The sequence below is a fragment of the Acidovorax sp. GW821-FHT10A04 genome (assembly GCF_059415825.1).
This window is the reverse complement of the sequence record NZ_JBWKNZ010000007.1, coordinates 55914-111758: the sequence shown is the minus strand read 5'-3', so window position 1 is coordinate 111758 and position 55845 is coordinate 55914. Positions and strand designations below refer to the sequence as shown.

Below are 55845 nucleotides of genomic sequence, written 5' to 3'. Positions count from 1 at the left end.
CAACCCCGCCACCTGGCAGCATGTGGTGCAGTATACGATTGGCTATGGTCAGGATGCATACTCCTGGCCCAGCGCGCCCAAGTGGTCGTCGGTTGATGACAACAACTATGGGGGTGATTTTTCGAAGTTGGTCCAAGGCACCGTGGCGTGGTCGCCGACGACATTCGGCGATTTGAATTCGAACAACCCCGCAGACCTGTGGCACATGGCCATCAACAGCCGGGGCAAGTTCTATCCGACAGGTCCGGGCCGCAAATACGACTTGAAAGAAGCATTCCGCAACATCCTGGAAACCATCAATCAAGAAAATTCATCGGACGTGGCCACCATGGGTGCCAGCGCGAGCACGAACACCCGCACCGACATCAGTCGATTTGTAGCGGGGTACGATCCCAAAAGATGGTCCGGCTACGTGTATGCAGACAAGATCAGCGCCAAGGGCGAGTTCAGCCCGGAACCTGGATGGGGTACCAACACAGGCCAGCCCGTCCCCAAGGACCGCCAAACCACGGCCCAGAAGCTGGACGCCCTGGCATCCATTGACAACCGCGTGATCCTTACCACCAATGACCTGACCAACGCGGGTGTGTCTTTTGAATGGGAGACCGGGGTCACCAAACTGAGCGCCACCCAAAAGGCCACACTGAATACCGATGGCAAAGGCCAAGACCGTGTGGCGTTCCTGCGAGGCGACCGGACCAAGGAGGGTGCCACCACGACCTCGCCCTTCCGCGTGCGCGAATCGCGGCAAGGCGACATCGTCAACTCCAGTGTCTGGTATGTAGCCACGCCAACCAGCAACTATCCGCACAAGGGCTACAAGGCCTTTGCCGCCTCGCTGAGAAATCGCGAAGCCATGATCTATGTGGGCGGCAATGATGGCATGCTGCACGGCTTTTCCGCCGCCAACGGCGAGGAAAGGGTTGCCTACATCCCCAAGGCCGTGATCCCCGAGCTGTACAAGCTCAGCGACCCCAGCTACTCCCACCGCTCCTATGTGGACGGCTCGCCTTTTTCCGGGGATGTGGATATCGCAGACAAGACCGTCCCAGGCTATACGCCGGATTGGCGAACTATGTTGGTGGGTACGCTGGGCGCTGGGGGCAAAGGCTATTTCGTTCTGAATGTGACGCAAACCGGGAGCCCAACCGTTCCGTCCGATTTCACCAAGGCCAAAGCGGCCAGCGTGGTGGTCATGGACAAGACCTTGCACCCAAGCGCAACGCTGACAGCGGGCAGCGACGATGAGGACATTGGCCATATTTTCGCCCCGCCGGTCATGGATGACGCCAATCCGTTCCGGACCACGCAGATTGCACTGATGAACAATAACCGCTGGGCCTTGGTCATGGGCAATGGCTACAACAGCAAGAACGAGCGCCCGGTGCTGCTTATCCAGTACCTGGATGGCGCCAAGGAGCTCAAGAAGATTGTTGCCACGGGCTCCCAGGTCGTCAGCACCCCCGCCAACCCCACGGCAGATACCAATGTGGTGGCCAACGGGTTGTCAGCCCCCAAGCTGATGGACTTCAACAGCGATGGCAAGGTGGATGTGGCCTATGCAGGCGATCTGAAAGGCAACCTCTGGAAATTCGACCTGACCAGCCAGACGGCAGCCAGCTGGAAAGTCGCTGAATTTGGCGGATCGTCCAAGCCGCTGTACGTGGCGACCTATATCGATGGCAAGCGCCAACCCATATCGGCCCCCCCCATCATCAAGGCCAATGACCGTGGCGTGGGCGGGGTGATGGTCTCCTTTGGCACGGGGGTCAATGTCACGGACGCCCATCGCATCAGCACGGATGTGCAAAGCGTGTATTCCATCCATGACAACACCAAATACAAGCAAACGACCAGTGGCAACCTGGTAGTGAATACCGTAACCAGCGACAACGGCGTAACGCCTGTTGCCGTGACTGGGCGCAGCACCCTCGTCAAGCAGGAAATGGTTACATCAACAAGTGCCCCCATTGATGGACAACTGGTCAATAAGGATTGGGATTTCTTTGAAATGAGTGACAACGCCGTCAATTACGACAAGACGAAGGGCACTGTCAACCAAGGCTGGTACTTCGACTTCCAGGTCAGCAGCGAACGCGTGCTCAGACCCATGACCTTCTTTGACGGCAGCAATAATCTGATGGTGTGGTCCACCACGCCCGCCTATGGAGGCAATTCCACTGGAGCAGAATCCTGTGAGCCCGAGGGTACACCCGAGAAGGCCTACCTTACCTTGCTCAACATCATGGATGGCAGACGTCCCAGCGTGCAGGTGATGGACCAGAATGGGGATGGCATCTACAACAAGGTGGCCGATAAAAACGTATCCAGAATGACCATTGCCCCAGGTGCATCGAGCGCAACCACAGGAAAGAAGACCATCTCGATCAAGGGCGAAACCAAGATCAACCCTGTGACCAAGAAGGAAGAACCCTCCGGCACGGATCTGGCCCGCATGCCCGAGCAACCGATGCGTCCCAGCTGGCGCCAACTGCAATAATGGAATCCGATACCAAGGAGAACGCACCCATGCGCCACAAGAGCAACCGGGGTTTCACATTGATCGAGCTGCTGGCTGTGGTAGCCACCGTAGGCATCCTCACAGCCGTCGCCGTGCCCAGCTACAACGAATACATCAGGCGTGGGCACCGAGCCGATGCACGCGCCGGCCTGCTGCAAGCAGCACAGTGGATGGAGCGTGCGGCCACTGCAAATGGGGTGTATCCCACCACGATCACCGCTCCTGCGGTATCGCCGCTGCCCGACAGCATGAGTTGGAGAGTCAGGGCCGACAAGCGCTACACCATCACCACGTCCAATTTGACGGGCACTACCTTCACGCTGACGGCTACCCGCAAGCCAGGAACACGCCAGGCAGACGACAGATGTGGCGAGCTGACGTTGACACAGGCAGGGGTGCGCGGAGCCTCGCCCCTCTCTCACGGGGCCACCATACCTGACTGCTGGGATAAATAAGGTGACCCAGCGGCTGGGGGCCCGCATGCGCTAGCATGCACGCCACCATGGCGAGCTCTTCGGAACAGCAACACACCACCAAAGCGCTTGAGCTAGCCACTCAGGCGCTTTGTCTTTCCAACCCCAATCCGCGCGTGGGCTGCGTGATCACCACGCCCGACGGCCAGGTCCTCGGCCAGGGGTTCACCCAGCAGGCCGGCGGCCCGCATGCCGAGGTCATGGCGCTGCGCGATGCGGCCGCACGGGGCAACGGCGTGCAGGGAGCTACCGCCTACGTCACGCTGGAGCCCTGCTCGCACCAGGGCCGCACAGGGCCCTGCTGCGATGCACTGATCGGTGCCGGCATCGGCAAGGTGGTGGCCTCCCTGGCCGACCCCAACCCCCTGGTCTCGGGCCAGGGTTTTGCGCGCCTGCGCGCTGCCGGCGTGGAGGTGGTCGCAGGCCCTGGCGCGACGGAATCGCGCGACCTGAACATCGGCTTCTTCAGCCGCATGGTGCGCGGCACGCCCTGGGTGCGCCTGAAGACCGCCGCCTCCCTGGACGGCACCACCGCGCTGGCCAACGGGCAGAGCCAGTGGATCACCTCACCCGCAGCCCGGGCCGATGGCCATGCCTGGCGCGCCCGCGCCTGCGCCGTGCTCACGGGCATCGGCACCGTGCTCGATGACGACCCGCGCCTCGATGTGCGCGATGTCGCCACGCCGCGCCAGCCGCACCTGGTGATCGTGGACAGCCAGTTGCAGACCCCGCTGCAGGCGCGCCTGTTCTCCATCCCGGGCCGCACTTGCCTCATCTACACCGCAAGCGACGATACGGCGAAAAAAGCGGCCCTGGAGGGCCAAGGTGCTACGGTGATCTGCCTTCCCAACCCCCAGGGCAAGGTGGATCTGGGCGCCATGCTCAAGGACCTGGGCCAGCGCAGCGTCAATGAACTGCATGTGGAGGCCGGCCACAAGCTGAACGGCTCCTTCTTGCGCGAGGGGCTGGTGGACGAGTTGCTGCTCTACCTAGCGCCCCGGCTGCTCGGTCCGGGCCTGGGCATCGCCCAGGCGGCGCCTTTGCAAGCGCTGGCGGATGGCACCGCGCTCGAGTACGTCTCCGTGGACCGGCTCGGACCCGATCTGCGCATTGTGGCCCGGGTACAGGGGCGCGACCGCTTCTGACCCTCCCTCACCCGCACCAAAACAGCACAGCACCACCGCGGTGAAACATGCCACATGCTGGCGCATTTTTTGCTTGAAATTGGTGCATTCATTGCAAGACGCAGTGAAATGCACCAAAACAGATCAAACAATCGCGTGGAGATGGTATGGAAGCACTCAAACAGGGCACGGACGCCTTGTTCATTCTGCTCGGGGCAATCATGGTGCTGGCCATGCATGCCGGGTTCGCCTTTCTGGAGCTGGGCACGGTCCGCAAGAAGAACCAGGTGAATGCCCTGGTCAAGATCCTCGTGGACTTCTCCGTGTCCACCGTGGTGTACTTTGCGGTGGGTTACAGCGTGGCCTATGGCACCCATTTCTTCGTGGGGGCCGAGACCCTGGTCCAGCAAAGCGGCTACTCGCTGGTCAAGTTCTTCTTCCTCCTGACCTTCGCGGCGGCCATTCCGGCCATCGTCTCGGGCGGGATTGCCGAACGCGCCAAGTTCTGGCCCCAGCTCATGGCCACGGCCATCATCGTGGGCTTCGTGTACCCGTTCTTCGAGGGCATCGCCTGGAACCAGCACTTCGGCGTGCAGGCCTGGATCAAGTCGCTCACGGGCGAAGAGTTCCATGACTTCGCCGGCTCGGTCGTGGTGCATGCCGTGGGCGGATGGATCGCCCTGCCTGCCGTGGTGCTGCTCGGCTCGCGCGCCAACCGCTACCGCAAGGATGGCGCCATCTCTGCCCACCCGCCATCGAACATCCCCTTCCTGGCCCTCGGTGCCTGGATCCTGGTGGTGGGCTGGTTCGGCTTCAACGTGATGAGCGCGCAGACCGTGGACAAGCTCTCTGGGCTGGTCGCGGTCAACTCGCTGATGGCCATGGTGGGCGGCACGCTCGCCGCCCTGGTGCTGGGCAAGAACGACCCGGGCTTCGTGCACAACGGCCCGCTGGCGGGCCTGGTGGCCGTGTGCGCGGGCTCCGACCTCATGCACCCGCTGGGCGCGCTGGTCACAGGGGCCATCGCCGGCACCATCTTCGTGCTGCTATTCACCCTGACGCAGAACAAGTGGAAGATCGACGACGTGCTCGGCGTCTGGCCCCTGCACGGCCTGTGCGGCACCTGGGGCGGTCTGGCGGCCGGCATCTTCGGCAGCAAGGCCCTGGGCGGCCTCGGCGGGGTGGCCTTCGGCGCGCAGCTGATCGGCACCACCCTGGGCGTGGTCTGGGCCCTTCTGGGTGGACTGGTGGTGTACGGTGCCCTCAAGGCCACTGTGGGCCTCAGGCTCTCGCAGGAAGAGGAATTCGACGGCGCCGACCTCTCCATCCACAAGATCAGCGCCACGCCCGACCGCGAAGTCAGCTGGTAAGCGGTGGCCAAGCGTGGCGCCGTTCACACGGCGTTACGTTTCGGCGCGCCGTCCGACAACGGGGGCGCGGGGTGCGGGCTATACCTTCGGTAGTATCCAGAAGGCCTCCTCCCCATGCCCGCCCCCATCGCCACGTTCAAAGACCTTGCCACCGCCGCCCGCTGCGGCTGGATGGCCCTGGTCGCCACGCTCGCCGTGGCGGTGGTCACCGGTTGTGCGGGCTTGCCCCAGGACGTGGTCCGCCCCGAATCCACCGCCCTCGCCGCCCCCGCCGGCACGCCCCTGGGGCAATTGGTGGAGACCCGCCGGCAGGCCGCAGGGGGGCGCCACCTTTCGGGGTTCCTGCTGCTGGGCGGGCCCCAGGCGGCTTACAGCAGCCGCCTGGCGCTGGTGGACGCGGCAACCAAGACACTGGACCTGCAGTACTACGCCATCCATGCCGATGCCAGCACCGAACGCCTGCTCAAGAGCGTGGTCTCTGCAGCCGGGCGCGGGGTGAGGGTGCGGGTGCTGCTCGATGACTTCCACAGCGCCGGGCGCGATGCGCAGGTGATGCGCCTGGCCTTCGTGCCCAACATCGAGATGCGCATGTTCAACCCGCTCACCGGCGCCCGCGGCTCCACCCTGGGCCGCATGCTCGGCGCGGCCACGGATTTCTCCCGGGCCCAGCAGCGCATGCACAACAAGCTGTTCATTGCCGACAATGCCATGGGCGTCACCGGCGGGCGCAACCTGGGCGACGCTTACTTCGGCACCGCCGATTCGGGCAACTTCGTCGACCTCGACGTGCTGGCCGCCGGCCCCATCGTGCAGGACCTCTCGCGCAGCTTCGACCACTACTGGAACAACCAGCGCGCCTACCCCGTGCAGTCCCTGGTCACGCGCGAGGAACTGGACACCATGCGCAGCCAGTACGAAGCCGCCGATGCCGCCGAACGGGAGCGCCAGGTGGCCCTGCCCACCTCGCAGCCAGCCGCCAGTGCGCCCGCCCTGGTCCAGGACGACCCCTCCGGCGCGGGAGCCCCACGCAACCGCATCTGGGACTACCAGCCCATGGACCTGGGCAGCACCGCCTTTGTCTGGGCGCCGGCCGTGGTGCTGGTCGACCAGCCCGCCAAGATCCCTGCAGAAGGCCTGGCCAGCACCTCGCCGCCCGCCACGGCACCGGCCACCGCATCGAATGCCCGGCAGGCTGCGCGCATCGCCCCTCCCGCAGGGAGCAATGCCCCCGTGGCTGGCGGCAGCGCTGCGGCACTCCCGTCCACGGACCTGGAGGATGCCGGCGAGGGCGATACCGTGGTCGATGGCCTGTTGCACCTGATGGGCCAGGCCCGGCGCGAATTGCTCATCGTTTCGCCCTATTTCGTGCCCGGACCGGACATGAAGCAGGCCTTTGCCCAGGCCCGCGCACGGGGCGTGCGTGTGCGGGTGCTCACCAACTCGCTGGCCTCCAACGACGCCCCGATTGCCCATGCCGGCTATGCCCGGCACCGGCCCGAGTTGCTGGCCATGGGCGTGGAGCTGTACGAGATGCGCAGCGAGCTCTCCGGCCTGGGCAGCGCATTCGGCAGCCCGGGGGGCTCCTCGGGCGGCAGCGCCTCCTCGCCCACCGGTTCGGTGGGCAGCTCGCGCGCCATGCTGCATTCCAAGGTGCTGGTGATGGACGGCCGCCTGGTCGCCATCGGCTCCATGAACCTCGACATGCGCTCGCAAAGGCAGAACACCGAGATCGCGCTGCTGATCAGCAGCACCGAGTTGTCCCGGCGCATCACCACGCGGCTGGAGCCGGCCCTGGGCGAGCTGGCCTGGCGCGTGGAGCTGCAGCAGCCCGGCAACGAGCTGCTGTGGCATGCGCCGCAGGGCAGCGGCCTGCAGGACAGCCGTACCGAACCCGATGCCAGCGGGCCGCTGCGCCTGCTGCTGCGCTTGCTCGGCCCGCTCGCCCCGGACCACCTGCTGTAGGCGCCGGGCAAGCAAGGACACGCGCCGTCAGGCGGCCACACGCTCCTGCAAGGCGGCCACCCAGGCCGTGATGGCACGCTGGTCCGTCATCGTGCGCACATGCTGGTACGCTGCCTCGCCCTCAGGGAAGCGCCGGCGCATCAGGTTCAGCCACTGCTTGAGCCGGCCCGCACGCTGGCGCGGCTCCAGGTCGTCGCAGACCAGTTGCCAGAACGCGGCGATGTGCGGCAGCAGATCGTCCCATTGCACGGTGTCCACGCCTGGCAGCCCTCTGTCCGCGGCACGGATGGCGCGCGCCAGCCCCGGGTCGGCCACCATGCCCCGCCCGAGCATCAAGGCGTCGCAGCCCGACACCTCGCGGCAGCGCAATGCGTCGGCCACGGTCCAGATCTCGCCATTGGCCACCACGGGCAGGGCCACCGCAGCACGGATCGCCGGTATCTGCTCCCAGTAGGCCGGGGGGCGGTAGCCATCGGCCTTGGTGCGGGCATGCACCACCAGCTCACAGGCGCCACCCGCCTCCATGGCCTGCGCGCACTCGCGCATCAGGCCTGCATCGTTGAAGCCCAGGCGCATCTTGGCCGATACGGGCAGGTGCGCTGGCACCGCGCGCCGCACCGCGGCCACCACCGTGGCGATGCGCTCGGGCTCCTGCAGCAGGGCCGCCCCGCCGCCGTGGCGGTTCACCACCTTGGCCGGGCAGCCGAAGTTCAGGTCGATCCCCTCCGGCCCCAGCGCTGCCAGGCGGGCTGCATTCTCGGCCATGCTCACCGGGTCGGAGCCCAGCAACTGGGCCCGCACCGGCACACCGGCCAGCGTGCGGCTGCCATTGCGCAGCTCGGGCAGGTAGCGCAGGAACACCTTGTCCGGCAGCAGCGTGCCCGTGATGCGGATGAATTCGGACACACAGCGGTCCACGCCGCCCACGCGGGTGAGCACGTCACGCAGCACAAAATCGAGAAGCCCCTCCATCGGGGCCAGCAGCAGGGTCATCGCAGAAGCAAAGTCACAAGAAAAACCACCCGCAGGGCGGCAGGCAACCCGCCATTGTGCGGCAGGCGGGTCATCACAGCGTCATGCCAGGGTGCTGCAATCGCAGGCACCCCGTTCCGTACCCGCCCGCGCCCCCATCATGCTGCTCCAAAAAACCGACAAAGCCCGCCTGGAACTCTCGCCCGGCGTCCGCACGCTGAGCCTGCGGGAGCGGTCCTTGCTGCTGCTGGCCGACGGCAAATCCCTGTCGGACCTGCAGGCCATGTACAACGGTATCGGCGCGCAGATCGTGGACAACCTCATGCGCCAGGGCTACCTCACCGGCCCAGCCACCCTGCCGGACGCGCCCACTGCCGCGCTCGCTCCGGCCGCCATTCCCAGCGCCGCCAAGGCAGCGCCCCAGGAGCCAGTGGCCGCAGCCAAGCCCCAGGACCGCAGCGATGCCCTGCGTTCGCTCGCCGGCACGCGCATGTACCTGTTCGACATCTGCGAGCGCATGTTCGCGCGCCGGGATCCGGCCCTGGCCAAGCAATTCCACGAGGCATTGCGCGGTGCGCGCGACCGCGCCAGCATGCTCGACGTGGGCGAGGCCCTGCTGGAGGAAGTGGCACAGATGGCCGGGGCCGAGCGCGCGCAGACCATCCGCGACCGCATGGACCAGCTGCTGCCCCGGGAGCCCGAAGGCAGCACCTCCGAGGCGTGACATGTTCTTGGGCCCCGCCACGCAGGGCCAGGGTTCAGCCGATGGCCGCCAGCCGCCAGAGCGAGGTCACTTCGGCGGAACGGGCGGCGTGCAAGGCGTCACCCGCATCGACCGCCTTGGCGTGCCGGGGTTGCACGTCATGGCGGCCCAGGATGCGCAGGCCACCCTCGGCGATCCAGGCCAGCAATTGCTCGCGCGGTCGCAGCTCCAGGTGCTCGGCCAGGTCCGACAGGATCAGCCAGCCTTCGCCGCCCGGCTCCAGGTGGGCCGCCAGGCCCGCCAGAAAACCGCGCAGCATGCGGCTGCCCTCGTCGTACACGGCATGCTCGATGGGCGAGCTCGGGCGTGCCGGCACCCAGGGCGGGTTGCACACGACCAAGGGCGCCCTGCCCGGCGGGAACAGGTCCGCCTGCAGCAACTCCACCCGATCGAGCACGCCCAGGCGCTTGAGGTTGTCGCGCGCACAGGCCATGGCACGCGGATCCTGGTCGGTGGCCACCACGCGCTGCACGCCGCGGCGCACCAGCACGGCCGACAGAACGCCCGTGCCCACGCCGATGTCGAAAGCCAGCGCAGAGGAAGGCAGCGAGGTATTGGCCACCAGGTCCACATACTCGCCCCGCACGGGCGAGAACACGCCGTAGTGGGGGTGGATGCGGTTGTGCGCGCCTTCGCCCAGCGCGGGCACTTCCACGCCCTTCTTGCGCCATTCGAAGGCGCCCACCAGGCCCAGCAGCTCGCGCAGCGTGGCCACCGAGCTTTCGCCACTGGCCGGGCCCCAGGCCTCGGTGCAGGCCTGGCGCCAGTCCGGTGCCCGGCGCAGGTCGATGCCGTAGTCGGGCGAGAGAGGGATCAGCAGCGACGACAGCACCCGCGCGCGCTGGGCCTGTGCCTGGCGGTGCAGGTGAAAGGCCTGCGCCGGGGTGGCGGTCGCCGCTTTCTCGGCGGCCTTGGCGGCTGCCTTGCGCGGCTTGCGGTCCACCCGGCGCATCAGCGCCTGCAGCAGCATGCGCGCGTTCTGGAAGTCACCCTGCCAGAGCAGGCCCGTGCCCTCGCAGGCGAGGCGGTAGGCCGTATCGGCAGACAGGGTGTCGTCGGCGGTCACCACCCGGCGGGGGGCCGGGGCGCTGCTCTCGGAGCGCCACTGGGCACTGTGGGCCTGGCCCAGGTGGTTCCACTCGATCATCGACGCCTTAGTTGATGGGGCGCTTCAGGCGCACTTCTTCGATCTTGACGCCACCGATCACATTGGTCTTGGCGGTGGAGAGCTCTTGCTTGAAGCCGGCCATTTCGTGGAAACGGATGGCACGCTCATTGCGCAGCGGCACCCAGGCCGTCACGTTGGTGCAACCTTCTTCCTGGAGGCCATCGCGCGCGGCATCCCACAGGGCCAGGCCGACGCCCTGGTTCCAGTGGGTGGGGGCGGCGTAGATGGCCCAGATTTCGCCTGTGGTGGGGCGGGACTTCTCATCGCGCGAGCGGTCGTAGCCGACAAAGCCGACGATCTTTTCGCCATCGATGGCCACCTGCACCTGGGGCTCGCAATACTCGATGGCTTCGCGCCAGTAGGCCTGGCGCTTGTCGACGGAGGACATGGACTTCAATTGCTCGTCTGGCACCAGCCCTTTGTAGGCCTCTTGGGCAGAGACGGTGTGGATCTGGGCGATGGCTTTGGCATCGCGAAGCGTAGCGGGACGAACCTGGATACTGGACATGAAAAAACCGAACGAAAACTGGGTGTGAAAAAACGAAAGGACCGGCATTGTCGCCGCAAACGGTTTTTCACCCCTCGCCGGTAGGGTACCCGGGCCTGCACGCCCCTGGCAGGCCAACCCCCGAAGCGGCCGGAAAGCCTTGTCAGGCCAGGGCCAGCGAGCCTCCAAGGCCGTCGCCTGCGCGCTCGCGGGCCGACTGGGCCAGTGCGCGCTTGTTGCGTGGGCGGGGCACCTTCACCTCGGGTGGCATGCCGTTGACCGCATTCAGCCCCACCACCAGGGTCACGCTGCGCGAGCCCCCGTCGCGCTCATCGGGGGCATAGGCGCGGTAGCTGCCGCTGCCCTGGCCATGGCTGCGTTGTACGGTGTGGAACACGATGCGCACGCCACTCACCCGGTGGCCACTGAAAGGCAGCACGCGCAGACGGGCATCGCGGTCCAGCGCCAGGCCCATGCAGCCCGGGCGGTTGATGAGGTCTGTGCGGGCGCTGCGCCAGGTCAGGCCGTTGTCGATGGAAAACTGCCAGTTGCCCGCCTGTGCATCCAGGTGCTCGATGATCACGCCCGCCGATGCCAGCAGGTCCGGGCAGTTGTCGTGCACGATCTGGGCGATGCAATTGCCGCCCACCCCCACACCCGCAGAGGGCTTGTGCTCGGGCGATGAAGGCATTGGGTTCGAAAGAGCGCTGGCAGCCATGTTGTATTCCCCTGGTGGTTGGAAAAAGGTTGGTCTTTGCCAACCGCCACAGTACGCCGGTCCCGTACGGTACCAGGGTCACTGCATGGAGGAAAGTCTAAAAACCGCTGGCCCTTGCGTCCATCGCACAAATGGACTAGTTCGCACCGGTTCCCTCGTGCGGTGTTGTGCGCAATACTCACGGCATGCCTGCCAGCCTGTTGCTCATTGACGACCACACCTTGTTCCGTACCGGGCTGCGCCTGATCGTGCAAGACCATCCCTCCGTCGGCTCCATCGCCGAAGCCGGCTCCATCGCCGAAGCCTGCGCCCTGCCCCCGGCCCAGGTGGACCTGGTGCTGCTGGACATCCAGCTGCCGGGCATGAGTGGGCTCGACGGCCTGCGCCTTTTGCGCCAATCGCACCCAACCGCACGCATCGTGCTCGTATCTGCCAGCATTGCCCCCGATGCGGTCTACGAAGCGCGCTCACGCGGGGCCGACGGCTTCCTGCCCAAATCGGCCAGCGGCGAGGACATTCTGGAGGCGATAAGCCTCTCCCTCTCCGGCGAGCCCTGCTTTCCTGCGAACAGCGGCAATGCCGCCACCCTGCGCGCGCCCGCCGCGCCTAGCCTCACCGCGCGCCAGCTTGAAGTGCTGTCGCTGCTGTGCACCGGCAAGCCCAACAAGGTCATCGCGCGCAACCTGGGCCTGAGCGAGAACACCGTGCGCGTGCATGTGGCTGCCATCTTTGCGCAACTGGGCGTCAACAGCCGCAGCGCGGCACTGCTGGCAGCGCAGCGCCTGGGCCTGTCCATGCCGCCGCTCCATGACGTTGTCTGAAGCCCTGCCACTGATTCCCCGCTGGCCCTGGGCACGCCGACGCTGGGAGCGCGACGAGGTGCTGCGCGAGCAGGTCACGCTGCTGCGCCAGAACTTTCCCATGACCTTGCTGGCGTCCCTGGCCACGGCGCTGGGCACCCTGTGGGTGATGGCGCGCGTGGCCGACACCCAGGTGGTCAGCATCTGGCTGGTCTCGCATGCACTCGTGGTCATCGGGGTGTATGCCACGCTGCGCGGCATGGCGCCGCAGCGCGACCCGGTACTGCACTCGGCACGCAAACTCATGGCCTGCATGGCCGCCATGGGCCTGAGCTGGGGCAGCCTGGGTTTCGTGGTGCTCTACTGGGGCTCTTCCGAGAGCGTGATCTACGCCATCGGCATCGTCAGCACCGTCTCCTCGGGCGCGCTGGGCCTGGGGGCTCCGTTGTACCGCGCCTACATCACCTACCTCAGTTGCGCCGTCGGAGGCATCTTCGCCGCCGTGGCCATGAGTGGCGGCCCGGCCATGTGGCCCGCCCTGTTCCTGGTGCTGGTGTACTACGCACTCACCGGCCTGCAGGCCAGCACCGGCGATACCGCCACCCGCCGCAGCATCGCCCTCAAGCTCGAAAACGAGCGGCTGGTGGCCGAGCTGCGCGCCGAATCGCAGCGCGCTCTGGCCGCGCAGGAGGAAGCCGAGCGCGCCGACCGGGACAAATCACGCTTTCTCGCGGCCGCCAGCCACGACCTGCGCCAGCCGCTGCATGCCATGGGCCTGTTCCTGGAAACCCTGCAGCGCAGCCCCATGAGCCCGCACCAGCTGACCGTGCTGGGCCATGCGCAGGCGGCTTCCAGTGCAGCCGTGGAAATGCTCACCACCCTGCTCGACTACTCGCGGCTGGAAGCCGGCGTCGTCAAGATGCGGCCCACCGCCTTTGCCGTACAGCCCCTGCTGACCGCGCTGGAGCAGGAATTCGGCGTGCAGGCCGACAACGCGGGGCTGGTGTACCGCACGCACGAGACCTCCACCGCCGCCTATGCCGATCGCTCGCTGGTGATGCTGGTCATGCACAACTTCATCTCCAACGCGCTGCGCTACACCGCACGCGGCGGCGTGCTCATCGCCTGCCGCCGCCGGGGGCGGCGCATTGCGCTGGAGGTGTGGGACACCGGGGCCGGCATACCGCAAAGCCAGTGGGACAACATCTTCCAGGAATTCCACCAGCTGGGTAACCCCGAGCGCGACCGCCGCAAGGGCCTGGGCCTGGGCCTGGCCATCGTCAAACGCCTGGCGCGCGAAATGCGCACCTCGGTGGAGCTGAGCTCGCGCCCCGGGCGGGGCTCGGTGTTCCGGCTCTGGCTCGATGCCTGGCAGGGCGCCCTGGAGGACGAGGCCCCGCCCTCCTTCAACCACTTCGATCTCACGGGCCTGCATGTGCTGGCCATCGACGACGACGAATCGGTGCGCCTGGGCATGCAGGCCCTGCTGCAAAGCTGGGGCTGCCACTGCACCACGGCCGAATCCAGCGCCGATGCCCTCGACCACATCGAGGACAGCACGCCCGACCTGATCATCACCGACTTCCGCCTGCGCCATGAAGAAACCGGCAAGCAGGTGCTGCAGGCCCTGCGCGCCTACCTGGGTGTAGCGGTGCCGGCCATCATCATGACCGGCGACACCTCGCCGCAGCGCCTGCGCGATGCGCAGACCACTTCGGCCCTGCTGCTGCACAAGCCGGTGTCCACGGGGCAACTGCGCGATGCCATCGTGCAATTGATCAGCGGCGCCGTGCCCGCGTCCCCGCCGCCCGATGCCCTGGCTACAGCCAGCGGCGAAGAAGCCCCATGACCTGGTCGAAGCGCGCGCCGTAGGGCGGGTAGAACAGCGAGCCCATCGCCCAGCGCGACTGCACCAGCACCGACTTCTGGTGGCAAAAGCGCAGGAAGCCCGGCTCCCCGTGGTAGGCCCCCCAGCCACTGTCCCCCACGCCGCCAAAAGGCAGGTTGTCGTGCGCGATGTGCATCAGCGTGTCGTTCACGGTCACGCCACCGCTTACGGTGCGGCGCAGCACATCGTCGCGCACCGCCTCGCTCTGGCCGAACCAGTACAGCGCCAGCGGCCGCGGGCCCGCATTGATGTGCGCCACGGCATCGTCCAGGCGCTCGTAGGAGATGACCGGCAGGACGGGCCCGAAGATCTCCTCCTGCATGATCTGCATGTCCGAGGTGACGCCGAACACCAGCGTGGGCAGCATCTGGCGGCTCACACCATCGCCCAGCGTGCCGACCGTATTCACCACGGGCTTGCCCGCCGCGGGGTCGATGGGCTGCACCTCGGCCCCCTGCGTCTGGGCCTGCTGCAGCATGGTGCGCAAGCGCGCGTGGTGGCGCGGCGTGATGATCGAAGCGTAGTCGGGGTTGCCCTCGATGGTGGGGAACAGGCGCGCCACGGCAGCCCGGTAGGCATTGGCAAACTCGGTCTCGCGTCCGCGCGGCACCAGCACATAGTCGGGTGCGATGCAGGTCTGCCCGGCATTGAGCAACTTGCCATGGGCGATCTTGAGCGCCGCATCCTGCATGTCGCAGTGGCCGTCGATGATGCACGGCGACTTGCCACCGAGCTCCAGCGTGGTGGGCGTGAGGTTCTGCGCGGCCGCCAGCGCCACCTTGCGGCCCACGGGCGTCGAGCCGGTGAACACCAGGTGGTCGAACGGCAGCGAGGCAAACAGCGCCGCCAGGTTGGCATCGCCCTGCACCACACAGAACTCCTCGGGCGCAAAGAACTGCGCCACCAGCAGCGCCAGCTGGGCCGACGTGTGGGGTGTGAGCTCGCTGGGCTTGAGCATCACGCGGTTGCCCGCAGCCAGCGCCGTGATGGCCGGCGCAAGCGCCAATTGCACGGGGTAGTTCCACGGAGCGATCACCCCCACCACCCCGAGCGGCTGGCGCTGTATGTGCGCGGAGGCAGGCTGAAGGTAGATGGGCGTGCGCACCTTCCGCGGCTTCATCCAGCGCGCCAGGTGCTTCAAGGTGTGCGACAGCAGAGTGCGCAGCACGAAGAAATCCGCCACCTCGGTGAGGCGGGGCGAGCGCATGCCGAAATCGGCCTGCACGGCCGCCGCCAGCACGGCACCGTTTTCGTCGAGCAGCTTGCGCATGCGCAGCAGGCGCTCGCGGCGCACGAGCAGAGGCACCTCGACCTGGATGCGGCTGGCCTGCCGCTGGGTTTCAAAAAGGGCGTGGATGTCGGCTGGTGTCATGGAGCGCATGATAGAGGCCCCTGCGCCTGCCTCCAGGCCATGCCGGCGTGTCCAGAGGGGCATGCCGAGCGCTGCCGACCAACGCTTGCGGGCGCCCCGGGACCCGCCCTCAACGCAGCTCGCGCGGCTCCACGTCGGTCACCTCCACGGCGCTGGGCAGCACCCCGCCACGGCGCGACGGCGCTGCCGGTTCTGCGGCGGCATCGGGCTGGCGCGCAGCCCCCCATTGCGCCCGGGAGCGCATGGCAGCGCTGAATCCCGTGCGCGGATCGACCCGCATCACCCAGGGGGTCATGGGCCGGCCCGTGAGCCGTGCCCAGGTCGCGCGCGCGGCCCACACCAGGCCCAGTACCAACGCAGCGGCCAGCAGGCTCAGGAACACCACCAGCCCCATGGCCAGCACCAGGGCACGCACGGCCAAGCGCAGCAAACCCGAAACAAGATTGTTCAAACGACACCTTTCCTTTCAACGGGTGGCCGCCAAACGGCCACCCTTTTCCCCTCAAGCGGGCTCGGAAGCCCCGCCGAACTGGAAAACACCGGGATCGAGCACCGGATCCACCGTCACCGGGATCACGCTCTTGGGCGGGAACCGGCCCTCCAGCAGCAGCTTGGACAGCGGATTTTCTATCCGCTGCTGGATGGCCCTCTTGAGTGGACGGGCACCGAACACCGGATCGAAACCCACTTTGGCCAGCTCTTCGAGCGCCGGGCCCGAGATCTGCAGCTGCAGGTCCATCTTGGCCAGGCGCGCTTCGAGCAGTTGCAGCTGGATGCGTGCAATCGCCTCGATGTTCTTCGCATCCAGCGCGTGGAACACCACCGTCTCGTCGATCCGGTTGAGGAATTCGGGTCGGAAATGGTTCTTGAGTTCCCCCCAGACCGCTTCCTTGATGTCATCCGCGTCCTGCCCGACCATGGCCTGGATCAGGTGCGAGCCGATGTTGCTGGTCATCACGATCACCGTGTTCTTGAAGTCCACGGTACGGCCCTGGCCATCGGTCAGGCGGCCATCGTCGAGCACCTGCAGCAGCACGTTGAACACGTCGGGGTGGGCTTTCTCCACCTCGTCGAGCAGCAGCACGCTGTAGGGCTTGCGGCGCACGGCTTCCGTCAGGTAGCCGCCCTCCTCGTAGCCCACGTAGCCGGGCGGCGCACCGATCAGGCGGGCCACGGAGTGCTTTTCCATGAACTCGCTCATGTCGATGCGGATCATGTGGTCTTCGCTGTCGAACAGGAAGCCCGCCAGCGCCTTGCACAGCTCGGTCTTGCCCACGCCCGTGGGGCCCAGGAACAGGAAGGAGCCCGTGGGGCGATTCGGGTCGGACAGGCCCGAGCGCGAGCGGCGGATGGCATTGGCCACGGCGGTAATGGCCTCCTCCTGGCCGACCACGCGCTCGTGCAACTTGCCTTCCATCTGCAAGAGCTTGTCCTTCTCGCCCTGCATCATCTTGGCCACGGGGATGCCCGTGGCGCGGCTCACCACCTCGGCGATCTCCTCGGCGCCGACCTGCGTGCGCAGCAGGCGCGGCGCACTGGCCACGCCATCCTTGCCATCTTCCTTGGCCTGTGCTTCCTTGAGCTGGCGCTCGAGGTCCGGCAGCTTGCCGTACTGCAGCTCGGCCACCTTGTTGAAGTCGCCCTTGCGGGTGAACTCCTCGATCTGGAACTTGAGCTTGTCGATGGCTTCGCGCACATGCGCGCTGCCCTGGGCCTGGGCCTTCTCGGACTGCCAGATCTCGTCGTAGTCAGCGATCTCCTTCTGCAGGCGCACGATCTCCTCCTCTATCAGGCCGAAGCGCTTGACCGAGGATTCGTCCTTCTCGCGGCGCACGGCCTCGCGCTCGATCTGCAGCTGGATCAGCCGGCGGTCGAGCTTGTCCATCACCTCCGGTTTGGAGTCCATCTCGATCTTGATCTTGGACGCGGCCTCGTCGATCAGGTCGATGGCCTTGTCGGGCAGGAAGCGGTCGGTGATGTAGCGGTGCGAGAGCTCCGCCGCGGCCACGATGGCCGGGTCGGTGATGTCCACGCCGTGGTGCACCTCGTACTTCTCCTGCAGGCCGCGCAGGATGGCGATGGTCGCCTCCACCGTGGGCTCGCCCACGAGGATCTTCTGGAAGCGGCGCTCGAGCGCGGCATCCTTCTCGATGTACTTGCGGTATTCGTCGAGCGTGGTGGCACCCACGCAGTGCAGCTCGCCGCGCGCCAGGGCCGGCTTGAGCATGTTGCCCGCGTCCATGGCGCCCTCGCCCTTGCCGGCACCGACCATGGTGTGCAGCTCGTCGATGAAGACGATGGTCTGGCCCTCGTCCTTGGCCAGCTCGTTGAGCACGGCCTTCAGCCGCTCCTCGAACTCGCCGCGGTACTTGGCACCGGCCAGCAGGGCCGCCATGTCCAGGCTGAGCACGCGCTTGCCCTTGAGCGACTCGGGCACCTCGCCGGCCACGATGCGCTGGGCCAGGCCTTCCACGATGGCGGTCTTGCCCACGCCGGGCTCGCCGATGAGCACGGGGTTGTTCTTGGTGCGGCGCTGCAGCACCTGGATGGCGCGGCGGATCTCGTCGTCGCGGCCGATCACCGGGTCGAGCTTGCCGATGCGCGCACGCTCGGTCAGGTCCAGGCAGTACTTGGCCAGGGCCCCACGCTGGCCTTCGGCCTCTGGGCTGTCCATCTTCTGGCCGCCGCGCACGGCCTCGATGGCGGCCTCCAGGCTCTTGCGCGTGAGGCCGTTGTCCTTGGCCAGGGTGGCGGCCTCGCCCTTGCTGTCGATCAAGGCCAGCAGGAACAGCTCGCTGGCGATGAACTGGTCGCCGCGCTTGATGGCCTCCTTCTCGGTGGCCTGCAGCACGCGGCCGAGCTCGGGCCCGCCCTGCACCTGCTCCTGACCATGAACGGCCGGCAGGCGCTTGACAGCGCTCTCCGCAGCGGCCAGCAGGCCCTGCACATTGACGCCCGCGCGCTGCAGCAGCGCACGCGGCCCGTCCTCCTGGCGCAGCATGGCCACGAGCATGTGCACGGGCTCGATGTAGGCGTTGTCGTTGCCCAGCGCCAGCGTCTGGGCGTCGCTCAGGGCTTCCTGGAACTTGGTGGTGAATTTGTCGAGACGCATGGATGAAATGTCCTCCGAATTGCGTCACACATGGGGACTTTCGGGGGCCATTTCAAGCATCCCGGGGGATGGGCAGGCCGGCGGCGGCACTTTTTCTCCCCTCTAGCGCGCCCGCTTTTGCAGCACAGCGCACGAAATTACCAACATTTACACATCCACGTTGTCCGCAGCAATGCCCCAGCGGGCCAGGGCCGCGTCGTCGCTCACGCGCGCATCGACCCAGCGCGCGCCCGCCGGCGTGACCTCCTTCTTCCAGAACGGCGCCTGGGTCTTGAGGTAGTCCATCAGGAACTCGCAGGCCTCGAAACTCTGGCCCCGGTGGGCGCTGGTGACCGCGACCAGCACGATCTGGTCTAGCGGCTGCAGCAGCCCCACCCGGTGGATCACGCGCACGCCGAAGAGCTCGAAGCGCCCGAAGGCCGCATCGACCATCGCGGCAATGGACTTCTCGGTCATGCCCGGGTAATGTTCCAGTTCCAGGGAGGCCACGTCATCGCCATCGTTGCGGTCGCGCACCGTGCCCACGAAGGCGCACACCGCGCCCACGCGGCGGTCTCCGTGGCGCAGCGCAGCCACCTCGGCGGACAGATCGAAGTCTTCCGTCTGGATGGAGACGCTGCATGCCTGGGGCGACGTCATGGCGAGCGGTGCAGGCGGGGGGCGGCCAGCAGGGCGCGCTCCTCTTCCAGCACTTTTTCCAGTTGTACGAGTGCGGGCGTGCGCGGCAGCTTGGCCACCAGGGCCTGCAAACGCGTGACGTCGGTCACCGTCGGGGCCACTTTCACCTGCGCAATGGCCGCCGGGTGGTTGCCGGACTGGATCAACGCCAGTACCTTCGTGGGCCATTCACTCTTGGGTTTTGCCATGGATCTGTTTTTTCTGAAAAAAGAGGTCGATTGTCTGTAGCATCCGGCAGAACTGTACCCCCCATGGCCACACAAACCATCACCACCGAAAAATACAAGCTCTACCCCTCGCCGCGCAACCGCACGAAGGATATCTTCACGCACGAGGTGTTCGTGCCCTACCCCTATGCCCTGGTGGACCTGGACAGCATGGACCTGTCGGGCAAGACCACGCTGTTCGCTGCCTGCCGGCTGTCGGACATGAAGATGGGCCAGGTGGTGACCTTCGAGCTGGACGCTGACCGGGCGAAGTTCGAGCGCCTGTTCACCCCCGACTGAGCCGCCAGGCCTGTCGCCCACCCTTGATTCCAACGGCGCCCCCCCGGGTCGCCAACCCGTCCCGGGCGGGCGGAACGACCTCCTTTCCATGAAATTTTCAGACATCACGCAGCGCCTGCAATCGGTAGAACACGACAACAACATCGATGTCCTGCGCGCCTGCGCCATCCTCTCGGTGGCGCTGCACCACTTTGCGGCCTACTCCGGCATCCCGGTGCCGCTGTTCGGCCCCGATGGCGGCGGCATCGGCGTGCAGCTGTTCTTCCTGATCTCGGGCTACCTCATCATCCAGAGCGCCGAGCGCAACTCCCTGGGCGACTATGCCAAGGCCCGGTTCTTTCGCATCTTCCCGGTGTACTGGGTGGCCCTGGTGGGCATCGCGCTGGTCGAGATGGCACTGGTCCCCGGCTTTCGGCAGCTGGTGGTCAGCGACTACCCGCATTTCCTGCTCAACCTGCTGAACCTGCAGCAGCTGTCCGTGCGCAGCAGCCTGTACTTCGACCGCGTGCACGTGGGCTGGACGCTCACGGTGGAGCTGTTCTGGTACGCCATCGTGCCGGTGCTGGCCCTGGTGGCGCACCGGCTGCGCTGGCGGCATTTCTGGCTGGGCGTGCTGGCCCTGTCCACCCTGCTGTCCGTCGCCTGGATCAAGACGGCCAACACCGGTGCGCTCGACTTCCTGTACCTGGGCCAGGCACGCCGCCTCGGCCTGGAGTTCTCGCCCGTGCTGCAGCATGCGCTGATCAAGTCCAACATCGTGGGCTACCTGTACTTCTTCGTGATGGGCACGGTGATCTATCGGTACGAGGCGGTGCTCAAGCGCATCCCCAGCAGCATCCTGTGGCCCGTGGCGCTGCTGCTGATCGTGCTGTGGTCGCAGTGGCAGGTGGTCGTGGGCCTCGCGCCGCAGCCGCTGGCGGCCGTGGGCCTGGCCTGCGTGTTCATCCTGCTGCTCAAGCTGCCGCCCATCCAGGACGTGCTGGCGCGCTACATCGGCAAGATTTCGTACTCGCTGTACCTCGTCCATGCCAAGGTGATGCTCGTGGTCTATGTCAACCTGCAATGGTCGGGAGCGGGTGCCCACCTCGCGGTCGTGGTGGCCGCCCTGCTGCTGGCCACAGGGCTGTACTACACCGTGGAGCAGCCCATGATCGAGTACGGCAAGCGCTTTCGCGGCGCGCGGCGTGCCGGCACTGCCGCCGCCACGGCGAACTGACCCTTCTCTCCCGCCTCCCTGCCATGCACGACGACGACAACCAGATCCACGTTCCCCCTTCTTTCATGGCCGTGTACAGCGATGCCCGCCAGCGCCTGCGCGAGCCGGCCAGCGTGGTGCGCACGCGCTACGAGCTGTGCGAAGACCTGGCCGGGCACCTGGTGGAGCATGCGCAGACGCTCTACCACGTGCAGGCACCCTCCGAAACCGAGATCCTGCGGCGCATCCATGCCGGGCTGTGCACGGGCGAATCGGGCGTGTCCGTGCCCGAGGCGACCTGGATCGTGACGCGCCTGGCCGAGTTGCTGGTCTGGCAATGCCCCGAGCTGCTGCCCCCTGCCGAGCCGGCCCCGCAGGCTGGCTGACGCACAGACCCTTGCACGGGCTCCGGTTCTTGCCGCTATACTGCGCGCCATGACCACCCACTGCACCCTGGCCCTGAACACCGCACCTGCGGTGGCCGTGCAGCGCGTGGTCAAAGCCAAAAAACCAGAGCTCATCTGACCGGAGCTGTGGTTCCGTCCGGATGAGCGACGGAACCCCTGGCAGAAAGACAGCTCCCTCTTCCCCTCTCTCCTTTCTCTCCCGGTATTCCGCGCGCGCAGCCTGGCGGTTCTTCCCTTGGTCGAACCTGAAAGGATGTTTTCGCATGTCCCCCCTGACATTTGCCACGGCTGCCGTACCTGCGGCAGCCAACCACCCCGCCCACCCTGTCTTCAGCGGCCTTTGGATCGCCCTGGTCACGCCGTTCAAGGACGGCGCGGTGGACCACCCGGCCCTGGCCACCCTGACAGCCCGGTTGCGCGCCGAAGGCGTCTCAGGGTTCGTCGCCTGCGGCTCCACCGGCGAGGCCGCAGCCCTGGACAAGGCCGAACAGTTGCAGGTGCTGGAAACCGTGCTCGAAGCCGCTCGCGGCCTGCCCGTGGTGATGGGTGTCTCGGGCTACCACCAGGGCCAGGTGCTCGACCGGGTGCAGGCCCTGGCGCGCTACCCGCTGGCGGGTCTGCTGGTGTCCGCACCGCACTACATCCGCCCGTCACAAGACGGCCTTCTGCACTGGTTCCGCGCCATCGCCGACGCCAGCGCGGTGCCTGTGGTCCTCTACGACATTCCCTACCGCACGGGCGCCACGCTCACCACCGAGACGCTGCTGGCACTGGCGGCACACCCCCGCATCCAGGCCATCAAGGACTGCGGTGGCAGCTCTGCCAAGACGCAGGCCCTGATCGCGGATGGCCGCCTCCAGGTGTTGACCGGTGAAGACGCGCAAATCTTCAACACGCTGGCGCTGGGCGGCTCCGGCGCCATCTCTGCCTGCGCGCACTGGCAGACGGCGCAGTTTGTGGAACTGGTGGGCTTGCTGCGCGGGGGCGATCTGCCCCAGGCCCGCCGCGCATGGCAGGCCCTGCAACCATGGATCGAGGCCTGCTTTGCCGAACCCAACCCCGCCCCGCTCAAGGCCATGCTGGCGCACGCCGGAGAGATGCGCAATGAACTGCGCGCACCCATGATGGTGGCCTCGCCAGCCCTGGTGCAGCGCCTGCTGGCGCTGTAGCCAAGGAAGGGATCAACCGCCCGTGACCGGCGGGAAGAACGCCACTTCGGCGCCTTCGTGCAGGGCGGCGGCCTCACCGCTCATCACCTGGCCGAGCGCCATGCGCACGGCCCGCCCGCGGGCCAGGCTGGCGGCATGGGCGCCGCCGCGCGCAATCAATTCGTCGCGCAGCCCGCCCAGGGTGGCAGCAGCGGTGTCCACCGCCTCGCTGCCTTCGCCGATGGCCTCGCGGATGGAGGCGAAATAGCGCACAGTGACTTTCATCCCAGCAGCTCCGCAAAGGCAATGAACTGCACCGTATCGCCCGGTGCGATCGTCTGGCCGGCAGGGTTGTCCACCACGCCGTCGCCCCAGGCAGCAGACGTGAGCACGCCCGAGCTCTGGTTGGAAAACAGGTCCAGCCCGCCCGCTGCGTTGTGCCGCACGCGCAGGAACTCCCGGCGCTTGTCGGCCCGGGGCCAGGCGAAATGCGCCGTGGCGGGCAGCGCGCGCGGGGCGACGGCCGGCACGCCCTGCAGGCGCAACAGAAAGGGCCGCACCAGCAGCGCAAAGGTCAGAAAGCTCGACACCGGGTTGCCGGGCAGTCCCATGAAGTGGGCGTTGCCGACCCGCCCGTAGGCGAAGGGCTTGCCCGGCTTCATGGCGATCTGCCAGAGGTCCAGCGTTCCGAGCGACTCCACGGCGGGTTTGATGTGGTCCTCTTCCCCCACGGACACACCGCCGCTGGTGAGGATCAGGTCATGGGCCTCGCTCGCCTGCTGCAGGGCCTGCACGGTCGCATCGCGCCGGTCGGGCACGATGCCCAGGTCGGTCACCTCGCAGCCCAGGCGCAGCAGCATGGCGCGCAGGAAGAAGCGGTTGCTGTTGTAGATGGCGCCCGGGCGCATCTGCTCGGGCGGCACATCCCCCGGCATGACCAGTTCGTCGCCGGTGGAGAACAGCGCCACGCGCGGGCGGCGCGCCACCTGCAGCTGGTGCAGGCCGATGCTCGCCGCCAGGCCCAGTTCGGCGGGCGCCAGGCGGGTGCCGGCGGACAGCACCACGGCGCCGCGCGTGATGTCTTCACCGGCCCGGCGTATCCACTGGCCGGCGGCTGGCACGGCGTTGATGCGCACGCTGCTGCCATCGTCCAGGGTTTCGCAGTCTTCCTGCATCAGCACCGCATCGGCGCCTTCGGGGATCGGTGCCCCGGTGAAGATGCGCGCGGCCGTGCCCGGCTGCAGGGGGGCGCCCGCGCTGCCGGCGGCAATGCGCTGCGACACGGGCAGCACCGTGCCTGCAGCGGCCACGTCGGCGCGGCGCACGGCGTAGCCGTCCATGGAGCTGTTGTCGTTGGGAGGCACCTGCAGGGACGAGACGGCGTCCTGGGCCAGCACCCGGCCGTCCGCATCGAAGGTGGTGACCGTATCGGTGCCTGCCAGCGGCATTGCGCGTTCCAGCAGCTCGGCCAGTGCGTCGGCCAGGGACTTGAGGGGCTTGAAAGCGGTGAGGGGTCTCATTGGTGCAGGTCCCAGTCGTATTCGAAGCGCTCGGCATAGTGCAGCAGCCAGTCCACGACCTGGGCCGGGTCGTTCAGGTCGAGCAGGGGCAGGCCGGTGGGCACGGGCAGTTGCTCCGGCGCGTCGGTGGCCACTGCGGCCACGAAATCGTCCTCGGCGTAGCGCACCGGCTTGGGTGCCTGGCCGGCCTGGGGCGCACGCCAGACCTCGACCTTGAGCAGGTCGCTGTCCTTGAAACCTTCTACCAGCACCCAGTCCACGCCCTGGTACAGCTCGGCCAGCAGGTGGTGCACGGTGAGCTCGGCCGGGCGCTCGAACTCGCGCACCAGCGCCAGGCGGCGGTCGGAGGCCGCCACCACCTCGAAGGCACCGGCCTCGCGGTGGCGCCAGGTGTCCTTGCCCACGTGGTCGATGTCGAAGCTGTGGTGCGCGTGCTTGACCACCGAGACCCGCAGACCGCGCAACCGCATCTCGGGAATGAGCTGCTCGACCAGCGTGGTCTTGCCGCTGCCGGAAAACCCTGCAAAACCTACCACCTTCATCCCATGCTCCTGCGCAAGGCCATGGCATCCATGGTCCACCAAGCTCCGTCACAGAGCGACAGGGACGCCCCAGGGCGTCCCGAACGACAGGCACCCATTGCCCGGCGCACCCAGGGCACGGCGGGCAGGGGGTGCCTCACTGGCAGTGGCGCTCGATGTAGGCCTGCACCTGGCGCACATCGGCCGGCATGACCTGCACGCGCTTGGGCAGGTCTTCGATGCCGGCGAACTTCGCAGGCCGGTCCGGTGCCTGGCCCAGGGCCTCGACGATGGTTTCGGCGAACTTGATCGGCAGGGCCGTCTCCAGCACGATCATCGGCACCGCCGGGTTGCTGTGGTGCTCCAGCGCCACTTTCACGCCATCGGCGGTGTGGGTATCGATGGTCACGCCATGGCGCTGGAAGTTGTCGCGGATGGTGGCCAGGCGGTCGGCATGGGTGCTCTTGCCGCTCTCGAAGCCGTAGCGGGTGGCGGCCTCGGCAAAGTGCGGGTCAGCGCTCAGGTCGAACTTCCCCTCCTTGTTCAGCGCATCGCCGAACAGGGCCTTGGTGCGCGCGCCATCGCGGCCCAGCAGGTCGAACACGAATCGCTCGAAATTGCTGGCCTTGCTGATGTCCATCGAGGGGCTCGATGTTTCGTGCGTGTCCGCACTGCTGCGCACGCGGTACACGCCCGTGCGGAAGAACTCGTCGAGCACGTCGTTCTCGTTGGTGGCCAGCACCAGTTTCGCGATCGGCAGGCCCATGGAGCGCGCCACATGGCCCGCGCAGATGTTGCCGAAGTTGCCGCTCGGTACCGTGAAGCTGACCTGCTGGTCGTTGGTCTCGGTGGCCTGCACGTAGCCGGCGAAGTAGTAGACCACCTGCGCCAGCAGCCGCGCCCAGTTGATGGAGTTGACGGTGCCGATCTTGTACTTGCGCTTGAAGGGCAGGTCGTTGCTCACGGCCTTGACGATGTCCTGGCAGTCGTCGAACACGCCTTCGATGGCGATGTTGTGGATGTTCTCGTCCTGCAGGCTGAACATCTGCGCCTGCTGGAAGGCGCTCATGCGGCCGTGCGGGCTGGTCATGAAGACGCGCACGCCCTTCTTGCCGCGCATGGCGTATTCGGCCGCGCTGCCGGTGTCGCCACTGGTGGCGCCGAGGATGTTGAGCTCCTCGCCGCGGCGGCCCAGTTCGTACTCGAACAGGTTGCCCAGGAGCTGCATGGCCATGTCCTTGAAGGCCAGCGTGGGGCCGTTGGACAGGCCTTCGAGCCACAGGCTGTTTTCCAGGTGGCGCAGGGGCACGATCTCGCCGGTGCCGAAGACCTCGGCCGTGTACGTCTTCTCGCACAGGGCCTTCAGGTCGGCGGCCGGGATGTCGTCGATGTACAGCGACAGGATCTGGAAGGCCAGCTCGGCGTAGCCCTGCTCGTGGTAGGCCTTGCGCAGGCGCGTGAGCATGGCGTCGTCGACCTGCGGATAGTGCTCGGGCAGGTACAGGCCGCCATCGGGCGCCAGGCCTTCGAGAAGAATGTCGCAGAACTGCTTGCGGTCTGCATGGCCGCGGGTGCTGAGGTATTTCATGGGGGTTCCGTCTGCGTTCAGGGCGCGGGTGCCGGCTGCGTCAGTTGAGCTCTTCCTTGCGGATGCGCGTGATCGGGGCCAGCACGGTGGGCAGGGCCTGCATCTGGGCCAGCACGGCGTCCATGGTGCCTTCGCGCGTCTCGTGCGTGAGGATGATGAGGTCCGTTTGCGTGGAACCTTCTCCGCCGACTTCGTCGGCTTCGCGCTGCAGCATGGCGTCGATGCTGATGCCGGCCTCGGCCAGCAGGCCCGTGACCTTGGCCAGCACGCCGGCCTGGTCGGCCACGCGCAGGCGCAGGTAGTAGCTGGTGACCACTTCGCTCATGGGCAGCAGGGGCAGCGTGCCCATGGCATCGGTCAAGGTGTTGGCCTGGAAGGCCAGATGCGGCACGCGGTGCTCGGGGTCGGCCGTGTGCAAGCGGGCGATGTCCACCAGGTCGGCGATCACGGCGCTGGCGGTGGGCTCGCTGCCCGCACCCTTGCCGTAGTACAGCGTGGTGCCCACGGCGTCGCCCTGCACCACTACGGCGTTCATGGCGCCCTCGACGTTGGCGATCAGGCGCTTGGAAGGCACCAGGCTCGGGTGCACGCGCAGCTCGATGCCCTTGTCCGCACGCTTGGTGATACCCAGGAGCTTGATGCGGTAGCCCAGCTGCTCGGCGTACTTGATGTCGGCCGCGCCGAGCTTGGTGATGCCCTCGACATAGGCCTTGTCGAACTGCACCGGGATGCCGAAGGCAATCGCGCTCATCAGCGTGACCTTGTGGGCGGCGTCCACGCCTTCGATGTCGAAGGTGGGATCGGCCTCGGCATAGCCCAGGCGCTGCGCTTCCTTGAGCACCACGTCGAAATCCAGGCCCTTGCTGCGCATCTCGGACAGGATGAAGTTGGTGGTGCCGTTGATGATGCCGGCGATCCACTGGATGCGGTTGGCCGTGAGGCCTTCGCGCAGGGCCTTGATGATGGGGATGCCACCGGCCACGGCGGCCTCGAAGGCCACCATCACGCCCTTGGCCGATGCGGCCGCGAAGATCTCGGTGCCGTGCACGGCCAGCAGCGCCTTGTTGGCGGTGACCACGTGCTTGCCGGCGGCAATGGCCTCGAGCACCAGCGCACGCGCGATGCCGTAGCCGCCGATGAGCTCAATGACGATGTCGATGTCGGGGTTGGCGATGATGGCGCGCGCGTCGTTGACCACCTGGATGCCTGCACCCACGGCAGCCCGTGCGCGCTCCACGTCCAGGTCGGCCACCATGGTGATCTCGATGCCGCGGCCCGCGCGGCGGCGGATTTCTTCCTGGTTGCGCTGCAGTACGTTGAACACGCCGCTGCCGACGGTGCCGATGCCCAGCAGGCCTACTTGGATGGGTTTCATGGTCATAAAAATCAGGGTTTCTTGGAAACAGGGTTGGTGGGCAGGACCACCTTGGAGATTCGGACAGGCAGTTGCCAGGCGCCGCCGGCGAAGCCGCGGCACATGCTGTCGCCGGATTCGCCGGTCAGCACGAAGCCTTTGCCGTCGAAATGCCATTCCACGAGGGACCAGCAGTCACCGATGCCGCGTCCCTTCATGGAGGAGCGGATCGAGCCATCTGCCGCATCGAATTCGCCTTCGGCGTCGAGTTGCTGCGGCTGGTAGGGCGGGCGGTCGTTGGCCAGCCAGTTCAGTCCACCGAAATTGTAGGCGCCCATGGCACAGGGGATGGACAGCAGGACCTTGCGGTCGGTAAGGCGATGCACCTGCACGTCGGCGGGCTTGGGGGGATCGCCATTGCAGCGCTCGCCCACCTCCTTGGCGTCGATGGCGGCCAGCAGCGGCTTGGCCAGCGCGGCATCGCCCTTGCGTTCGGGCAATGCGCGCACGGCATGGACCACCGGCGCCGGCACGGCGGCCAGCACCGAGGACTCGGCCTGGGTGCCGCGCCTCACCAGGGCGCCCGGCGTGCCGACGCGGCCCTGGGCCTCGTCCATCTTGAGCAGCACGGCGGAGGCACCGGAGAGCGATAGCACCCACCGGTCCTTGCCCGCGGTGACGATGGCCTCCTCGTTCTTCTGCAGCGCCTGCAGCAGTGCCGCCACCTGGCCGGCGGGGATGCGCGGGATGTCGCCCGTGAGGCCGGGCAGCGAAAGCTTGCCCACCTGGAGGTTCAGCGCTGCCGGCGTGGCCTGCTCGGTCGAGACCTGCAGGTCCACCAGCACTGGCGTGCCGGGCCCGGCCTCGCGGGTCAGGCGGATGGAGACGGGTTCGGAATCACCGGCGTCGGCCTGGTAGCCCACGGCCCGGCAGGCTCGGGTGTTATCGCACTGCAGGCCCCAGTCCTTGTGCCTGAAGCCCACGGGATTCCTGTCGGCGGCCTGCAGCGGCACCAGCACCAACGCAGTCAGGCCGGCGAGCAGTGCCAGGGCTCGGGCAGCAAGGCGGTTGCGCATGGGGCAGGTCTCCTGTCGGTCAGCGGGCCGGGCCGCTTCAGGCAGCCGCGGTCTGCTGGCGCTTGCGGTACTGCTCCAGGAACCGGGCCACGCGGCCGATGGCGTCGCGCAGGTCGTCCTCGTGGGGCAGGAACACGATGCGGAAATGGTCGGGCGCCGCCCAGTTGAAGCCGGTGCCCTGCACCAGCATGACCTTGGTCTCCTGCAGCAGCTCCAGGAAGAACTGCTGGTCGTCCTGGATCGGGTAGATGGCCGGGTCCAGACGCGGGAACATGTACAGCGCGGCGCGCGGCCTCACGCAGGTGACGCCCGGGATGGCGGTGATCAATTCGTAGGCCAGATCGCGCTGCTTGCGCAGGCGGCCGCCCTCGCACACCAGTTCGTTGATGCTCTGGTGGCCGCCCAGCGCGGTCTGGATGGCCCACTGCCCCGGCACGTTGGCGCACAGGCGCATGTTGGAGAGCATGTTCAGGCCCTCGATGTAGTCGCGCGCCGGCTTCTTGTCGCCCGAGACCACCAGCCAGCCCGCCCGGTAACCGCAGGAGCGGTAGCTCTTGGACAGCGAGTTGAAGGTCAGGGTGAGCACGTCCTCGCTGAGCGAGCCGATGGCGGTGTGCGTGGCGCCGTCGTACAGCACCTTGTCGTAGACCTCGTCGGCGAAGATCACCAGGCCATGCTCGCGCGCGATGGCGACGATACCCTTGAGCAAATCGTCCGAGTACAGCGCGCCCGTGGGGTTGTTCGGGTTGATGACCACGATGCCCTTGGTGCGCGGCGTGATCTTGGCGCGGATGTCGGCCAGGTCGGGCATCCAGCCGTTGGCCTCTTCACACAGGTAGTGCACGGGCGTGCCGCCCGAGAGGCTGGCCGCCGCCGTCCACAGCGGGTAATCGGGCGAGGGCAGCAGCAGTTCGTCACCGTCGTCCAGCAGGGCGTTGGTGGCCATCACGATCAGCTCGCTGGCGCCGTTGCCCAGGTAGATGTCATCGAGGACCACGCCTTTGATGCCCTGCTTTTGCGTCTCGTGCATCACGGCCTTGCGGGCCGCGAAGATGCCCTTGCTGTCCGAATAGCCGGCCGAATTGGGCAGGTTGCGGATCATGTCCTGCTGGATCTCTTCGGGCGCGTCGAAGCCGAACACCGCCAGGTTGCCGATGTTGAGCTTGATGATCTTGTGGCCGTCCTCCTCCATCTTCTTGGCCGCGTCCATGATCGGGCCCCGGATGTCGTAGCAGACGTTGGCAAGCTTGGCGGATTTCTGGACGGTTTTCATGCGCTGGAGGGTGCGGTGGAGAAAAAGTGCGGTTCGCACCAGGGTCAGCCAACGGGGCCGGCCAATGGGCGAAACCTATAATTTGACCACAGATCACCAGCGAGGCGGGCCCCCGGGCCCGCGCCGCGCACCCGACGCACACCATGAAATTCCAGCCGGACAAAGCCAACGTACAAACCGTCACGGGCTATGGCCCAGGCTGGATCGGGGTGGATGGCGAAAAGATCACCCACAGCGTGATCGTCGGCTCGAACGGGCTGCGCCAGGCCTGGCCCTGCGCGCGCTACGAAGACCTCACGGCCGAGCATTTTGCCGAGCTCGCGAAACTCGATACCGAGCTGGTCATCTTTGGCAGCGGCCAGCGCAACCGGTTCCCACCACCGGCATGGCTGCAGCCGCTGATGGCGCGCCGCCTGGGCCTGGAGACCATGGACACTGCCGCCGCCTGCCGCACTTACAACATCCTGGCAGGCGAAGGCCGCAACGTGGTGGTGGCCCTGCTGCTGGAGGCAGCGCCCTGAAAACAGGGGCACAGGACATCGCCAGGTACCGAACAGGTTCCAGCCTGTGTACTTTGGTTACAGAATGCGATTCGCGAAAGAGTCCGTTTCAGGGTAAAATCTCCGGTTGCGGTCAGGGGCCTTCCAAAAGCAATAACACCCCCACTCCCCTGGCTTATCAACGACTACATCCTGAGAGATTGAAGTGATATGGCGATCGTTGTCAACAAACCCCTCCCTGAATTTGAAGCCAACGCGACTGGTGGACTGAAGGTCTCCAACACCTCCCACCTTGGCCAAATTCTGGTTCTGTACTTCTATCCCAAGGACAACACCCCGGGCTGCACGACGGAGGCCATGCAGTTCCGTGACAAGTACAAGGATTTCGTGAAGGCCGGCGCAGCCGTGTTCGGCGTGTCGCGCGACAACATGAAGTCGCACGACGACTTCAAGGAAAAGCTGGAACTGCCGTTCGAGCTGATCGCCGACACCGAAGAGAAGATGTGCCACATGTTCGGCGTGGTCAAGAACAAGATCATGTACGGCAAGAAGGTCAAGGGCATCGAGCGCAGCACCTTCCTGATCGGCCCCGACGGCCTCCTGGTGCAGGAATGGCGTGGCCTGAAGGTCCCCGGCCACGTGGACGAAGTGCTCAAGGCCGTCAAGGGCATCAAGGCCCTGAAAAAAGCCGCGTGAAGCCGGGCTGCGGGCCGGCCCGCAGCAGCCCCGCCCGCCGGGCGCCGATGTGCCACCGGGAATGGGCATAATGGGGCCAATGCTTCCGGATTCCGCAACGACCGCCCTCCCCGACAAAGCCGCCTTGGCCTCCAGGCGGCTTTTTGCTTTCTGATCCCACCACAGACCAAGGCCCCGCACACCATGCCCCTCCCCCCCGCCCCCAGCCGCCGCGCCGCCCTGCTCTCCCCCGACGCCTATGACGTGGTGGCCCGCCCCGGCCGCGCCGCCGCGGCGCAGCCTGTGGACACGGAAACCCCGGCCACCCCCGCGCCGCGCACCACCGCACGCAAGGCCTCCGGCCGCGCCGCGCTGCAGGCCGTGCCAGCGCCGACGGCTGCCGCACCCGCCATGGCACCGGCAGCGCCCAGCACGGCACGCAGCCGGGCCGAGCCTGCGGCGGCTCCAGCCGTCGCACCCGCCACGGCACGCGGCACGACCAAAAAGAGCAGCCGCACGGTCGCCACCGCCACGCCGGCCGCGCCAGCGCCGGCCAGCCGCGCCAACGGCAGCGCCGCCAAGCGCGCACGCCCGAGCGGCCCGTCCAAGCTGTTCGTGCTGGACACCAATGTGCTGCTGCACGACCCGACCAGCCTGTTCCGCTTCGAAGAGCACGACATCTTCCTGCCCATGATCGTGCTGGAGGAGCTCGACGGCCACAAGAAGGGCATGACCGAAGTGGCCCGCAACGGCCGCCAGACCAGCCGCACCCTGGACGCCCTGGCCGGCGTGCACGGCGCCGACATCGCCCACGGCCTCAAGCTCGACTCCACGGGCCAGCGCGCCGCGGGCGGCCACCTGTTCTTCCAGACCGCACCGCTGGACTACAGCCTGCCCACCAGTCTGCCCCCGGGCAAGGCGGACAACCAGATCCTGGGCGTGGTGGAGGCGCTGCGCAAGCTGCACGCACCGCGCGAGGTGGTGCTGGTGTCCAAGGACATCAACATGCGCGTCAAGGCGCGCGCCCTGGGCCTGAATGCCGAGGACTACCAGAACGACAAGACGCTGGAAGACGGCGACCTGCTGTACTCGGGCGTGCTGGCCCTGCCGCCGGACTTCTGGGTCAAGAGCGGCAAGAACGTGGAAAGCTGGCAGAGCGGAGTGCACACTTACTACCGCATCGGCGGCCCCATCGTGCCGCAACTGATGATCAACCAGTTCGCGTACTTCGAGGCCCCCGGCGAGCCCAGCCTGTTCGCACGCGTGAGCGAGATCCGCGAAAAGACGGCCGTGCTGCAGACCCTCAAGGACTATGGCTCGGCCAAGCATGCGGTGTGGGGCGTGACCACGCGCAACCGCGAGCAAAACTACGCCATGAACCTGCTCATGGACCCCGAGATCGACTTCGTGACGCTGACCGGCACGGCCGGCACCGGCAAGACCCTGCTGGCCCTGGCCGCCGGCCTGACCCAGGTGCTGGACGACCGCCGCTACACCGAGATCATCATGACCCGGGCCACAGTGAGCGTGGGCGAGGACATCGGCTTCCTGCCCGGCACCGAAGAAGAGAAGATGGGCCCCTGGATGGGCGCGCTGGACGACAACCTGGAGTTCCTGGCCAAGGGCGACGGCGGCAATGCCGGCGAGTGGGGGCGCGCCGCCACCAACGAGCTGATCCGCAGCCGCATCAAGATCAAGAGCATGAACTTCATGCGCGGGCGCACCTTCCTGAACAAGTACGTGATCATCGACGAGGCGCAGAACCTGACGCCCAAGCAGATGAAGACGCTGATCACCCGCGCAGGCCCGGGCACCAAGATCATCTGCATGGGCAACCTGGCGCAGATCGACACGCCTTACCTGACCGAAGGCTCCTCGGGCCTGACCTATGCGGTGGACCGCTTCAAGGGCTGGCCGCACAGCGGCCACATCACCCTGGCGCGGGGTGAGCGCTCACGCCTGGCGGACTTTGCCAGCGAAGTGCTCTGAGAACGCGCCTGCAAGGCAGGCGCCACAGCCCGAACCAAACAAAAGGCCCCTGCCATCGGCAGGGGCCTTTTTCATGGCCACATGGATGCGCAGCACTCAATAGTCATCACCACCGCTGCCCATGGCGAGGTTTTCAAAGCGGGTCTGGTTCTTCTGAAAGAACAGCTTCACGGTGCCGGTGGGACCGTTACGCTGCTTGCCGATGATGACCTCGGCCACATTGGGCTCCTTGCTGTCCTTGTTGTAGTAGTCGTCGCGGTAGATGAACATGATGATGTCCGCGTCCTGCTCGATGGCGCCCGATTCGCGCAGGTCGGACATCATGGGACGCTTGTCGGTGCGCTGCTCCACCGAGCGGTTGAGCTGCGACAGCGCGATCACCGGGCACTGCAGCTCCTTGGCCAGCATCTTCAGGCCCCGGGAGATTTCGCCCAGCTCGGTGGCCCGGTTGTCGGCGCTGCCGGCGCCCGAGCCGCTCATGAGCTGCAGGTAGTCGACCACGATCAGGCCGAGCTTGCCGCACTGGCGCGCCAGGCGGCGCGCGTTGGCGCGCAGCTCACCAGGCGTCAGGCCCGGGGTTTCATCGATGTGCAGCGACACGGTGCGCAGCCGCTCGATGGCCTCGGTCAGGCGCGGCCATTCGTCGTCGGTGAGCTTGCCGGTGCGCAGGTTGCCCTGGTTCACGCGGCCGATGGAGCCCACGATACGCACGGCCAGCTGGGCGGCACCCATTTCCATCGAGAAGATGGCGACCGGCAGGCCTTCGTTGAGCGCCACGTGCTCGGCGATGTTCACGGCAAACGAGGTCTTGCCCATGGAGGGGCGCGCCGCCAGCACCACCATGTCGCCGGCCTGCAGGCCCGAGGTCATTCGGTCCAGGTCGGCGAAGCCGGTGGGCACGCCGGTCACGTCCACCGGGTTGTCGGCCATCTCCTGCACCTTGTCGAGCAGGTCGATCACCAGGTTGTCGAGCGACTGGAAGCCCTGCTTGGTACGCGAGCCCTCCTCCCCGATGGCGAAGATCTTGGCTTCGGCTTCGTCCAGGATGCGCTCCACGGTCTTGCCCTGGGGGTTGAAGGCGTTGGTGGAGATCTCGTCACTGGCCGTGACCAGCTTGCGCAGGATGGCGCGCTCACGCACGATTTCCGCATAGCGGCGGATGTTGCTCGCACTCGGAACGTACTGCGCCAGGTTGTTCAGGTAGGCCAGCCCACCCATCTCCTGGGCCTTGCCCTGGTTCTTCAGGTGCTCGAACACGGTGATCACGTCGGCCGGCTTGCTGCCGTTGATCAGCGCGCCGATGGCCGAGTAAATCATCTGGTGCTCGTGCCGGTAGAAATGGCTTTCCACCAGCAGATCGCCCACGCGGTCCCAGGCATTGTTGTCCAGCAGCAGGCCGCCGAGCACGCTGGACTCGGCCTCGATGGAGTGCGGCGGCGTGCGCAGCTTGGCGATCTCCTGGTCCTCACCGGAGCCGGAAGGCGGCACGAAACCCTGTTCGTCGAGCGGGGGAAAGACAGCAGCGGACATGGAATTTCTCCGGACAGGGACCTGATGGTGCACACCCCCTCACCAGCAATACCTGGCATCCGGGGATAAGCCTTGGGGCAATCTGTGGATTACCGGTGGGCAATCCTGTACAAATGGCGGAGTCGCAAAGACAAAAGCCGCCCGAGGGCGGCTTTCGCGGCAAGTCACGCAGATTACTACGTGCGGGCGATCAGGCGGTTTCGCCGTAGACCGACACGGTGACGTCCACCACCACGTCGGTGTGCAGGGCCACGCTGACAGTGGTTTCGCTGACGACCTTGATCGGGCCGTTGGGCAGGCGAACCTGGGCCTTGGCGACCTTGTAGCCTTGCTTGTTCAGTTCTTCGGCGATGTCCTGGTTGGTCACGGAACCAAACAGACGGCCGTCCACGCCAGCCTTTTGCGTCAGCTTGACCGTGGTGCCGGCCAGCTTTTCGCCTTCAGCCTGGGCTTGTGCCAGCTTGGCGGCAGCAGCCTTTTCCAGTTCGGCGCGCTTGGCTTCGAACTCGGCTTTGGCCGATTCGGTGGCGCGGCGTGCGCGGCCCGAAGGGATCAGGAAGTTGCGTGCGTAGCCGTCCTTGACCTTGACGATTTCGCCCAGGTTGCCGAGGTTCACAACCTTGTCGAGCAGAATGATTTGCATGGGTTGTGCTCCTTAGATCTTGTGCTGGTCGCTGTAAGGCACCAGGGCCAGGAAGCGAGCGCGCTTGATGGCGGTGTTCAGCTGGCGCTGGAAGATGGCGCGCGTGCCGGTCAGGCGCGCGGGGATGATCTTGCCGTTTTCGGCGATGAAATCGCGCAGCGTGTCGACATCCTTGTAGTCGATTTCTTCAACACCGGTCACCGTGAAGCGGCAAAAGCGCTTGCGCTTGAACAGCAGGGACTGGGTATTGCGCTTTGGGCGCTTGTCTTTGTTGAACTTCTTGAACGTGGCCATTGCGGACCCCTTGAAAATTAATTTTGTTGAATATCCTGGATGTGGAGCACAGCGTTCCTGCCATTGCGCGGCGTGGCGAGAAAGCCGCTGAAAGTCCATCGACTCCCAATCTGCTGCCTCGCAAGCCGCTCAGCCATCGCACCGAATGCGACCGCCTTCATGGCTGCCTTGACATCCCGCGGCTCGCCTGCCTCGTTTTGCCTGGACTCGTGCTCGAGCCGAAGGGCAATGGCGGGCAAGCCGGCGGGGGTGTAACGCAGGGCCTCAGCCTCGGCGATACAGGCCGTCAAGACGACGCGGTTCTCCACTCCCGAAAGGGCGGTGGACGATCAGCGCTCGCCGGCAGCGGCGTATTCCGCCTGGCTGGCCTTGCGGGCTTCTTCGCGCTCGACGGTCTTCATCATCGAAGATGGGCCCGTGTCGGCCTTCTTCTTCTGAACCGTCAGGTGGCGCAGCACGGCGTCGTTGAACTTGAAGGCGTGCTCCAGTTCAGCCATCACGGTCTGGTCGGCTTCGATGTTCACGCACAGGTAGTGGGCCTTGGCCAGCTTGTTGATCAGGTACGCCAGTTGACGGCGGCCCCAGTCTTCCACGCGGTGCACCTTGCCACCGCCAGCGGTGATCATGCCCTTGTAGCGCTCCAGCATGGCTGGAACTTGTTCGCTTTGATCCGGGTGGATCAACAAAATGATTTCGTAATGACGCATGCAGACTCCTTTTGGGTGAAACCACCCGCTGCGTCTAGAAGCGGTGTGGCAAGGGCAAAGCCGTAGATTATAGCCCGCATCTTTCACCTTGTACACTCACCCCTGCTCCAAGACGGCCCATCCGCTCGGCCCGACGCCGCCAATGCCCCCGGCATTGCGCAATAACTTGAAATACCACACACACGCCCAACCTTGTGCGCGTACTGTTTTATTTACGAAGACCCTGACATGTCCGACAACAGCCAGCCAATCACCTCCCAAGACGCCTCCCCCGAAGAAATTGAAGCCGCGATGGCCGCCAATGCCTCTGACGAGCTGTCGCGCCTGCAAGGCGAGCTGGCCGAGCTCAAGGCCAAGAGCGCCGAGCTGGCCGACCAGTTCCTGCGCGCCAAGGCCGAGGCCGAGAACGCCCGCCGCCGCGCCGAGGACGAAGTCACCAAGGCCCGCAAGTTCGGCATCGAGAGCTTTGCCGAGAGCCTGCTGCCTGTGGCCGACAGCCTGGATGCCGCCCTGGGCATCAAGGAAGCCACGCCCCAGCAGCTGCGCGAAGGCGCCGACGCCACCCTGCGCCAGCTGACTTCGGCGCTGGAGCGCAACAAGGTGCTGGCCATCAACCCGCCTGCCGGCGAGAAGTTCGACCCCCACCAGCACCAGGCCATCAGCGTGGCGCCTGCCGAGCAGGAACCCAACACCGTGGTGGCCGTGCTGCAAAAGGGCTACAAGATCGCCGACCGCGTGCTGCGCCCGGCGCTGGTGACCGTCACCGCCCCGAAATAAATAAATTTGGTGGATAACGGCTTGAAGCCGGCCAAGTTATCCACAAGTTACCAGTTATCCAAATCACTCAAACATCGCGGAGAAGAACATCATGGGAAGAATCATCGGTATTGACCTGGGCACCACGAACAGCTGCGTTTCCATCATGGAGGGCAACACGACCCGCGTGATCGAAAACAGCGAAGGCGCCCGCACCACGCCTTCCATCGTGGCCTACCAGGAAGACGGCGAGATCCTCGTCGGCGCCTCGGCCAAGCGCCAGGCCGTGACCAACCCGCGCAACACGCTGTACGCCGTGAAGCGCCTGATCGGCCGCAAGTTCACCGAGAAGGAAGTCCAAAAGGACATCGACCTGATGCCCTACAAGATCGTGGCCGCCGACAACGGCGACGCCTGGATCGAAGTGCGCGGCAACAAGCTGTCGGCACAGCAGGTGTCCGCCGACATCCTGCGCAAGATGAAGAAGACGGCCGAGGACTACCTGGGCGAGCCCGTGACGGAAGCCGTCATCACCGTGCCCGCCTACTTCAACGACGCCCAGCGCCAGGCCACCAAGGACGCCGGCCGCATCGCCGGCCTGGATGTCAAGCGCATCATCAACGAACCCACCGCCGCAGCCCTGGCCTTCGGCCTGGACAAGCAGGAAAAGGGCGACCGCAAGATCGCCGTGTATGACCTGGGCGGCGGCACGTTCGACGTGTCCATCATCGAGATCGCCGACGTCGACGGCGAAAAGCAGTTCGAAGTGCTGTCGACCAACGGCGACACCTTCCTGGGCGGCGAAGACTTCGACCAGCGCATCATCGACTACATCATCAGCGAGTTCAAGAAGGAACAGGGCGTGGACCTGTCCAAGGACGTGCTGGCCCTGCAGCGCCTGAAGGAAGCCGCCGAGAAGTCCAAGATCGAGCTGTCCAACTCGGCCGCGACCGACATCAATCTGCCTTACATCACGGCAGACGCCTCCGGCCCCAAGCACCTGAACATCAAGCTGACCCGCGCCAAGCTGGAAGCCCTGGTGGAAGAGCTGATCGAGCGCACCATCGCCCCCTGCCGCACGGCCATCAAGGACGCCGGCGTGTCGGTGTCGGACATCCATGACGTGATCCTGGTGGGCGGCATGACCCGCATGCCCAAGGTGCAGGAGAAGGTCAAGGAATTCTTCGGCAAGGAACCGCGCAAGGACGTGAACCCTGACGAAGCCGTGGCCGTGGGTGCCGCCATCCAGGGCCAGGTGCTCTCGGGCGACCGCAAGGACGTGCTGCTGCTGGACGTGACCCCCCTGTCCCTGGGCATCGAGACCCTGGGCGGCGTCATGACCAAGATGATCACCAAGAACACCACGATCCCCACGAAGTTCGCACAGACCTTCTCGACCGCCGACGACAACCAGCCGGCCGTGACGATCAAGGTGTTCCAGGGCGAGCGCGAGATGGCCTCGGGCAACAAGCTCCTGGGCGAGTTCAACCTGGAAGGCATTCCACCGGCATCGCGCGGCACGCCGCAGATCGAGGTGTCGTTCGACATCGACGCCAACGGCATCCTGCACGTGGGCGCCAAGGACAAGGGCACGGGCAAGGAAAACAAGATCACCATCAAGGCCAGCTCCGGCCTGTCGGAAGAAGAAATCCAGAAGATGGTGAAGGACGCCGAGCTGAATGCGGCCGACGACAAGAAGAAGCTGGAGCTGATCCAGGCGCGCAACCAGGGCGAAGCCGCCGTGCACAGCGTGAACAAGAGCCTGGCCGAGCATGGCGACAAGCTCGACGCCGCCGAGAAGGAAGCCATCACCTCGGCTGCAAAGGCCCTGGAAGACGTGCTCAAGGGCGAGGACAAGGCCGCCATCGAGGAAAAGACGACGGCCCTGATGGCCGCCAGCCAGAAGCTGGGCGAGAAGATGTACGCCGACGCGCAAGCCGCGCAGGCGGCAGCCGGCGCCGGTGCGGGTGACGCATCGGGTGGCCAGCAGGCATCATCCTCCTCCAGCAGCAAGCCCGACGACGACAACGTGGTCGATGCCGAGGTGAAGGAAGTCAAGAAGGGCTGAACACGCCCCGTTTGACCCGAGCCGCCGCGCGAGTTTCCTGACAAGGGGGCTTGCGCGGCGTTCCTGTTCCAACCGGGCTCAGAAAGACCATGTCCAAACGCGACTTTTACGAAATCCTGGGCGTTCCCAAGAACGCCTCGGATGAAGAGATCAAGAAGGCCTATCGCAAGCTGGCGATGAAGCACCACCCCGATCGCAACCAGGGTGATGCCTCCAAGCCTGCCGAAGAGAAGTTCAAGGAGGCCAAGGAGGCCTACGAGATGCTCTCCGACCCGCAAAAGCGGGCCGCCTACGACCAGTACGGCCATGCCGGGGTGGACCCCAACATGCGCGGCCCCGGTGGCGCGGGGGCGGAAGGCTTCGGCGGCTTTGCCGAGGCATTCGGCGACATCTTCGGCGACATGTTCGGCCAGCAGGGCGGGCGCGGGCGTGGCGCCGGCGGCCGCCAGGTGTACCGTGGCAGCGACCTGAGCTACGCCATGGAGATCACCCTGGAGGAAGCCGCCCGCGGCAAAGATGCGCAGATCCGCATCCCCTCGTGGGAGAGCTGCGACACCTGCCACGGCAGCGGAGCCAAGCCCGGCACCAGCGCCAAGACCTGTGCCACCTGCACGGGCACCGGCACGGTGCAGATGCGCCAGGGCTTCTTCAGCGTGCAGCAGACCTGCCCGCATTGCCGCGGCACGGGCAAGATCATTCCCGAGCCCTGCACCACCTGCCACGGCCAGGGCAAGCTCAAGAAGCAAAAGACGCTGGAAGTGAAGATTCCCTCGGGCATCGACGACGGCATGCGCATCCGCAGCACCGGCAACGGCGAGCCGGGTACCAACGGCGGCCCGCCGGGCGACCTGTACATCGAGATCCGCCTGAAGAAGCACGACATCTTCGAGCGCGATGGCGACGACCTGCACTGCCAGGTGCCCGTGAGCTTCATCACGGCCGCACTGGGCGGCGAGATCGAGGTGCCGACGCTGGCAGGCAAGGCGGCCATCGACATCCCCGAAGGCACCCAGGCCGGCAAGCAGTTCCGCCTGCGCGGCAAGGGCATCAAGGGCGTGCGCGCCAGCTACCCCGGCGACCTGTACTGCCACATCGCGGTCGAGACCCCGGTCAAGCTCACCGAGCACCAGCGCAAGCTGCTGCGCGAGCTGGAAGACTCGCTGAAAAAGGGCGGCGCGCGCCACTCACCCAGCGGCGAGAGCTGGACGGACCGGCTGAAGAATTTCTTCAGCTGAGCCCCGGCACTGTCCCACCACCGCACGGCGCCGCCAGGCCCGTGCGGTTTTTTCATGCCCGCGCGCGCCGAGAAGGCCGCATGCGCGATGGACGACATCGCGGTTCGCGATGGCGGCTGCTTCATTTTTACAGGAAAATACCCAAACGCCTTCTCCAAACGAGAAGCACAGAACACCCCCAGAGACCCGATGAAAAGCTCCGAGCGCAGTTTTGCGCGCCGCATTGACCTCACTTCGCTGCAGCTGTTCGTGGCGGTGTGCGAGCTCGGCAGCATCGGCCGCGCGGCGGAGCGCGAATTCATCGCGGCCTCGGCCGTCAGCAAGCGCCTGTCGGACCTGGAAACCGCCGTGGACACGGCCCTCCTCTACCGCCACAGCCGCGGCGTGACGCTCACGCCGGCCGGCGAGAGCCTGCTGCACCATGCGCGCACGGTGCTCTTCGGCCTGGAGCGCATGCAGGGCGAGCTTAGCGAATACGCCGACGGCGTGCGCGGCCACGTGCGCATGCATGCCAACATCTCGGCCATCTTCCAGTTCCTGCCGGAGGACCTGGGCGCCTTTGCGCGCGAGCACAGCCAGATCAAGATCGACCTGCAGGAGCACCTGAGCAGCGACGTACTCAACGCCGTGCACGAGGGCGCGGCCGACCTGGGCATCTGCAACGTCGGCATGGCCACGGGCACCGGCGGCAACGAACTGCAAAGCCGCCCCTACCGCGCCGACCACCTGGTGCTCGTGGTGCCCGAGGCACATGCGCTGGCACAGCACAGCGCCATCGGCTTCGAAGAGGTGCTGGACTGGGACATCGTTGGCCTGCACGCCAACAGCAGCATCAGCCTGGCCATGCGGGCCGCAGCGGCCGCCGCCGGGCGCCCGCTGCGCCAGCGCATCCAGGTCACGGGGCTCGACGCCATGTGCCGCATGATCGACAACGGCCTCGGCGTGGGCCTGCTGCCCGACCGCGCCTTCGAACTCATGCGCGGCGTGGGCCACCTGCGCGCCATACCGCTGGCCGAGGCCTGGGCCCACCGCGAGCTGCGCGTGGTGGCGCGCGATTTCGACGCCCTGCCCGTGACCGCACGGCTGCTGGTGGAGCACCTGGCACCGCTGCAGCCGGCGGCGGCACCCGCGCACGCATCCCTGCCCGCCGCCACCCCCGCCCTGCAGGGCGGGCCCCACTAAAATCACATTACCCACCTGAAAGAGACGCACCATGGGACGCACCCTGTACGACAAGATCTGGGACGAGCACGTCGTCCATACCGAAGAGGACGGCACCTCCATCCTCTACATCGACCGGCACCTGGTGCACGAAGTCACCAGCCCCCAGGCCTTCGAAGGCCTGCGCGAGGCCGGCCGCAAGGTGTGGCGCACCAGCTCGATCGTCGCCACCGCCGACCACAACACGCCCACCACAGGCTGGGAAGCGGGCTATGACGGCATCACCGACCCGATCAGCAAGGAGCAGATCACCACGCTGAACGACAACATGGCGCAGATCCACCCTGCGGCCTTCTTCCCGTTCATGCACAAGCGCCAGGGCATCGTCCACGTGATCGGGCCCGAGAACGGCGCCACCCTGCCCGGCATGACGGTGGTCTGCGGCGACAGCCACACCAGCACGCACGGCGCCTTCGGCGCGCTGGCGCACGGCATCGGCACCTCCGAAGTCGAGCACGTGATGGCCACCCAGACCCTGCTGGCCAAGAAGGCCAAGAACATGCTGGTGCAGGTGGACGGCCAGTTGGCCAAGGGCGTCACCGCCAAGGACGTCGTGCTGGCCATCATCGGCAAGATCGGCACGGCCGGCGGCACGGGCTACACCATCGAGTTCGCAGGCTCGGTCATCCGCGGCCTGTCCATGGAAGGCCGCATGACCGTGTGCAACATGGCCATCGAAGGCGGCGCACGCGCCGGCCTGGTGGCCGTGGACGACAAGACCATCGAGTACGTGCGTGGCCGCCCCCTGTCGCCCACGGGCGTGGAATGGGACCAGGCCGCCGCCTACTGGAAGACGCTGCACTCCGACGCCGATGCGCATTTCGATGCCGTGGTGAAGCTCGACGCAGCCGACATCCTGCCGCAGGTCACCTGGGGCACCTCGCCCGAGATGGTGCTGGGCATCGACGCCCGCGTGCCCGATCCGGACAAGGAAAAGGACGCCAACAAGCGCGGCGCCATCGAGCGCGCGCTGACCTACATGGGCCTCACGCCCGGCAAGCCGATCAACGACATCACCATCGACAAGGTGTTCATCGGTTCGTGCACCAACAGCCGCATCGAGGACATGCGCGAGGCCGCCGCCGTGGTCAAGAACCTGGGCCGCATGGTGGCCAGCAATGTGAAGCTGGCCATGGTGGTGCCCGGCTCGGGTCTGGTCAAGGAACAGGCCGAGCGCGAAGGCCTGCACGAGATCTTCAAGGCCGCGGGCTTCGAGTGGCGCGAGCCCGGCTGCTCCATGTGCCTGGCCATGAACGCCGACCGCCTGGAGCCGGGCGAGCGCTGCGCCAGTACCAGCAACCGCAACTTCGAAGGCCGCCAGGGCGCTGGCGGCCGCACCCACCTGGTGAGCCCCGCCATGGCCGCAGCCGCTGCCGTGCACGGCCACTTCGTGGACATCCGCCAGTTCTCCTGAACCCTTTCACCCCTCCATTGATCCAACGCCCGTTGGCCTTTCCACCCACCGACCGAAGGAGTCCCGTCATGAAAAAGACCGCCACTTTCATCGCCCTTTCGCTGGCTTTCCTGCTGGCCGGCTGCAACACCGTCAAGGGCGTGGGCCAGGACGTCCAGCGGGCCGGCGGCGCCCTTGAGCGCGCCGCCAACAAGTAAGGCAACCCACCATGCAGAAATTCACCGTGCACAAGGGCCTCGTGGCCCCGATGGACCGCGAGAACGTCGACACCGACGCCATCATCCCCAAGCAGTTCCTCAAGTCGATCAAGAAGACCGGTTTTGGCGTGAACCTGTTCGACGAATGGCGCTACCTGGACCATGGCGAGCCCGGCCAGGACCCCGCCAGCCGCAAGCCCAACCCCGACTTCGTGCTCAACCAACCGCGCTACCAGGGTGCCAGCGTGCTCATCGCACGCAAGAACTTCGGCTGCGGATCGAGCCGCGAGCACGCCCCCTGGGCGCTGGACCAGTTCGGCTTTCGCACCGTGATCGCACCGAGCTTCGCCGACATCTTCTTCAACAACTGCTTCAAGAACGGCCTCCTGCCCATCGTGCTGCCCGAAGCCACCGTGGCCCAGCTGTTCGATGAAGTGGCGGCCTTCCCCGGCTACCAGCTCACCGTCGACCTGGAGCGCCAGGTCGTCGTGCGCCCGCAGGGCGAGGAGATCCCGTTCGAGGTGCAGGCGTTTCGCAAGTACTGCCTGCTCAACGGCTTCGACGACATCGGCCTGACCCTGCGCCAGTCCGACAAGATCCGCGCCTTCGAAGCCCAGCGCCTGGCCACCAAGCCCTGGCTGGCGCACAGCATGGTCTCCTGACCCCAGGCCACCACACCCGGTTCATCACTTGTGGCCGACGCTGCCTGGCAGGCCTGCCAGGTCACGCGGCCATTCCTTTACAAAGAAGTCGTTCATGAAAATCGCAGTTCTGCCGGGAGACGGCATCGGCACCGAAATCGTTGCGGAGGCCGTCAAGGTCCTCGAAGTGCTGGACCTGAAGTTCGAGATGGAGTCGGCCCTGGTCGGCGGCGCCGCCTACGAGGCGCACGGCCACCCCCTGCCCGAGGCCACGCTCAAGCTGGCCAAGGATGCCGATGCCGTGCTGTTCGGCGCCGTGGGCGACTGGAAGTACGACAAGCTCGACCGCCCCCTGCGCCCCGAGCAGGCCATCCTGGGCCTGCGCAAGAACCTGGGCCTGTTCGCCAACTTCCGCCCCGCGATTTGCTACGAGCAGCTGGTGGGGGCTTCGAGCCTCAAGCCCGAGCTGATCTCCGGCCTGGACATCCTCATCATCCGCGAGCTCACGGGCGACATCTACTTCGGCCAGCCGCGCGGCCGCCGCATCGCCACCGATGGCCACTTCCCCGGCGCCGAAGAGGCTTTCGACACCATGCGCTACAGCCGCCCCGAGGTCGAGCGCATCGCGCACGTGGCCTTCCAGGCCGCACGCAAGCGCAGCAAGCGCGTGACCAGCGTGGACAAGGCCAACGTGCTCGAGACCTTCCAGTTCTGGAAGGACATCGTGACCGAAGTCGGCAAGGAATACCCCGACGTGGAACTCGACCACATGTACGTGGACAACGCCGCCATGCAGCTGGTGCGCGCGCCCAAGAAGTTCGACGTGGTGGTCACCGGCAACATGTTCGGCGACATCCTCTCGGACGAGGCGTCCATGCTCACCGGCTCGATCGGCATGCTGCCCTCGGCCTCGCTGAACAGCAGCAACCAGGGCCTGTACGAGCCCAGCCACGGCAGCGCGCCCGACATCGCCGGCAAGGGCGTGGCCAACCCGCTGGCCACCATCCTCTCGGCGGCGATGATGCTGCGCTTCTCGCTGAACCAGGAAGCCTCTGCCCAGCGCATCGAAGCGGCCGTGCAGAAAGTGCTGGCCCAGGGCCTGCGCACGCCCGACATCTGGAGCGAAGGCACGACCAAGGTCGGCACGGCCCAGATGGGCGATGCCGTGGTAAAGGCGCTGGCCGCCTGACCCCTGCCCCAAGCCCGATGCGGGCTCCGAAAAAAAAGCGCCGGCGACCCCGGCGCTTTTTTTGACCCCGGCCCCGGGGTCTGCGGGCGCCTACAGCCAGCCGCTGTGCACGAACTCCATGACGGAATAGATCCGGTTGTCCAGGGGGTGGGCGCGCACGGCGGCAACGATACGCGCCACGCCGTCGGCATAGGGCGCATCGCCATAGACGCGGGTTTCCAGCGTCAGGCTGCACAGCCCATCCCCGATGTCGATCCGGTGGTAGGCATGGCGCCCCAGATGCTCCTTGGGAATGTGCAGGTCACGGGACTGGACCTCGGCGGAACGCACGGACCGGATGTCGCCCGCCGCCAGGCCCAGTGCATGCGCCATGCCGACCGCCGTGCCGGGAACGGAAGTTTTCTGTGCCTGGTGGGACTCGGCGAGCGCGATGCGGTGCCCATGGAACAGATGCCCGCTGCGTTCCAGCATGCCCATGAACTTGAGCATCAGGATGTTGGTGTTGGGGCACACGACCACCGGAAAGCCGTGGCTGCCCTGCTCCAGCACCGACCCGGTGGCCAGCTCCACCAGGGGGCTGCCCGATGCCTCGCAAAATGCCGCGACGGCGGCAAGCTCCCTCCCGGAGCCGGCATGGACCACGATGGATGGCGCCGTGCCAGGCGCCACCGGCCAGCGCACGACCGCGCACCCCTCTCCCGCATCCAACGAGTCCACGAGTTCCCGGGCCAGCTGGCCCGAACCGACAATGATCACCTGCTGCATTGCTGCCTTTGCTTGAGAAAAAATTCTTCCGGGTGGCACGCCTCTTGCCGACCAGGGGACGCCGGGCCATTTCGTGATGGACGGTTCAATCCCGCATCCGCTACAATATCCGCTTATGTTTGCCGCCCACACGTTCGCCCTGAACATTGCACCCGCCGCCACGGCCGGTGTGGCTGCGCGCGCAACCATCACCAAAACCACGACCATTAAGGGCTGACTCAGCCTGGTTCGTCGTGCGCCCTTCCTGGCCTGACGAGCCAGGCGAGCAGTCCGGTCTGGCACTGTTTGTTAATCTGTAAAAGGGGCGTTGAAATGAGCAAGTTGGTAGGTTTGGTCGGCTGGCGCGGCATGGTCGGCTCGGTGTTGATGGATCGCATGGCCGAAGAGAATGACTTCGACCTGATCGAGCCATTGTTCTTCTCCACCTCGAATGCCGGCGGCAAGGCCCCTGCAGTGGCCAAGAACGAGACCACGCTGCAGGATGCGTTCAACATCGACGCCCTGAAGCGCTGCGAGATCATCATCACCGCCCAGGGCGGTGAGTACACCTCCGAAGTCTTCCCCAAGCTGCGCGCCGCCGGCTGGAACGGCCACTGGATCGACGCAGCCTCCACGCTGCGCATGGAAAAGGATGCCGTCATCATCCTCGACCCCGTGAACCTGCCCGTCATCCAGGATGCGCTGTCCAAGGGCGGCAAGAACTGGGTCGGCGGCAACTGCACCGTGAGCTGCATGCTGATGGGCGTGGGCGCGCTGTACAAGGCCGGCCTCGTCGAGTGGATGAGCACCCAGACCTACCAGGCCGCCAGCGGCGGCGGCGCCCAGCACATGCGCGAACTGCTCACGCAGTACGGCACGCTGAACGCCGAGGTGAAGTCCCTGCTGGACGACCCCAAGAGCGCCATCCTGGAAATCGACCGCAAGGTCATCGCCAAGCAGCGCGCCCTGTCCGGCGCCGAGACGGCCAACTTCGGCGTGCCGCTGGGTGGCTCGCTGATCCCCTGGATCGACAAGGACCTGGGCAACGGCATGTCCAAGGAAGAATGGAAGGGCATGGCCGAGACCAACAAGATCCTGGGCCAGGGCGAGGGCTTCGGTTCCAGCGCCATCCCCGTGGACGGCTTCTGCGTGCGCGTGGGCGCCATGCGCTGCCACAGCCAGGCGCTGACCTTCAAGCTCAAGAAGGACGTGCCCGTGGCTGACCTGGAAGCCATGATCGCCGCCGACAACGAGTGGGTGAAGGTGGTTCCCAACACGCGTGAAGCGACGATCAAGGACCTGACGCCGGTGGCCGTGACCGGCACCATGACCATTCCCGTGGGCCGCGTGCGCAAGCTGGCCATGGGCCCCGAGTACGTGGGCGCCTTCACCATCGGCGACCAGTTGCTGTGGGGCGCAGCCGAGCCGCTGCGCCGCATGCTGCGCATCCTGCTGGCCGCCTAAAATCCCCTTGCCCGGGCTCCAGGAGCCCAGGCCCCCAGCGCGCGCAATGCCTGTTGCGCGCGCTTTTTTGCGCCCTGACCCTTGACACACCCGGTTACGTGACGTTGGCAATTGGCAACATCTGCATGCCCCAAGTTGGGGCATGACCACCGGGGGCAAAGCTTCTGCGCCACCTCAGCTTGTCAGTGCAAAACATTGATGCTATGGTGCTTTTTACATATTTTCACGCGCCGGGGCGGGACCAGACCATGAGAAAAACAGCACCGCTCGACCGAGCCGCACAACCCAATCAGTTGATGGCAAACATGCATCGTTGGAAATTTTCTGTGCTGGCGGCTGCGGCCGTGGCAACTGCCGGGCTCTACGCCACCGATGCGTCCGCGCTCGCGCTGGGCCGTATCACCGTGCAATCCGCCCTGGGCGAACCCCTGCGCGCCGAGATCGATCTGCCGCAGATCACCCCTGCGGAGGCGGAAACCCTGAAGGCCAGCACGGCCACGCCCGAGGTGTTTCGCGCCCAGGGCATGGAGTACTCGCCCACCATGAACAACCTGCAGGTGCAACTGCAACGCCGTGCCGATGGCTCGGCCGTGCTGCGCCTGTCCAGCGACCGCCCGGTGAACGACCCCTTCGTCGACCTGGTGCTCGATGCCTCCTGGGGCTCGGGCCGCCTGGTGCGCAGCTACACGATGCTGTTCGACCCGCCAGCGATGCGCCGTCCGGCGCCAACGGTGACGGCCGCCCCACAGACCACGGCCCCGGCCGCGCGTGCGGACGTCCCGCCCGCCGTGGCCGGTCGCCCGTCGTCCGCGGCATCGGCACCTGCCGCTGCGCCCCGCGCACCCGCAGCCCCCCGCGCCACGCCCGCCGAAGGCGGCGTGACCGTGCAGGCCGGCGACACGGCCAGCCGCATCGCCAATGCCAACCGCCAGGGCGGCGTCTCGCTCGACCAGATGCTGGTGGCCATGCAGCGTGCCAATCCGGACGCATTCATCGGCGGCAACATCAACCGCATCAAGGCCGGCGCGGTGCTGCAGATACCCGACCAGGCCACGGCCCAGGCCACGCCTGCGCCCGAAGCCCGCCAGATCCTGGCCGCGCAAAGCCGTGACTTCGGCGCCTTCCGCCGCAAGCTGGCCGAATCCGCCCCCTCCACCACCGTGGCATCGGCCGAACGCTCGGCCAAGGGCTCGGTGCAGACCCGTGTGGAAGACAGCAAGCCCGCCACCACAGCCCCCGACAAGCTCACGCTGTCCAAGGGTTCGGTCAAGGGCCAGAAGGCCGCCGAAGACCAGTTGGCCAAGGACAAGCAGGCCAGCGACGCATCGGCCCGCATGGCCGAACTGTCCAAGAACATCAGCGATCTGAACAAGCTGGGCGCCGCATCGGCCGCAGCCCCCTCGACGCCAGCCACGCCGGCAGCACCTGCCGCCGCTCCCGCAGCACCTGCGGCCAGCACCCCGGCCCAGGTGGCCGTGCCCGGCGTGCCTGCCACGCCGGCCGCGCCCGAAGCCCCGCCGGCCACGGCAGCCTCGGAACCCACCAGCGGCGCATCGGCCGAGGCCAGCGCTGCCCCCGCATCGGACGCCGCTGCGGCCACGCCGCCCGCCGCCCCGGCTTCCAAGCCCGTCGTGCTGCCACCTCCGACACCGGTGGCAGAGCCCGGTTTCCTCGACGGCCTGCTGGACGACCCGCTGATCCCCCTGGCCGGCGGCGGCCTGCTGGCCCTGCTGCTGGGCTATGGCGCCTACCGCGTGATCCAGCGTCGCCGCAACAATGCGGGCGTGGACAGCTCCTTCCTGGAAAGCCGCATCCAGCCCGATTCGTTCTTCGGCGCCAGTGGCGGCCAGCGCGTGGACACCGCCAACAGCGAGATGACCACCGGCTCGTCCATGGCCTACTCGCCCAGCCAGCTCGATGCCGGCGGTGATGTCGACCCCGTGGCCGAAGCCGACGTGTACCTGGCCTACGGCCGTGACCTGCAGGCCGAGGAGATCCTCAAGGAAGCCGTGCGCCACAACCCGGCCCGCGTGTCCGTGCACGTGAAGCTGGCCGAGATCTATGCCAAGCGCCAGGACCGCAAGGCCCTGGAGTCCGTGGCCGGCGAAGTCTTCAAGCTGACGCAGGGCGAAGGCCCCGACTGGGCGCGCATCGTCGACCTGGGCCGCGGTATCGAACCCGAAAATCCGCTGTACCAGCCGGGCGGCCGCCCAGGCCAGCCCGAGGACGAGAATCCCTCGATTCCCGGCGCGTTCGTGAGCACCTTCTCGGGCGCCCCTGTGGCATCGGCAGCCCTGCCACCCGACCTGGACCTGGACCTCGACCTCGATCTGCCCGACGACGCACTGACCGATGCACCGCCCGCGCCCCCCGGCGGCTTTGCGGCGGCGGCCGCAGCAGCCGGCGCCGCTGTGGCTGCGCCGACACCGCGTGAGCCCCAGCGCATGGAGCCCGTGCTGTCCAACGACGACTTCGACTTGCCCGACCTGACGGCCGATGCCGCCTGGAACGCACCGGCCCCCGCACCGGCAGCCCGTGCGGCCGCACCCAACGACGAGCTGACGATGGCGCCCACCGGCCCCATGCCACTGGCCGACGCCCAGGACTCCAGCCCCATGGATTTCGACCTGGGTGAACTGTCGCTGGACCTGACGGCGCCCTCCAAGCCCATGGCGGCCCCGGCGTCGCGCGAAGCGGAAATCCCCACGGCAGCCGTGCCCATCTCGCCGGAAGACGACGGATCGGCCGCTGCCCAGGACGACCCGCTGGCCACCAAGCTGGCACTGGCCGAAGAGTTCAACGCCATCGGCGACACCGATGGTGCGCGCACGCTGATCGAGGAGGTCGTGGCCGAATCGAGCGGCGCCCTCAGGACCCGCGCCCAGCGCATGCTGGTCGAACTGGGCTGATGCAGCCCACCCCGGGACCTCTGTTTCGCCCCCTCTCCCAGGCCCGCCCATGAGGGTGGCCCTGGGTGTCAGTTACAACGGCCAGCCCTACAGCGGCTGGCAGAGCCAGCTGTCCGGCAACACCATCCAGGACAAGCTGGAAGCGGCCCTGGCGCGCTTTGCCACGCACCGCGTGGGCACGCTGTGCGCCGGCCGCACGGATGCGGGGGTGCACGGCCTGATGCAGGTGGTGCATTTCGACACCCCCTTGAACCGCCCGCCCTCGTCCTGGGTGCGCGGCACCAATACCTTCCTGCCCCCCGACATCGCGGTGCAATGGGCCAGCCATGTGCCCGACGACTTCCACTCGCGCGGCAGCGCGGTGGCGCGCCGCTATGCCTACGTGCTGCTGCAATCGCCTGTTCGCCCGAGCGTGGATGCCGGGCGCGTGGGCTGGGTCTACCACCCGCTGGACCATGCGGCCATGCGCCAGGCGGCCGACCATCTGCTGGGCGAGCACGACTTCACCTCGTTCCGCGCTTCGGCCTGCCAGGCCAAGTCGCCGGTCAAGACGCTGTCGCGCATCGACATCTCGCGCCGCGGGCTGGGCGAACCCCATCCCGAGCTCGGCTGGAGCCCCTGCTACTGGCGTTTCGAGTTCGAGGCGAATGCCTTTTTGCACCACATGATCCGCAACCTCATGGGCTGCCTGGTGGCCATCGGCCGGGGCGACCAGCCACCCGGGTGGATCGAGCAGGTGCTGCAGGCACGCTCGCGCGATGCCGCAGCGCCCACCTTCTCGCCCGACGGGCTGTACTTCCAGGGACCGGTCTACGACGCCGCGTGGGGCCTGCCCCAGCGCACGGCTGCGTATGATTGGCTCCCATGAGCACCTCCTCGCCCTCCCAAGCCGCCCCCCACCCCGCCGCTCGCACCCGCATCAAGATCTGCGGACTGACACGCGAGCAGGACGTGGACGCCGCCGTTGCGGCGGGCGCCGATGCCATCGGCTTCGTGCTGTTCGCCCAGAGTGCGCGCGCCGTCACGGCAACGCGCGCTGCCGAACTGGCACGGCGCCTGCCGCCCTTCGTCACCCCGGTGCTGCTGTTCGTGAACGCCAGCGCAGAGGAGGTGATGGCCGCCACCGCACAGATTGCCGGCGCCACCGTGCAATTCCATGGAGACGAAACGCCTGAGCAATGCCAGACGGCCTCCGGAAACGGTGCGCGGCCTTACCTGCGCGCGGCCCGTATACCCCTGGGCCCGGATGCGGCACAATTCGACCTCGTAAAATACGCACACGATTTTTCAAACGCCCAGGCCATCCTGCTCGACGCCCATGTCGAGGGGTACGGCGGCGGCGGCAAGGCATTCAATTGGTCACTCCTTCCACCAAGCGTCGGCTCTCACCTCGTTTTGTCTGGTGGACTCACGCCTGCAAACGTGACCGATGGCATTTTGCAAGTGCGCCCGCGTTGCACCACGCTGGCGGTTGATGTCAGTTCCGGCGTCGAGGCCCTCGGGCCCGATGGCAAGCCCCTGCGGGGCACCAAGGACGCCGACAAGATCCAACGCTTCGTTGCCGCCGTGCGTGCGGCCGATGCACAACTTGCAAAGAACCCCCATGAATTCCTATCAGCAACCTGATCCTTCAGGCCACTTCGGCTCCTATGGCGGCAGCTTCGTCAGCGAAACGCTGACCCACGCCATCAACGAACTGCGCGAGGCCTATGCGCGCTACCAGCACGACCCCGAGTTCCTCGCCGAATTCGAGTACGAGCTCAAGCACTTCGTGGGCCGGCCCTCGCCCGTCTACCATGCCGCGCGCACCAGCCGCGAACTCGGCGGCGCGCAGATCTACCTCAAGCGCGAGGACCTCAACCACACCGGCGCCCACAAGATCAACAACGTGATCGGCCAGGCCATGCTGGCGCGGCGCATGGGCAAGCCGCGCATCATCGCCGAGACCGGCGCCGGCCAGCACGGCGTGGCCACGGCCACCATATGCGCGCGCTACGGCCTCGAATGCGTGGTCTACATGGGCTCCGAGGACGTCAAGCGCCAGAGCCCCAACGTCTATCGCATGAAGCTGCTGGGTGCCACCGTGGTGCCCGTCGAGTCGGGCAGCAAGACCTTGAAGGACGCGCTCAACGAAGCCATGCGCGACTGGGTGGCCAATGTGGACAACACCTTCTACATCATTGGCACGGTGGCGGGCCCGCACCCCTACCCGATGATGGTGCGCGACTTCCAGAGCGTGATCGGCACCGAATGCGTGGAGCAGATGCCCCCGATGCTGGCCGAGAACAAGGTGCAGGGCCAGCAGCCCGATGCCGTGGTGGCCTGCGTGGGCGGCGGCAGCAATGCCATGGGCATCTTTTACCCCTACATCCCGTTCGAGAAGACGCGCCTGATCGGCGTGGAAGCGGCCGGCGAGGGCCTCGATAGCGGCAAGCACTCGGCGTCGCTGCAGCGCGGCAGCTCGGGCGTGCTGCACGGCAACCGCACCTTCATCCTGCAGGACGCCAACGGCCAGATCACCGAGACGCACAGCATCAGCGCGGGCCTGGACTACCCGGGCGTGGGCCCCGAGCACGCCTGGCTGCAGGAGATCGGCCGTGCCGAATACGTCGGCATCACCGACCAGGAGGCCCTCGCGGCCTTCCACCACCTGTGCCGCGCCGAGGGCATCATCCCGGCGCTCGAATCGAGCCACGCCGTGGCCTATGCCATGAAGCTCGCCAAGACCATGCGCCCGGACCAGTCCATCCTGGTCAATCTGTCGGGCCGCGGCGACAAGGACATCGGCACCGTGGCCGACCTGTCGGGCGAGGATTTCTACGACCGCCCCTCCATGCGCGGACTGACCGTGAAAGGCGCAGAGGCCAAGCCATGAACCGTATCAGCACCACTTTCGACCAATTGAAGGCGCAGGGCCGCAAGGCCCTGGTGCCCTACGTTACCGCCGGTTTCCCGTTCGCCGACATCACCCCCGCCCTCATGCACGGCATGGTGGAGGCGGGTGCCGACGTGATCGAGCTGGGCGTGCCCTTTTCCGACCCCATGGCCGACGGCCCGGTGATCCAGAAGGCGGGCGAAAAGGCCTTGGCCCTGGGTATCGGCATGGCCCAGGTGCTCGACCACGTGCGCGATTTCAGAAAGCGCAACACCACCACCCCGGTGGTGCTCATGGGCTATGCCAACCCCGTGGAGCGCTATGACCAGGTGCACGGCGCGGGCGCCTTCGTGCGCGATGCGGCCGCAGCCGGCGTGGACGGCGTGCTCGTGGTGGACTACCCGCCCGAGGAATGCGAGGCCTTTGCCGCCAGCCTGCGCGCGCACGGCATGGACCTGATCTTCCTTCTGGCCCCCACCAGCACGGACGAGCGCATGGCCCAGGTGGCACGCGTGGCCAGCGGCTATGTGTACTACGTGTCGCTCAAGGGCGTGACCGGATCGGGAGCGCTGGACACGGCTGCCGTGGAGCAGATGCTGCCGCGCATCCGCCAGCATGTGCAGATCCCCGTGGGCGTGGGCTTCGGTATCCGCGACGCCGCCACCGCCCAGGCGATCGGCAAGGTGGCCGACGCCGTGGTGATCGGCACGCGCATCATCCAGCTAATTGAGGACCAGCCGCACGAGAAGGTCGTGGCGATCACCGTGGACTTCCTGCGCGGGATCCGCAAGGCACTCGACGCATAATGTGCCCCTTGGCGCCCACCCACCCGGGGGGCGCCCATTACGGTTTCACACAGGGTTTTGTCCATCGCCTCCTGGCCCCAGGCCCGGAAAACCGGCGAAATGCGCTGAACCCTTGTCATTGACGAGGAAAACACCATGTCCTGGCTCGAAAAACTCCTGCCCGCCAAAATCCAGCAAACCGACCCGACCGAGCGCCGCCAGGTGCCCGAAGGCTTGTGGATCAAGTGCCCGAGCTGCGAAACGGTGCTCTACAAGTCCGACCTGGAGCACAACCAGAACGTCTGCCCGCACTGCAGCCACCACCACCGCATCGGTGCGCGGGCCCGCCTGGACGCCTTCCTGGACCCCGAGGGCCGCTACGAGATCGGCCAGGAAGTGCTGCCCGTGGATGCGCTGAAGTTCAAGGACAGCCGCAAGTACCCCGAACGCCTCAAGGAAGCGCTGGAGAACACCGGTGAGACCGATGCCCTCATCGTCATGGGCGGTGCGGTCAAGAGCATCAACGTGGTGGTGGCCTGCTTCGAATTCGACTTCATGGGCGGCTCCATGGGCTCCGTGGTCGGCGAGCGCTTCGTGCGCGGCGTGGAAACTGCGATCGAGCAGAAGGTGCCGTTCATCTGCTTTACCGCCACCGGCGGCGCGCGCATGCAGGAAGGCCTGCTGTCGCTGATGCAGATGGCCAAGACCAATGCCGCGCTGACCCGCCTGGCCAAGAAGGGCCTGCCCTATATCAGCGTGCTGACCGACCCGACCATGGGCGGTGTGAGCGCCGGCTTCGCTTTCGTGGGCGACATCGTGATCGCCGAGCCCAAGGCACTGATCGGCTTTGCCGGCCCGCGCGTGATCGAATCCACGGTGCGCGTGACCCTGCCCGAGGGCTTCCAGCGCGCCGAATTCCTGCAGACCAAGGGTGCCGTGGACTTCATCTGCGATCGCCGCGAACTGCGCAACACCGTGGCCAGCAGCCTGGCCATGCTGCAGCGCCTGCCAGCCGACGCCGTGCTCTGAACGAACGCTGGCCCATCAAAAAAGCGCCTGTCTCCGACAGGCGCTTTTGCTTGGGGCCCGGGGCTTCAGCGCATGACACCGGCTTGCAGGTGGCCCAAGACGATCATCAGCACCTGCAGCAGCACCAGCACCACCAGGGGGGACAGATCCACCCCGCCCAGCAAGGGGATCACCTTCTGGAACGGCCGCAACACGGGCGCGCACAGGCGCCACACCACATCGGACAGCGGGGAGCGGGCAGCGATCCAGGACATCACGGCATGCACGATGAGCAGGCCCATGAGCCCCGACACGGCGACCTTGGCCAGGCCGAACAGCACCAGCCAGGGCAACCAGGCCCAGGCGGCAGTCTGGCCGATGAGCACCAGCAGCAGCACGTACTGCAGCACCTGGAACAGGATCGCCGCCACCAGGCTGGAGAGGTCCCACCTGCCCACGGGCGGGATCAGCTTGCGCAAGGGCAGGATGACCCAGTCGGTGAGCGCAAAGACCAGCCCGCCGATGGGGTTGCCGAACGGCACGCGCTGCCACTGCATGTACAGGCGCAGCAGACAGGCGCCCGTGAGCAGGCCACCGACGACATCAAGCAGGAACGAAGCGATCTGGAAGAACATGGGGGAGGGGCAAAAAGGAAAGCGGGCGGTGCGAAAGCAGCCCGCGCCATGGGATGATAGCGGGCGAAGAACTTGCTTTATGACACAACCCCTTTCCCTGTCATCCCTGCCCCTTTTTCCCCTGGGCTCCGTGCTCTTTCCCGAGGGGCTGCTGGCGCTGCGCGTGTTCGAGGTACGTTACCTGGACATGGTGCGCAAATGCCACCAGATGGGTGCCCCCTTCGGCGTGGTGTCGCTCACGCAGGGCCATGAGGTGCGCCAGGCGGGCGCGCCCGAGGAGCAGTTCAGCGAAATCGGCACCCTTGCCGTCATCGAGCAGCTGGAGACGCCGCAGGCCGGGCTCATCACCCTGCAGTGCCGCGGCAGCCAG

At 66.6% G+C, this 55845-nt stretch carries 54 protein-coding genes (2 of these 54 running past the window's edge); 31 read left to right on the top strand and 23 right to left on the bottom strand.

The features are described 5' to 3' along the window. From AC07PF_RS16345 to AC07PF_RS16325, 5 genes are all read left to right on the top strand, one after another. Window positions 1-2500, top strand: partial view of a pilus assembly protein gene (locus AC07PF_RS16345; RefSeq protein ID WP_494612574.1) — the 3' portion only. It extends 851 nt beyond the left edge of the window; only the last 2500 of its 3351 coding nucleotides appear in the window; its start codon lies beyond the left edge, outside the window; the stop codon is at window positions 2498-2500. A 29-nt stretch (window positions 2501-2529) separates the two neighbouring features. Further along, complete coding sequence (locus AC07PF_RS16340; RefSeq protein ID WP_494612573.1) at window positions 2530-2976, top strand: type IV pilin protein; 447 nt, start codon at window positions 2530-2532, stop codon at window positions 2974-2976. Between the two features lie 35 nt (window positions 2977-3011). Further along, window positions 3012-4139: a bifunctional diaminohydroxyphosphoribosylaminopyrimidine deaminase/5-amino-6-(5-phosphoribosylamino)uracil reductase RibD gene (ribD, locus tag AC07PF_RS16335; protein ID WP_494612572.1), complete on the top strand. Its 1128-nt coding sequence runs from the start codon at window positions 3012-3014 to the stop codon at window positions 4137-4139. 146 nt (window positions 4140-4285) lie between these two features. Beyond that, window positions 4286-5488, top strand: coding sequence for an ammonium transporter (locus AC07PF_RS16330; protein ID WP_145696906.1), 1203 nt, complete (start codon window positions 4286-4288; stop codon window positions 5486-5488). 114 nt (window positions 5489-5602) lie between these two features. Next, window positions 5603-7450, top strand: a complete 1848-nt coding sequence (locus AC07PF_RS16325) for a phospholipase D family protein (protein WP_494612571.1) — start codon at window positions 5603-5605, stop codon at window positions 7448-7450. 27 nt (window positions 7451-7477) lie between these two features. Here the strand turns inward: AC07PF_RS16325 and AC07PF_RS16320 are convergent, their stop codons facing one another. Further along, window positions 7478-8443 carry a tRNA dihydrouridine synthase gene (locus tag AC07PF_RS16320; RefSeq protein ID WP_494612570.1) on the bottom strand — a complete coding sequence of 322 codons (966 nt, stop codon included), beginning with the start codon at window positions 8441-8443 and terminating at the stop codon, window positions 7478-7480. Window positions 8444-8582: 139 nt separating this feature from the next. Here AC07PF_RS16320 and AC07PF_RS16315 point away from each other — a divergent pair, with 139 nt between their 5' ends. Then, a complete protein-coding gene (locus tag AC07PF_RS16315) occupies window positions 8583-9146 on the top strand; it encodes a hypothetical protein (protein ID WP_494612569.1) in 564 nt (187 codons plus the stop codon). A gap of 34 nt (window positions 9147-9180) precedes the next feature. Here AC07PF_RS16315 and AC07PF_RS16310 read toward each other — a convergent pair whose 3' ends face one another. The 3 genes from AC07PF_RS16310 to AC07PF_RS16300 all read right to left on the bottom strand — a co-directional run bounded on the left by AC07PF_RS16310 (window position 9181) and on the right by AC07PF_RS16300 (window position 11531). Continuing rightward, the gene (locus tag AC07PF_RS16310) at window positions 9181-10332 is read right to left on the bottom strand and encodes a N5-glutamine methyltransferase family protein (protein ID WP_145696902.1); all 1152 of its coding nucleotides are present in this window, start codon (window positions 10330-10332) and stop codon (window positions 9181-9183) included. A gap of 7 nt (window positions 10333-10339) precedes the next feature. Then, the gene (locus tag AC07PF_RS16305; RefSeq protein WP_035202087.1) at window positions 10340-10861 is read right to left on the bottom strand and encodes a GNAT family N-acetyltransferase; all 522 of its coding nucleotides are present in this window, start codon (window positions 10859-10861) and stop codon (window positions 10340-10342) included. Between the two features lie 142 nt (window positions 10862-11003). Next, on the bottom strand, window positions 11004-11531 hold the full coding sequence (locus tag AC07PF_RS16300; protein ID WP_108016329.1) for a hypothetical protein: 528 nt from the start codon (window positions 11529-11531) through the stop codon (window positions 11004-11006). 212 nt (window positions 11532-11743) lie between these two features. On the opposite strand from AC07PF_RS16300, the gene AC07PF_RS16295 reads away from it, so the two are divergent. Together AC07PF_RS16295 and AC07PF_RS16290 are read left to right on the top strand one after the other, a co-directional pair. Beyond that, a complete protein-coding gene (locus AC07PF_RS16295; RefSeq protein ID WP_007849089.1) occupies window positions 11744-12379 on the top strand; it encodes a response regulator in 636 nt (211 codons plus the stop codon). Further along, on the top strand, window positions 12366-14207 hold the full coding sequence (locus tag AC07PF_RS16290; RefSeq protein WP_007849086.1) for an ATP-binding response regulator: 1842 nt from the start codon (window positions 12366-12368) through the stop codon (window positions 14205-14207). Before AC07PF_RS16295 ends, AC07PF_RS16290 begins: the two co-directional genes overlap by 14 nt. On the opposite strand, the gene AC07PF_RS16285 is transcribed toward AC07PF_RS16290, so the two are convergent. The 5 genes from AC07PF_RS16285 to AC07PF_RS16265 form a co-directional block, all read right to left on the bottom strand. Then, window positions 14179-15618 carry a coniferyl aldehyde dehydrogenase gene (locus AC07PF_RS16285; RefSeq protein ID WP_035202085.1) on the bottom strand — a complete coding sequence of 480 codons (1440 nt, stop codon included), beginning with the start codon at window positions 15616-15618 and terminating at the stop codon, window positions 14179-14181. The genes AC07PF_RS16290 and AC07PF_RS16285 overlap by 29 nt on opposite strands. Window positions 15619-15727: 109 nt before the next feature. Beyond that, window positions 15728-16069 (bottom strand): hypothetical protein, encoded by a 342-nt coding sequence (locus AC07PF_RS16280; protein WP_007849081.1) that lies wholly within the window; start codon window positions 16067-16069, stop codon window positions 15728-15730. A 51-nt stretch (window positions 16070-16120) separates the two neighbouring features. Beyond that, window positions 16121-18730 (bottom strand): ATP-dependent chaperone ClpB, encoded by a 2610-nt coding sequence (clpB, locus tag AC07PF_RS16275; protein WP_494612568.1) that lies wholly within the window; start codon window positions 18728-18730, stop codon window positions 16121-16123. 147 nt (window positions 18731-18877) lie between these two features. Next, window positions 18878-19369 (bottom strand): molybdenum cofactor biosynthesis protein MoaE, encoded by a 492-nt coding sequence (locus AC07PF_RS16270; RefSeq protein ID WP_494612567.1) that lies wholly within the window; start codon window positions 19367-19369, stop codon window positions 18878-18880. Beyond that, the gene (locus AC07PF_RS16265; RefSeq protein ID WP_007849068.1) at window positions 19366-19596 is read right to left on the bottom strand and encodes a hypothetical protein; all 231 of its coding nucleotides are present in this window, start codon (window positions 19594-19596) and stop codon (window positions 19366-19368) included. The genes AC07PF_RS16270 and AC07PF_RS16265 overlap by 4 nt, the downstream gene beginning before the upstream one ends. Before the next feature lie 63 nt (window positions 19597-19659). Between AC07PF_RS16265 and AC07PF_RS16260 the strand changes: the two genes are divergently transcribed. The 4 genes from AC07PF_RS16260 (at window position 19660) to dapA (ending at window position 22685) form a co-directional block, all read left to right on the top strand. After that, window positions 19660-19914: a hypothetical protein gene (locus AC07PF_RS16260; protein WP_145696895.1), complete on the top strand. Its 255-nt coding sequence runs from the start codon at window positions 19660-19662 to the stop codon at window positions 19912-19914. Between the two features lie 88 nt (window positions 19915-20002). Beyond that, window positions 20003-21130: an acyltransferase family protein gene (locus AC07PF_RS16255; protein ID WP_494612566.1), complete on the top strand. Its 1128-nt coding sequence runs from the start codon at window positions 20003-20005 to the stop codon at window positions 21128-21130. Between the two features lie 23 nt (window positions 21131-21153). Continuing rightward, a complete protein-coding gene (locus tag AC07PF_RS16250) occupies window positions 21154-21495 on the top strand; it encodes a hypothetical protein (protein ID WP_007849063.1) in 342 nt (113 codons plus the stop codon). A gap of 284 nt (window positions 21496-21779) precedes the next feature. Next, window positions 21780-22685: a 4-hydroxy-tetrahydrodipicolinate synthase gene (dapA, locus tag AC07PF_RS16245; protein ID WP_494604657.1), complete on the top strand. Its 906-nt coding sequence runs from the start codon at window positions 21780-21782 to the stop codon at window positions 22683-22685. 12 nt (window positions 22686-22697) lie between these two features. Here dapA and AC07PF_RS16240 read toward each other — a convergent pair whose 3' ends face one another. From AC07PF_RS16240 to AC07PF_RS16210, 7 genes are all read right to left on the bottom strand, one after another. Next, window positions 22698-22949 (bottom strand): MoaD/ThiS family protein, encoded by a 252-nt coding sequence (locus AC07PF_RS16240; protein ID WP_494604655.1) that lies wholly within the window; start codon window positions 22947-22949, stop codon window positions 22698-22700. Continuing rightward, the gene (locus AC07PF_RS16235) at window positions 22946-24184 is read right to left on the bottom strand and encodes a molybdopterin molybdotransferase MoeA (RefSeq protein ID WP_494612565.1); all 1239 of its coding nucleotides are present in this window, start codon (window positions 24182-24184) and stop codon (window positions 22946-22948) included. The genes AC07PF_RS16240 and AC07PF_RS16235 overlap by 4 nt, the downstream gene beginning before the upstream one ends. Then, window positions 24181-24726, bottom strand: coding sequence for a molybdopterin-guanine dinucleotide biosynthesis protein B (gene mobB / locus AC07PF_RS16230; protein ID WP_007849053.1), 546 nt, complete (start codon window positions 24724-24726; stop codon window positions 24181-24183). The genes AC07PF_RS16235 and mobB overlap by 4 nt, the downstream gene beginning before the upstream one ends. A 136-nt stretch (window positions 24727-24862) precedes the next feature. Next, the gene (gene thrC, locus AC07PF_RS16225; RefSeq protein ID WP_007849050.1) at window positions 24863-26293 is read right to left on the bottom strand and encodes a threonine synthase; all 1431 of its coding nucleotides are present in this window, start codon (window positions 26291-26293) and stop codon (window positions 24863-24865) included. A 40-nt stretch (window positions 26294-26333) separates the two neighbouring features. Continuing rightward, window positions 26334-27668, bottom strand: a complete 1335-nt coding sequence (locus AC07PF_RS16220) for a homoserine dehydrogenase (protein WP_007849047.1) — start codon at window positions 27666-27668, stop codon at window positions 26334-26336. Window positions 27669-27679: 11 nt separating this feature from the next. After that, the gene (locus tag AC07PF_RS16215) at window positions 27680-28723 is read right to left on the bottom strand and encodes a DUF1176 domain-containing protein (RefSeq protein ID WP_494612564.1); all 1044 of its coding nucleotides are present in this window, start codon (window positions 28721-28723) and stop codon (window positions 27680-27682) included. Between the two features lie 37 nt (window positions 28724-28760). Continuing rightward, entirely contained in the window at window positions 28761-29996 is a 1236-nt protein-coding gene (locus AC07PF_RS16210; RefSeq protein WP_494612563.1) for a pyridoxal phosphate-dependent aminotransferase, read from the bottom strand. Window positions 29997-30139: 143 nt separating this feature from the next. On the opposite strand from AC07PF_RS16210, the gene AC07PF_RS16205 reads away from it, so the two are divergent. The 3 genes from AC07PF_RS16205 (at window position 30140) to AC07PF_RS16195 (ending at window position 33160) form a co-directional block, all read left to right on the top strand. Next, complete coding sequence (locus tag AC07PF_RS16205) at window positions 30140-30517, top strand: Mth938-like domain-containing protein (RefSeq protein WP_007849042.1); 378 nt, start codon at window positions 30140-30142, stop codon at window positions 30515-30517. A 189-nt stretch (window positions 30518-30706) separates the two neighbouring features. Continuing rightward, complete coding sequence (locus AC07PF_RS16200; protein ID WP_007849039.1) at window positions 30707-31192, top strand: peroxiredoxin; 486 nt, start codon at window positions 30707-30709, stop codon at window positions 31190-31192. A gap of 183 nt (window positions 31193-31375) precedes the next feature. Continuing rightward, on the top strand, window positions 31376-33160 hold the full coding sequence (locus tag AC07PF_RS16195; RefSeq protein ID WP_494612562.1) for a PhoH family protein: 1785 nt from the start codon (window positions 31376-31378) through the stop codon (window positions 33158-33160). A gap of 96 nt (window positions 33161-33256) precedes the next feature. Here the strand turns inward: AC07PF_RS16195 and dnaB are convergent, their stop codons facing one another. The 5 genes from dnaB to rpsF form a co-directional block, all read right to left on the bottom strand. Beyond that, complete coding sequence (dnaB, locus tag AC07PF_RS16190; RefSeq protein WP_007850064.1) at window positions 33257-34690, bottom strand: replicative DNA helicase; 1434 nt, start codon at window positions 34688-34690, stop codon at window positions 33257-33259. Between the two features lie 190 nt (window positions 34691-34880). Then, on the bottom strand, window positions 34881-35333 hold the full coding sequence (rplI, locus tag AC07PF_RS16185; protein WP_007850065.1) for a 50S ribosomal protein L9: 453 nt from the start codon (window positions 35331-35333) through the stop codon (window positions 34881-34883). 12 nt (window positions 35334-35345) lie between these two features. Then, window positions 35346-35627 carry a 30S ribosomal protein S18 gene (rpsR, locus tag AC07PF_RS16180; RefSeq protein WP_005795932.1) on the bottom strand — a complete coding sequence of 94 codons (282 nt, stop codon included), beginning with the start codon at window positions 35625-35627 and terminating at the stop codon, window positions 35346-35348. A gap of 17 nt (window positions 35628-35644) precedes the next feature. Beyond that, window positions 35645-35935: a primosomal replication protein N gene (gene priB / locus AC07PF_RS16175; protein ID WP_035202281.1), complete on the bottom strand. Its 291-nt coding sequence runs from the start codon at window positions 35933-35935 to the stop codon at window positions 35645-35647. 21 nt (window positions 35936-35956) lie between these two features. Continuing rightward, complete coding sequence (gene rpsF / locus AC07PF_RS16170) at window positions 35957-36334, bottom strand: 30S ribosomal protein S6 (protein ID WP_494612561.1); 378 nt, start codon at window positions 36332-36334, stop codon at window positions 35957-35959. A gap of 228 nt (window positions 36335-36562) precedes the next feature. On the opposite strand from rpsF, the gene grpE reads away from it, so the two are divergent. The 8 genes from grpE (at window position 36563) to leuB (ending at window position 45055) form a co-directional block, all read left to right on the top strand. Further along, window positions 36563-37111, top strand: a complete 549-nt coding sequence (grpE, locus tag AC07PF_RS16165; RefSeq protein ID WP_494612560.1) for a nucleotide exchange factor GrpE — start codon at window positions 36563-36565, stop codon at window positions 37109-37111. A 91-nt stretch (window positions 37112-37202) separates the two neighbouring features. After that, the gene (gene dnaK, locus AC07PF_RS16160; protein ID WP_007850078.1) at window positions 37203-39158 is read left to right on the top strand and encodes a molecular chaperone DnaK; all 1956 of its coding nucleotides are present in this window, start codon (window positions 37203-37205) and stop codon (window positions 39156-39158) included. Between the two features lie 89 nt (window positions 39159-39247). Then, the gene (dnaJ, locus tag AC07PF_RS16155) at window positions 39248-40393 is read left to right on the top strand and encodes a molecular chaperone DnaJ (protein ID WP_007850081.1); all 1146 of its coding nucleotides are present in this window, start codon (window positions 39248-39250) and stop codon (window positions 40391-40393) included. Between the two features lie 189 nt (window positions 40394-40582). Further along, a complete protein-coding gene (locus AC07PF_RS16150; RefSeq protein ID WP_494604638.1) occupies window positions 40583-41575 on the top strand; it encodes a LysR family transcriptional regulator in 993 nt (330 codons plus the stop codon). 31 nt (window positions 41576-41606) lie between these two features. Further along, the gene (gene leuC / locus AC07PF_RS16145) at window positions 41607-43028 is read left to right on the top strand and encodes a 3-isopropylmalate dehydratase large subunit (RefSeq protein ID WP_494612559.1); all 1422 of its coding nucleotides are present in this window, start codon (window positions 41607-41609) and stop codon (window positions 43026-43028) included. Between the two features lie 68 nt (window positions 43029-43096). Continuing rightward, a complete protein-coding gene (locus tag AC07PF_RS16140; RefSeq protein WP_007850089.1) occupies window positions 43097-43225 on the top strand; it encodes an entericidin A/B family lipoprotein in 129 nt (42 codons plus the stop codon). Window positions 43226-43236: 11 nt separating this feature from the next. Beyond that, a complete protein-coding gene (leuD, locus tag AC07PF_RS16135; RefSeq protein ID WP_007850100.1) occupies window positions 43237-43887 on the top strand; it encodes a 3-isopropylmalate dehydratase small subunit in 651 nt (216 codons plus the stop codon). A gap of 94 nt (window positions 43888-43981) precedes the next feature. Beyond that, window positions 43982-45055 carry a 3-isopropylmalate dehydrogenase gene (leuB, locus tag AC07PF_RS16130; protein WP_007850103.1) on the top strand — a complete coding sequence of 358 codons (1074 nt, stop codon included), beginning with the start codon at window positions 43982-43984 and terminating at the stop codon, window positions 45053-45055. Between the two features lie 90 nt (window positions 45056-45145). On the opposite strand, the gene AC07PF_RS16125 is transcribed toward leuB, so the two are convergent. After that, entirely contained in the window at window positions 45146-45820 is a 675-nt protein-coding gene (locus tag AC07PF_RS16125) for a dihydrodipicolinate reductase (protein ID WP_494612558.1), read from the bottom strand. A gap of 312 nt (window positions 45821-46132) precedes the next feature. Between AC07PF_RS16125 and asd the strand changes: the two genes are divergently transcribed. The 7 genes from asd (at window position 46133) to accD (ending at window position 54861) form a co-directional block, all read left to right on the top strand. Continuing rightward, window positions 46133-47263: an aspartate-semialdehyde dehydrogenase gene (gene asd, locus AC07PF_RS16120; RefSeq protein WP_494604633.1), complete on the top strand. Its 1131-nt coding sequence runs from the start codon at window positions 46133-46135 to the stop codon at window positions 47261-47263. A 305-nt stretch (window positions 47264-47568) separates the two neighbouring features. Then, a complete protein-coding gene (locus tag AC07PF_RS16115) occupies window positions 47569-50172 on the top strand; it encodes a motility hub landmark protein FimV (protein ID WP_494612557.1) in 2604 nt (867 codons plus the stop codon). 49 nt (window positions 50173-50221) lie between these two features. Continuing rightward, window positions 50222-51040: a tRNA pseudouridine(38-40) synthase TruA gene (gene truA, locus AC07PF_RS16110; protein ID WP_007857097.1), complete on the top strand. Its 819-nt coding sequence runs from the start codon at window positions 50222-50224 to the stop codon at window positions 51038-51040. Continuing rightward, the gene (locus AC07PF_RS16105) at window positions 51037-51798 is read left to right on the top strand and encodes a phosphoribosylanthranilate isomerase (RefSeq protein ID WP_007857096.1); all 762 of its coding nucleotides are present in this window, start codon (window positions 51037-51039) and stop codon (window positions 51796-51798) included. The genes truA and AC07PF_RS16105 overlap by 4 nt, the downstream gene beginning before the upstream one ends. Next, on the top strand, window positions 51776-53047 hold the full coding sequence (gene trpB, locus AC07PF_RS16100; RefSeq protein ID WP_007857095.1) for a tryptophan synthase subunit beta: 1272 nt from the start codon (window positions 51776-51778) through the stop codon (window positions 53045-53047). Before AC07PF_RS16105 ends, trpB begins: the two co-directional genes overlap by 23 nt. Beyond that, on the top strand, window positions 53044-53853 hold the full coding sequence (trpA, locus tag AC07PF_RS16095; protein ID WP_007857094.1) for a tryptophan synthase subunit alpha: 810 nt from the start codon (window positions 53044-53046) through the stop codon (window positions 53851-53853). The genes trpB and trpA overlap by 4 nt, the downstream gene beginning before the upstream one ends. A 135-nt stretch (window positions 53854-53988) precedes the next feature. Then, window positions 53989-54861: an acetyl-CoA carboxylase, carboxyltransferase subunit beta gene (accD, locus tag AC07PF_RS16090; RefSeq protein WP_007857093.1), complete on the top strand. Its 873-nt coding sequence runs from the start codon at window positions 53989-53991 to the stop codon at window positions 54859-54861. 65 nt (window positions 54862-54926) lie between these two features. Here the strand turns inward: accD and AC07PF_RS16085 are convergent, their stop codons facing one another. Further along, on the bottom strand, window positions 54927-55475 hold the full coding sequence (locus AC07PF_RS16085) for a YggT family protein (RefSeq protein WP_145696876.1): 549 nt from the start codon (window positions 55473-55475) through the stop codon (window positions 54927-54929). A gap of 79 nt (window positions 55476-55554) precedes the next feature. Here AC07PF_RS16085 and AC07PF_RS16080 point away from each other — a divergent pair, with 79 nt between their 5' ends. Then, window positions 55555-55845: the 5' portion of an LON peptidase substrate-binding domain-containing protein gene (locus tag AC07PF_RS16080; protein ID WP_007857091.1), read on the top strand. Its footprint extends 345 nt past the window's final position; only the first 291 of its 636 coding nucleotides appear in the window; the start codon lies at window positions 55555-55557; the stop codon falls past the right edge of the window.

What these genes read in the sequence shown, in the direction of transcription:
- dnaK (WP_007850078.1), top strand. Translation starts at nt 37,203, where the DNA reads ATGGGAAGAATCATCGGTATTGACCTGGGCACCACGAACAGCTGCGTT.
- AC07PF_RS16115 (WP_494612557.1), top strand. Translation starts at nt 47,569, where the DNA reads ATGCATCGTTGGAAATTTTCTGTGCTGGCGGCTGCGGCCGTGGCAACT.
- AC07PF_RS16315 (WP_494612569.1), top strand. Translation starts at nt 8,583, where the DNA reads ATGCTGCTCCAAAAAACCGACAAAGCCCGCCTGGAACTCTCGCCCGGC.
- AC07PF_RS16310 (WP_145696902.1), bottom strand. Translation starts at nt 10,332, where the DNA reads ATGATCGAGTGGAACCACCTGGGCCAGGCCCACAGTGCCCAGTGGCGC.
- AC07PF_RS16250 (WP_007849063.1), top strand. Translation starts at nt 21,154, where the DNA reads ATGCACGACGACGACAACCAGATCCACGTTCCCCCTTCTTTCATGGCC.
- AC07PF_RS16220 (WP_007849047.1), bottom strand. Translation starts at nt 27,668, where the DNA reads ATGAAACCCATCCAAGTAGGCCTGCTGGGCATCGGCACCGTCGGCAGC.
- AC07PF_RS16285 (WP_035202085.1), bottom strand. Translation starts at nt 15,618, where the DNA reads ATGACACCAGCCGACATCCACGCCCTTTTTGAAACCCAGCGGCAGGCC.
- trpB (WP_007857095.1), top strand. Translation starts at nt 51,776, where the DNA reads ATGAATTCCTATCAGCAACCTGATCCTTCAGGCCACTTCGGCTCCTAT.
- rpsF (WP_494612561.1), bottom strand. Translation starts at nt 36,334, where the DNA reads ATGCGTCATTACGAAATCATTTTGTTGATCCACCCGGATCAAAGCGAA.
- AC07PF_RS16305 (WP_035202087.1), bottom strand. Translation starts at nt 10,861, where the DNA reads ATGTCCAGTATCCAGGTTCGTCCCGCTACGCTTCGCGATGCCAAAGCC.
- AC07PF_RS16325 (WP_494612571.1), top strand. Translation starts at nt 5,603, where the DNA reads ATGCCCGCCCCCATCGCCACGTTCAAAGACCTTGCCACCGCCGCCCGC.
- AC07PF_RS16340 (WP_494612573.1), top strand. Translation starts at nt 2,530, where the DNA reads ATGCGCCACAAGAGCAACCGGGGTTTCACATTGATCGAGCTGCTGGCT.
- leuC (WP_494612559.1), top strand. Translation starts at nt 41,607, where the DNA reads ATGGGACGCACCCTGTACGACAAGATCTGGGACGAGCACGTCGTCCAT.
- AC07PF_RS16150 (WP_494604638.1), top strand. Translation starts at nt 40,583, where the DNA reads ATGAAAAGCTCCGAGCGCAGTTTTGCGCGCCGCATTGACCTCACTTCG.
- AC07PF_RS16240 (WP_494604655.1), bottom strand. Translation starts at nt 22,949, where the DNA reads ATGAAAGTCACTGTGCGCTATTTCGCCTCCATCCGCGAGGCCATCGGC.
- AC07PF_RS16195 (WP_494612562.1), top strand. Translation starts at nt 31,376, where the DNA reads ATGCCCCTCCCCCCCGCCCCCAGCCGCCGCGCCGCCCTGCTCTCCCCC.
- AC07PF_RS16140 (WP_007850089.1), top strand. Translation starts at nt 43,097, where the DNA reads ATGAAAAAGACCGCCACTTTCATCGCCCTTTCGCTGGCTTTCCTGCTG.
- rpsR (WP_005795932.1), bottom strand. Translation starts at nt 35,627, where the DNA reads ATGGCCACGTTCAAGAAGTTCAACAAAGACAAGCGCCCAAAGCGCAAT.
- thrC (WP_007849050.1), bottom strand. Translation starts at nt 26,293, where the DNA reads ATGAAATACCTCAGCACCCGCGGCCATGCAGACCGCAAGCAGTTCTGC.
- rplI (WP_007850065.1), bottom strand. Translation starts at nt 35,333, where the DNA reads ATGCAAATCATTCTGCTCGACAAGGTTGTGAACCTCGGCAACCTGGGC.
- leuD (WP_007850100.1), top strand. Translation starts at nt 43,237, where the DNA reads ATGCAGAAATTCACCGTGCACAAGGGCCTCGTGGCCCCGATGGACCGC.
- ribD (WP_494612572.1), top strand. Translation starts at nt 3,012, where the DNA reads ATGCACGCCACCATGGCGAGCTCTTCGGAACAGCAACACACCACCAAA.
- AC07PF_RS16300 (WP_108016329.1), bottom strand. Translation starts at nt 11,531, where the DNA reads ATGCCTTCATCGCCCGAGCACAAGCCCTCTGCGGGTGTGGGGGTGGGC.
- AC07PF_RS16210 (WP_494612563.1), bottom strand. Translation starts at nt 29,996, where the DNA reads ATGAAAACCGTCCAGAAATCCGCCAAGCTTGCCAACGTCTGCTACGAC.
- AC07PF_RS16105 (WP_007857096.1), top strand. Translation starts at nt 51,037, where the DNA reads ATGAGCACCTCCTCGCCCTCCCAAGCCGCCCCCCACCCCGCCGCTCGC.
- asd (WP_494604633.1), top strand. Translation starts at nt 46,133, where the DNA reads ATGAGCAAGTTGGTAGGTTTGGTCGGCTGGCGCGGCATGGTCGGCTCG.
- AC07PF_RS16215 (WP_494612564.1), bottom strand. Translation starts at nt 28,723, where the DNA reads ATGCGCAACCGCCTTGCTGCCCGAGCCCTGGCACTGCTCGCCGGCCTG.
- dapA (WP_494604657.1), top strand. Translation starts at nt 21,780, where the DNA reads ATGTCCCCCCTGACATTTGCCACGGCTGCCGTACCTGCGGCAGCCAAC.
- AC07PF_RS16235 (WP_494612565.1), bottom strand. Translation starts at nt 24,184, where the DNA reads ATGAGACCCCTCACCGCTTTCAAGCCCCTCAAGTCCCTGGCCGACGCA.
- leuB (WP_007850103.1), top strand. Translation starts at nt 43,982, where the DNA reads ATGAAAATCGCAGTTCTGCCGGGAGACGGCATCGGCACCGAAATCGTT.
- dnaB (WP_007850064.1), bottom strand. Translation starts at nt 34,690, where the DNA reads ATGTCCGCTGCTGTCTTTCCCCCGCTCGACGAACAGGGTTTCGTGCCG.
- AC07PF_RS16085 (WP_145696876.1), bottom strand. Translation starts at nt 55,475, where the DNA reads ATGTTCTTCCAGATCGCTTCGTTCCTGCTTGATGTCGTCGGTGGCCTG.
- AC07PF_RS16270 (WP_494612567.1), bottom strand. Translation starts at nt 19,369, where the DNA reads ATGACGTCGCCCCAGGCATGCAGCGTCTCCATCCAGACGGAAGACTTC.
- AC07PF_RS16255 (WP_494612566.1), top strand. Translation starts at nt 20,003, where the DNA reads ATGAAATTTTCAGACATCACGCAGCGCCTGCAATCGGTAGAACACGAC.
- AC07PF_RS16200 (WP_007849039.1), top strand. Translation starts at nt 30,707, where the DNA reads ATGGCGATCGTTGTCAACAAACCCCTCCCTGAATTTGAAGCCAACGCG.
- grpE (WP_494612560.1), top strand. Translation starts at nt 36,563, where the DNA reads ATGTCCGACAACAGCCAGCCAATCACCTCCCAAGACGCCTCCCCCGAA.
- trpA (WP_007857094.1), top strand. Translation starts at nt 53,044, where the DNA reads ATGAACCGTATCAGCACCACTTTCGACCAATTGAAGGCGCAGGGCCGC.
- AC07PF_RS16295 (WP_007849089.1), top strand. Translation starts at nt 11,744, where the DNA reads ATGCCTGCCAGCCTGTTGCTCATTGACGACCACACCTTGTTCCGTACC.
- dnaJ (WP_007850081.1), top strand. Translation starts at nt 39,248, where the DNA reads ATGTCCAAACGCGACTTTTACGAAATCCTGGGCGTTCCCAAGAACGCC.
- mobB (WP_007849053.1), bottom strand. Translation starts at nt 24,726, where the DNA reads ATGAAGGTGGTAGGTTTTGCAGGGTTTTCCGGCAGCGGCAAGACCACG.
- AC07PF_RS16265 (WP_007849068.1), bottom strand. Translation starts at nt 19,596, where the DNA reads ATGGCAAAACCCAAGAGTGAATGGCCCACGAAGGTACTGGCGTTGATC.
- truA (WP_007857097.1), top strand. Translation starts at nt 50,222, where the DNA reads ATGAGGGTGGCCCTGGGTGTCAGTTACAACGGCCAGCCCTACAGCGGC.
- AC07PF_RS16205 (WP_007849042.1), top strand. Translation starts at nt 30,140, where the DNA reads ATGAAATTCCAGCCGGACAAAGCCAACGTACAAACCGTCACGGGCTAT.
- AC07PF_RS16290 (WP_007849086.1), top strand. Translation starts at nt 12,366, where the DNA reads ATGACGTTGTCTGAAGCCCTGCCACTGATTCCCCGCTGGCCCTGGGCA.
- clpB (WP_494612568.1), bottom strand. Translation starts at nt 18,730, where the DNA reads ATGCGTCTCGACAAATTCACCACCAAGTTCCAGGAAGCCCTGAGCGAC.
- AC07PF_RS16320 (WP_494612570.1), bottom strand. Translation starts at nt 8,443, where the DNA reads ATGACCCTGCTGCTGGCCCCGATGGAGGGGCTTCTCGATTTTGTGCTG.
- AC07PF_RS16260 (WP_145696895.1), top strand. Translation starts at nt 19,660, where the DNA reads ATGGCCACACAAACCATCACCACCGAAAAATACAAGCTCTACCCCTCG.
- accD (WP_007857093.1), top strand. Translation starts at nt 53,989, where the DNA reads ATGTCCTGGCTCGAAAAACTCCTGCCCGCCAAAATCCAGCAAACCGAC.
- AC07PF_RS16330 (WP_145696906.1), top strand. Translation starts at nt 4,286, where the DNA reads ATGGAAGCACTCAAACAGGGCACGGACGCCTTGTTCATTCTGCTCGGG.
- AC07PF_RS16125 (WP_494612558.1), bottom strand. Translation starts at nt 45,820, where the DNA reads ATGCAGCAGGTGATCATTGTCGGTTCGGGCCAGCTGGCCCGGGAACTC.